The sequence below is a fragment of the Viscerimonas tarda genome, from assembly GCF_054601255.1.
Window position 1 is genome coordinate 1 of record NZ_BAAHWV010000003.1, and the last position, 57,159, is coordinate 57,159.

Annotated in this window: 61 protein-coding genes, 1 tRNA gene and 1 pseudogene (1 of these 63 only partly in view); 23 read left to right on the forward strand and 40 right to left on the reverse strand. The window is 43.1% G+C overall.

All coding sequences use genetic code 11. The annotated features are described in order from the left end of the window. The 13 genes from ACYPWY_RS01600 to ACYPWY_RS01660 all read right to left on the reverse strand — a co-directional run. On the reverse strand, positions 1-439 hold a 439-nt coding region (locus tag ACYPWY_RS01600), incomplete at its 3' end, for a hypothetical protein (protein ID WP_459683621.1). A gap of 1 nt (position 440) precedes the next feature. Next, positions 441-758: a hypothetical protein gene (locus ACYPWY_RS01605; protein ID WP_459683623.1), complete on the reverse strand. Its 318-nt coding sequence runs from the start codon at positions 756-758 to the stop codon at positions 441-443. A 20-nt stretch (positions 759-778) separates the two neighbouring features. After that, positions 779-4,354 (reverse strand): hypothetical protein, encoded by a 3,576-nt coding sequence (locus tag ACYPWY_RS01610; protein ID WP_459683625.1) that lies wholly within the window; start codon positions 4,352-4,354, stop codon positions 779-781. Positions 4,355-4,388: 34 nt separating this feature from the next. After that, on the reverse strand, positions 4,389-4,832 hold the full coding sequence (locus ACYPWY_RS01615; protein ID WP_459683626.1) for a hypothetical protein: 444 nt from the start codon (positions 4,830-4,832) through the stop codon (positions 4,389-4,391). Positions 4,833-4,995: 163 nt separating this feature from the next. Next, positions 4,996-9,060 (reverse strand): tape measure protein, encoded by a 4,065-nt coding sequence (locus ACYPWY_RS01620; RefSeq protein ID WP_459683627.1) that lies wholly within the window; start codon positions 9,058-9,060, stop codon positions 4,996-4,998. Positions 9,061-9,303: 243 nt separating this feature from the next. Continuing rightward, positions 9,304-9,777: a hypothetical protein gene (locus ACYPWY_RS01625; protein ID WP_459683628.1), complete on the reverse strand. Its 474-nt coding sequence runs from the start codon at positions 9,775-9,777 to the stop codon at positions 9,304-9,306. Positions 9,778-9,780: 3 nt separating this feature from the next. Further along, a complete protein-coding gene (locus ACYPWY_RS01630) occupies positions 9,781-10,284 on the reverse strand; it encodes a hypothetical protein (protein ID WP_459683630.1) in 504 nt (167 codons plus the stop codon). A 1-nt stretch (position 10,285) separates the two neighbouring features. Then, entirely contained in the window at positions 10,286-10,759 is a 474-nt protein-coding gene (locus ACYPWY_RS01635; RefSeq protein ID WP_459683632.1) for a hypothetical protein, read from the reverse strand. Beyond that, positions 10,656-11,219, reverse strand: a complete 564-nt coding sequence (locus ACYPWY_RS01640) for an MreC domain-containing protein (protein WP_459683633.1) — start codon at positions 11,217-11,219, stop codon at positions 10,656-10,658. Before ACYPWY_RS01640 ends, ACYPWY_RS01635 begins: the two co-directional genes overlap by 104 nt. Positions 11,220-11,295: 76 nt before the next feature. Beyond that, positions 11,296-11,778, reverse strand: a complete 483-nt coding sequence (locus tag ACYPWY_RS01645) for an N-acetylmuramoyl-L-alanine amidase (protein WP_459683634.1) — start codon at positions 11,776-11,778, stop codon at positions 11,296-11,298. Between the two features lies 1 nt (position 11,779). Further along, positions 11,780-11,947: a hypothetical protein gene (locus ACYPWY_RS01650; protein ID WP_459683635.1), complete on the reverse strand. Its 168-nt coding sequence runs from the start codon at positions 11,945-11,947 to the stop codon at positions 11,780-11,782. Positions 11,948-11,995: 48 nt separating this feature from the next. Continuing rightward, positions 11,996-13,216 carry a hypothetical protein gene (locus ACYPWY_RS01655; RefSeq protein ID WP_459683637.1) on the reverse strand — a complete coding sequence of 407 codons (1,221 nt, stop codon included), beginning with the start codon at positions 13,214-13,216 and terminating at the stop codon, positions 11,996-11,998. A gap of 135 nt (positions 13,217-13,351) precedes the next feature. Then, positions 13,352-14,392 (reverse strand): head maturation protease, ClpP-related, encoded by a 1,041-nt coding sequence (locus ACYPWY_RS01660; RefSeq protein ID WP_459683638.1) that lies wholly within the window; start codon positions 14,390-14,392, stop codon positions 13,352-13,354. A 192-nt stretch (positions 14,393-14,584) separates the two neighbouring features. Here ACYPWY_RS01660 and ACYPWY_RS01665 point away from each other — a divergent pair, with 192 nt between their 5' ends. The 7 genes and pseudogenes from ACYPWY_RS01665 to ACYPWY_RS01695 all read left to right on the forward strand — a co-directional run. Beyond that, on the forward strand, positions 14,585-15,031 hold the full coding sequence (locus ACYPWY_RS01665) for a helix-turn-helix domain-containing protein (protein ID WP_459683640.1): 447 nt from the start codon (positions 14,585-14,587) through the stop codon (positions 15,029-15,031). 3 nt (positions 15,032-15,034) lie between these two features. Next, positions 15,035-16,597, forward strand: coding sequence for a hypothetical protein (locus ACYPWY_RS01670; protein WP_459683641.1), 1,563 nt, complete (start codon positions 15,035-15,037; stop codon positions 16,595-16,597). Positions 16,598-16,704: 107 nt separating this feature from the next. Continuing rightward, positions 16,705-17,130, forward strand: coding sequence for a phage protein Gp36 family protein (locus ACYPWY_RS01675; RefSeq protein ID WP_459683642.1), 426 nt, complete (start codon positions 16,705-16,707; stop codon positions 17,128-17,130). A 139-nt stretch (positions 17,131-17,269) separates the two neighbouring features. Further along, positions 17,270-18,577, forward strand: coding sequence for a phage portal protein family protein (locus ACYPWY_RS01680; RefSeq protein WP_459683643.1), 1,308 nt, complete (start codon positions 17,270-17,272; stop codon positions 18,575-18,577). After that, positions 18,571-19,872: a phage head morphogenesis protein gene (locus tag ACYPWY_RS01685; protein ID WP_459683645.1), complete on the forward strand. Its 1,302-nt coding sequence runs from the start codon at positions 18,571-18,573 to the stop codon at positions 19,870-19,872. Before ACYPWY_RS01680 ends, ACYPWY_RS01685 begins: the two co-directional genes overlap by 7 nt. 116 nt (positions 19,873-19,988) lie before the next feature. Beyond that, positions 19,989-20,594 (forward strand): phage virion morphogenesis protein, encoded by a 606-nt coding sequence (locus ACYPWY_RS01690; protein ID WP_459683647.1) that lies wholly within the window; start codon positions 19,989-19,991, stop codon positions 20,592-20,594. Between the two features lie 112 nt (positions 20,595-20,706). After that, a pseudogene (locus tag ACYPWY_RS01695) lies at positions 20,707-21,135 on the forward strand (hypothetical protein); the annotation flags it as partial. An 873-nt stretch (positions 21,136-22,008) separates the two neighbouring features. Here ACYPWY_RS01695 and ACYPWY_RS01700 read toward each other — a convergent pair. The 15 genes from ACYPWY_RS01700 to ACYPWY_RS01770 form a co-directional block, all read right to left on the reverse strand. After that, the gene (locus ACYPWY_RS01700; RefSeq protein ID WP_459683648.1) at positions 22,009-22,266 is read right to left on the reverse strand and encodes a transposase; all 258 of its coding nucleotides are present in this window, start codon (positions 22,264-22,266) and stop codon (positions 22,009-22,011) included. A gap of 112 nt (positions 22,267-22,378) precedes the next feature. Continuing rightward, on the reverse strand, positions 22,379-22,588 hold the full coding sequence (locus tag ACYPWY_RS01705; RefSeq protein ID WP_459683650.1) for a hypothetical protein: 210 nt from the start codon (positions 22,586-22,588) through the stop codon (positions 22,379-22,381). A gap of 43 nt (positions 22,589-22,631) precedes the next feature. After that, positions 22,632-23,297, reverse strand: a complete 666-nt coding sequence (locus ACYPWY_RS01710; protein WP_459683652.1) for a DUF3164 family protein — start codon at positions 23,295-23,297, stop codon at positions 22,632-22,634. A gap of 36 nt (positions 23,298-23,333) precedes the next feature. Continuing rightward, positions 23,334-23,735, reverse strand: a complete 402-nt coding sequence (locus ACYPWY_RS01715; RefSeq protein WP_459683653.1) for a hypothetical protein — start codon at positions 23,733-23,735, stop codon at positions 23,334-23,336. Beyond that, positions 23,722-24,015 (reverse strand): hypothetical protein, encoded by a 294-nt coding sequence (locus tag ACYPWY_RS01720; protein WP_459683654.1) that lies wholly within the window; start codon positions 24,013-24,015, stop codon positions 23,722-23,724. Before ACYPWY_RS01720 ends, ACYPWY_RS01715 begins: the two co-directional genes overlap by 14 nt. Positions 24,016-24,042: 27 nt before the next feature. Next, positions 24,043-24,204, reverse strand: a complete 162-nt coding sequence (locus ACYPWY_RS01725; RefSeq protein WP_459683655.1) for a hypothetical protein — start codon at positions 24,202-24,204, stop codon at positions 24,043-24,045. A 358-nt stretch (positions 24,205-24,562) separates the two neighbouring features. Beyond that, positions 24,563-24,802, reverse strand: a complete 240-nt coding sequence (locus ACYPWY_RS01730) for a hypothetical protein (protein ID WP_459683657.1) — start codon at positions 24,800-24,802, stop codon at positions 24,563-24,565. Positions 24,803-24,808: 6 nt separating this feature from the next. Continuing rightward, complete coding sequence (locus ACYPWY_RS01735) at positions 24,809-25,177, reverse strand: hypothetical protein (RefSeq protein WP_459683659.1); 369 nt, start codon at positions 25,175-25,177, stop codon at positions 24,809-24,811. After that, positions 25,174-25,443 (reverse strand): hypothetical protein, encoded by a 270-nt coding sequence (locus ACYPWY_RS01740; RefSeq protein WP_459683660.1) that lies wholly within the window; start codon positions 25,441-25,443, stop codon positions 25,174-25,176. Before ACYPWY_RS01740 ends, ACYPWY_RS01735 begins: the two co-directional genes overlap by 4 nt. A 69-nt stretch (positions 25,444-25,512) precedes the next feature. Further along, positions 25,513-26,130 carry a hypothetical protein gene (locus ACYPWY_RS01745; protein WP_459683661.1) on the reverse strand — a complete coding sequence of 206 codons (618 nt, stop codon included), beginning with the start codon at positions 26,128-26,130 and terminating at the stop codon, positions 25,513-25,515. A gap of 15 nt (positions 26,131-26,145) precedes the next feature. Continuing rightward, positions 26,146-27,006 carry an AAA family ATPase gene (locus ACYPWY_RS01750; RefSeq protein WP_459683663.1) on the reverse strand — a complete coding sequence of 287 codons (861 nt, stop codon included), beginning with the start codon at positions 27,004-27,006 and terminating at the stop codon, positions 26,146-26,148. Between the two features lie 20 nt (positions 27,007-27,026). Beyond that, positions 27,027-29,150, reverse strand: a complete 2,124-nt coding sequence (locus tag ACYPWY_RS01755; protein WP_459683665.1) for a kinase — start codon at positions 29,148-29,150, stop codon at positions 27,027-27,029. A 3-nt stretch (positions 29,151-29,153) separates the two neighbouring features. After that, a complete protein-coding gene (locus ACYPWY_RS01760; protein WP_459683666.1) occupies positions 29,154-29,894 on the reverse strand; it encodes a DNA cytosine methyltransferase in 741 nt (246 codons plus the stop codon). 225 nt (positions 29,895-30,119) lie between these two features. Then, positions 30,120-30,533: a hypothetical protein gene (locus ACYPWY_RS01765; protein ID WP_459683668.1), complete on the reverse strand. Its 414-nt coding sequence runs from the start codon at positions 30,531-30,533 to the stop codon at positions 30,120-30,122. A 13-nt stretch (positions 30,534-30,546) separates the two neighbouring features. Next, the gene (locus ACYPWY_RS01770) at positions 30,547-30,762 is read right to left on the reverse strand and encodes an ArsR family transcriptional regulator (RefSeq protein WP_459683669.1); all 216 of its coding nucleotides are present in this window, start codon (positions 30,760-30,762) and stop codon (positions 30,547-30,549) included. 284 nt (positions 30,763-31,046) lie between these two features. On the opposite strand from ACYPWY_RS01770, the gene ACYPWY_RS01775 reads away from it, so the two are divergent. The 3 genes from ACYPWY_RS01775 (at position 31,047) to ACYPWY_RS01785 (ending at position 32,707) form a co-directional block, all read left to right on the forward strand. Next, positions 31,047-31,448, forward strand: a complete 402-nt coding sequence (locus ACYPWY_RS01775) for a hypothetical protein (protein ID WP_459683671.1) — start codon at positions 31,047-31,049, stop codon at positions 31,446-31,448. A gap of 200 nt (positions 31,449-31,648) precedes the next feature. Next, positions 31,649-32,281: a S24 family peptidase gene (locus tag ACYPWY_RS01780; protein WP_459683673.1), complete on the forward strand. Its 633-nt coding sequence runs from the start codon at positions 31,649-31,651 to the stop codon at positions 32,279-32,281. Positions 32,282-32,284: 3 nt separating this feature from the next. Then, on the forward strand, positions 32,285-32,707 hold the full coding sequence (locus ACYPWY_RS01785; protein ID WP_459683674.1) for a hypothetical protein: 423 nt from the start codon (positions 32,285-32,287) through the stop codon (positions 32,705-32,707). A 386-nt stretch (positions 32,708-33,093) separates the two neighbouring features. Here the strand turns inward: ACYPWY_RS01785 and ACYPWY_RS01790 are convergent, their stop codons facing one another. Next, a complete protein-coding gene (locus ACYPWY_RS01790; protein ID WP_459683675.1) occupies positions 33,094-33,306 on the reverse strand; it encodes a hypothetical protein in 213 nt (70 codons plus the stop codon). A 397-nt stretch (positions 33,307-33,703) separates the two neighbouring features. Between ACYPWY_RS01790 and ACYPWY_RS01795 the strand changes: the two genes are divergently transcribed. Beyond that, positions 33,704-35,284 carry a hypothetical protein gene (locus tag ACYPWY_RS01795; RefSeq protein WP_459683677.1) on the forward strand — a complete coding sequence of 527 codons (1,581 nt, stop codon included), beginning with the start codon at positions 33,704-33,706 and terminating at the stop codon, positions 35,282-35,284. 249 nt (positions 35,285-35,533) lie between these two features. Then, a complete protein-coding gene (locus ACYPWY_RS01800) occupies positions 35,534-36,559 on the forward strand; it encodes a 6-bladed beta-propeller (protein WP_459683679.1) in 1,026 nt (341 codons plus the stop codon). 249 nt (positions 36,560-36,808) lie between these two features. On the opposite strand, the gene ACYPWY_RS01805 is transcribed toward ACYPWY_RS01800, so the two are convergent. Further along, positions 36,809-38,257, reverse strand: a complete 1,449-nt coding sequence (locus ACYPWY_RS01805) for an aminoacyl-histidine dipeptidase (protein WP_459683680.1) — start codon at positions 38,255-38,257, stop codon at positions 36,809-36,811. A 261-nt stretch (positions 38,258-38,518) separates the two neighbouring features. Between ACYPWY_RS01805 and ACYPWY_RS01810 the strand changes: the two genes are divergently transcribed. The 7 genes from ACYPWY_RS01810 to ACYPWY_RS01840 all read left to right on the forward strand — a co-directional run bounded on the left by ACYPWY_RS01810 (position 38,519) and on the right by ACYPWY_RS01840 (position 44,782). Next, positions 38,519-38,737, forward strand: a complete 219-nt coding sequence (locus ACYPWY_RS01810; RefSeq protein WP_459683681.1) for a hypothetical protein — start codon at positions 38,519-38,521, stop codon at positions 38,735-38,737. A 16-nt stretch (positions 38,738-38,753) separates the two neighbouring features. Next, entirely contained in the window at positions 38,754-39,365 is a 612-nt protein-coding gene (locus ACYPWY_RS01815) for an OmpH/Skp family outer membrane protein (protein WP_459683683.1), read from the forward strand. Positions 39,366-39,442: 77 nt separating this feature from the next. Further along, a tRNA-Ala gene (locus tag ACYPWY_RS01820) sits at positions 39,443-39,516 on the forward strand. 326 nt (positions 39,517-39,842) lie between these two features. Beyond that, positions 39,843-40,565 (forward strand): DNA repair protein RecO, encoded by a 723-nt coding sequence (gene recO, locus ACYPWY_RS01825; protein ID WP_459683684.1) that lies wholly within the window; start codon positions 39,843-39,845, stop codon positions 40,563-40,565. Positions 40,566-40,584: 19 nt separating this feature from the next. Beyond that, on the forward strand, positions 40,585-42,378 hold the full coding sequence (locus ACYPWY_RS01830; RefSeq protein ID WP_459683687.1) for a MutS-related protein: 1,794 nt from the start codon (positions 40,585-40,587) through the stop codon (positions 42,376-42,378). Positions 42,379-42,734: 356 nt separating this feature from the next. Next, a complete protein-coding gene (locus tag ACYPWY_RS01835; RefSeq protein ID WP_459683689.1) occupies positions 42,735-42,953 on the forward strand; it encodes a hypothetical protein in 219 nt (72 codons plus the stop codon). 494 nt (positions 42,954-43,447) lie between these two features. Continuing rightward, entirely contained in the window at positions 43,448-44,782 is a 1,335-nt protein-coding gene (locus tag ACYPWY_RS01840; protein WP_459683691.1) for a rhamnogalacturonidase, read from the forward strand. Between the two features lie 76 nt (positions 44,783-44,858). Here the strand turns inward: ACYPWY_RS01840 and ACYPWY_RS01845 are convergent, their stop codons facing one another. From ACYPWY_RS01845 to ACYPWY_RS01860, 4 genes are all read right to left on the reverse strand, one after another. Next, positions 44,859-45,377, reverse strand: coding sequence for a threonine/serine exporter family protein (locus ACYPWY_RS01845; RefSeq protein ID WP_459683692.1), 519 nt, complete (start codon positions 45,375-45,377; stop codon positions 44,859-44,861). Between the two features lie 6 nt (positions 45,378-45,383). Continuing rightward, positions 45,384-46,181 carry a threonine/serine exporter family protein gene (locus ACYPWY_RS01850; protein ID WP_459683694.1) on the reverse strand — a complete coding sequence of 266 codons (798 nt, stop codon included), beginning with the start codon at positions 46,179-46,181 and terminating at the stop codon, positions 45,384-45,386. Between the two features lie 259 nt (positions 46,182-46,440). Continuing rightward, positions 46,441-46,725, reverse strand: a complete 285-nt coding sequence (locus ACYPWY_RS01855) for a DUF2335 domain-containing protein (protein WP_459683696.1) — start codon at positions 46,723-46,725, stop codon at positions 46,441-46,443. Next, entirely contained in the window at positions 46,697-46,879 is a 183-nt protein-coding gene (locus ACYPWY_RS01860; RefSeq protein WP_459683697.1) for a hypothetical protein, read from the reverse strand. Before ACYPWY_RS01860 ends, ACYPWY_RS01855 begins: the two co-directional genes overlap by 29 nt. Positions 46,880-47,141: 262 nt before the next feature. On the opposite strand from ACYPWY_RS01860, the gene tsaD reads away from it, so the two are divergent. The 3 genes from tsaD (at position 47,142) to ACYPWY_RS01875 (ending at position 49,144) form a co-directional block, all read left to right on the forward strand. Beyond that, on the forward strand, positions 47,142-48,158 hold the full coding sequence (gene tsaD / locus ACYPWY_RS01865; protein ID WP_459683699.1) for a tRNA (adenosine(37)-N6)-threonylcarbamoyltransferase complex transferase subunit TsaD: 1,017 nt from the start codon (positions 47,142-47,144) through the stop codon (positions 48,156-48,158). Positions 48,159-48,231: 73 nt separating this feature from the next. Continuing rightward, the gene (locus ACYPWY_RS01870) at positions 48,232-48,816 is read left to right on the forward strand and encodes a hypothetical protein (RefSeq protein ID WP_459683700.1); all 585 of its coding nucleotides are present in this window, start codon (positions 48,232-48,234) and stop codon (positions 48,814-48,816) included. Then, the gene (locus tag ACYPWY_RS01875; protein WP_459683702.1) at positions 48,806-49,144 is read left to right on the forward strand and encodes a hypothetical protein; all 339 of its coding nucleotides are present in this window, start codon (positions 48,806-48,808) and stop codon (positions 49,142-49,144) included. Before ACYPWY_RS01870 ends, ACYPWY_RS01875 begins: the two co-directional genes overlap by 11 nt. Before the next feature lie 56 nt (positions 49,145-49,200). On the opposite strand, the gene rodA is transcribed toward ACYPWY_RS01875, so the two are convergent. From rodA to purH, 6 genes are all read right to left on the reverse strand, one after another. Continuing rightward, positions 49,201-50,658, reverse strand: a complete 1,458-nt coding sequence (rodA, locus tag ACYPWY_RS01880; protein ID WP_459683703.1) for a rod shape-determining protein RodA — start codon at positions 50,656-50,658, stop codon at positions 49,201-49,203. A 107-nt stretch (positions 50,659-50,765) separates the two neighbouring features. Continuing rightward, positions 50,766-52,694, reverse strand: coding sequence for a penicillin-binding protein 2 (gene mrdA / locus ACYPWY_RS01885; RefSeq protein ID WP_459683704.1), 1,929 nt, complete (start codon positions 52,692-52,694; stop codon positions 50,766-50,768). After that, a complete protein-coding gene (gene mreD, locus ACYPWY_RS01890) occupies positions 52,691-53,203 on the reverse strand; it encodes a rod shape-determining protein MreD (RefSeq protein ID WP_459683705.1) in 513 nt (170 codons plus the stop codon). Before mreD ends, mrdA begins: the two co-directional genes overlap by 4 nt. Continuing rightward, entirely contained in the window at positions 53,196-54,047 is an 852-nt protein-coding gene (gene mreC, locus ACYPWY_RS01895; protein ID WP_459683707.1) for a rod shape-determining protein MreC, read from the reverse strand. The genes mreD and mreC overlap by 8 nt, the downstream gene beginning before the upstream one ends. 22 nt (positions 54,048-54,069) lie before the next feature. Further along, complete coding sequence (locus ACYPWY_RS01900) at positions 54,070-55,098, reverse strand: rod shape-determining protein (protein ID WP_459683709.1); 1,029 nt, start codon at positions 55,096-55,098, stop codon at positions 54,070-54,072. 27 nt (positions 55,099-55,125) lie between these two features. Then, positions 55,126-56,649 carry a bifunctional phosphoribosylaminoimidazolecarboxamide formyltransferase/IMP cyclohydrolase gene (gene purH / locus ACYPWY_RS01905; protein ID WP_459683711.1) on the reverse strand — a complete coding sequence of 508 codons (1,524 nt, stop codon included), beginning with the start codon at positions 56,647-56,649 and terminating at the stop codon, positions 55,126-55,128. Between the two features lie 462 nt (positions 56,650-57,111). On the opposite strand from purH, the gene ACYPWY_RS01910 reads away from it, so the two are divergent. Beyond that, positions 57,112-57,159, forward strand: partial view of a pectinesterase family protein gene (locus tag ACYPWY_RS01910; RefSeq protein ID WP_459683713.1) — the 5' portion only. Its footprint extends 1,464 nt past the window's final position; only the first 48 of its 1,512 coding nucleotides appear in the window; the start codon lies at positions 57,112-57,114; its stop codon lies beyond the right edge, outside the window.

The following is a 57,159-nucleotide window of genomic DNA, read 5'->3' on the forward strand; positions in this document are numbered from 1 at the left end:
TGGGGGCGTCTCCGGTTTTATAGGCGATGCCTTCCACTTTTCCGGCGATGTTCTCTTCGGTGAGGACGTCTTCGGGCGCTTCTACTACGCCATTCGGGGCATAGACTACTTCGTCGCCGGATTGATTCACTTTTTGCGCGTAATCGTCCAAATCTACAGTTTCTACCGGAGGAGCCTCTCCGGTGTTTGTCCATGCTCCGCCATCCTCGTTTACTACATATACGGTTCCCGGGTAGGGGGTTCCTGCCCAGGCGCTCTCCCCTGCTTTTGGGTTGGGAAATGCAGCAATTAAACTTTCTACATCAGCGAAATAGCCTTTTCCTTTCGTTGTTGCATTTTTCAACTTTTCAACTTCGACATTCGTCTGTGAAAAATTATCGTTAATATTGGCGGCGGCATCTCCCCATATCCCGCCTACTTGAATGGTCTTTAAATTCATGCTAGACATATTTTAAAAATGAATACTTTTTTCGATTTGCCAAATAAAAAGGGCTTGATTCCTCCTCGTATGCCTCTCGCTCAAAAGAAATGTTATAATAACTTTCCAGGCCATAGCGCAATAATTTTACCAACCACTCAATAAAATAGAGCAGGTAAAATAAGATATAGCCCAACTCTTTCATTTGAGCGGTATGAATGCGCTCGTGTTGAATGATGCCGACAGTCAAATGCACGTCCTTTCGGACAAATATTACTCCGAACAGGTTAATTGCCGCAAATCCCTTAAATGGAATGATGTTGTTAAAAATGATTTTCATATATTTTCTAAAATTTAAAATCAAGGAACAATCATCAGCTGATTCCCAATTCTATATATTTGACCCGAAACAAGACCAGCGCTAGATGTTGGAAGACCTTTAAAAAAAGCATTTAGAACTCCGTTAATATTTCCAGCGTGGAATGAAGCTGCATTGTTGTCGTATGGATTGAAAGTGCCAATTTCATTAGGAGACATATAAGTATGCCTGCCTGAAGATGATTCAATCATTCTAAATTCAAATCCTCTTAAGCTTGCTGAATATAAAAGTTGGTCGCCTTTATATCTTGATATTTCAAGCGCTGCCGTAACCCAGTCTTCATCGTTAATAGTTTCTTGCTCAAATCCTAATTTAAGAACTGTTCTATCGTTTGAAATCATTGTTATTGTTTTATCGGACGGGTCAATCACTATTCGGTTACCGGATATATTACTTTCAAATTTTCCAACCACTTGTACATTCCCATCCTTATCCCAAACCACATTCCCGCTCGCCAACTGTCCGCTGCCATTCTTGTTGAGCAATATCTTACCATCGGCAATGGAGATTTGACCCTTGAAGTAGCCGTCGTCCGCATACACTGAACCACGAATAATCGCCTCGTTGAATATGGCGCGACCGCCATGCGTAATAACCGCGTTTGCTCCTTTTTTTTCATGCGGATGCATGGCGGCGGCTATGGCATCTTCCAGTTTTCCACCTGCCCAAAATGCCACATCGTCATCATCGGTATAGATGCCGCTGATTCCCGCCGTTATTTTCTGCAACTCGTTATTGTTGAAAATTCCAAGCTGAATCATGGATGTGAGAATCAATCCTCCCAGTATGGATGTCTTTCCTTTTATGGCATCGGACATGTAGCGAATAGATTCAAATTTAGCCGTCTCCTTGTCGTTATCGTAGGGCGAAATCGCCCAGGATGTTGGTATCGTGCCTCGCTCCAATTGAATTTCGCAAATATCGCATTCGCCGCTTATTTCAATCTTCTCGGCCTGATGAGCTTCAAACTTGAAAAACAGATACTCGTAATTATTGCCGGTAATGGATTGAGTTACGCTGAATGTTCCAACTTTCAGCACAATATTTCCCTTCGCCCGCAACGACAACACATAGCGTTCGCTTTCAATCATCGGGCGATAGAATAATTGCTCCAACTTCGTATATACCTGGCACGAATAGCCGCTGGAGCTGTCGGAATCTTCATTTACCTGAGCGTTTCCCGTCCAATACTTCAATTTTGGCGACAGTAATTCGGTTTTGGTATTTAAAACCGTGTTACCGGTAAGTTCGCTACTTTCGTAATCACCTGTAAATGCCGTATTTCGCAGCAAGTTCACGCCTCCTACTTCCACATCGGAGGCCTTTTCAATTTCTTCTGGTAGTCCTGTCAGGTTTTGCCAACCGGAGCTATTGGGTTGGATGGTTACTTGACCGGTTATCTTGTTCCCAGTTCCGGTAAATCCGGTAATATATTTATCCGTTAGCGAATAGCTGTCAATGCCTGCGTATTGCTTGTAACTGGGTGAATCCTCGCCAAATGACGATAATATTTGCGCGTTCTGTCGCTCTGTGTTCGTTCGGTTCCCCATCTGCACGATATGATCACCGGTTGCCGGAACTCCGCTCCCATTATCAGCATCTGTTTTTGACAAGTCAATGTAATTGCTTCCGGTGGCTGTTATCAAACGCCAGTAATATTTTGTTTCGCTTCCGGTAAACACTTGGCAGCGGGCTTGGTCGCCCGGGACGAACTCCTGCACAAATTCACCGTTATCGCCGGTGTCGAAAAAACAACGGTAAACATCTTCCAGTTCCTCCACCGCGGAACATTCCATCCGGGCCGGAGACAGTATCAATTGTGCGCCAATATGGCTCAGTCGCTCGATAATCAACTCAAAGAATTTGGCATAACGACGAACAATCAGCTTATCCACTTCGGCGGTCGTTATACCCTCGGCGTCCACATTGATGGCCGCGCCGCTTCCGAGCATACCGCTTTCAAAATTTCCAACCTGCAAGCCTTTCAGGAAGGTGATAAGTCCGGCTGCCGTGTCATTATTTTTCTTCGATAAAAATTCATGTATCGAGCGTAGTGAAGAGAACAGATTGGTATCGGTTGGAGTGGTTAACTCCCAGCTCTTAACAATGTCGGGGAGCCCGCCCATGGCTGCTCGAAAATAAGCCTTCGTTTCGTCAATACTACCTTCCAATGCCGCCATCTTACCGCGATCAACAATGTCAGATATTTCAATATCTGCCTGTTTCGGGTTATTCACCTTGCGCGTAATGCGCGTAATCCGGCTCAGTCGATAACCAGTTTCGGGAAAATACTCGTCGCTTTCCAAGCGAATAACTTGTCCCAGTGTTAAGTTTATTCCTCTTTCAGCCATGTTAAGATAATCAGTCGGAGCTTTATAAACGGTTTTATCCAACCTGTTCTTATACATATAATCCTGTACGGCTTCGGAAAATTCTTCCTCGGCAAGCGCGTAGTATTCGGTTGGCATTCGCAGGTTATATAATATGTATTCGTCGCCGGACTTGGGAACTAACGAACCGCCCGGCAACTGCATGTCATTTTCGTATGGCCATTGCGTGATTATCTCAAATTCGCCCGTATTTTGATTCCAGTTCACCTCAAAATCACGCCCGTTCAAATCGCCACTCTGAAAGACAATATTTTTCACCAATCCGGCAATCTCATAGTCATTCGGGTTGAAGTTCAGTTGCGGGTCGGTAAAATAATAGATGGTGAACGGATTGCCATCTTCGCCTGTTCGCTGCTCAGTTCGCACGGTTCCTACATTGCCTGTTCTCCTGGGATAGATACCCGCAAATGCCGTCTCTTCAAAGTGTTCAATAATGCCATATTGCAGGTTTTGCTCCACATACTTAACACCGTTCGGCAATTGTAATCGTGCGCTGCCATACGCTTCTCTGTCTATATTGCGCGTACTGCCTATGGGGAACAGGCGCGTGAAAAACGGCGCATTTTCGTTCGTATCCTTGCTGATGTGCAGCAGTCCATTTTGGTAGCCCAATGTAATGGGTTCTCCGTGTTCACAACGCGATAAATTGACCGTTTCCCCACCTATCCACCGTTCGGTACCGGCAAGTCCAGCCAGTTCGTCCAATCCCTTATTTATAAAAGTACCGGAATAGTTAATCGTTATCAGCGGTGTTTCAATCACATCGCCCACTTTCCAGTCTGTTGTCAGCATCGCCCTGTTCATGTTGTCCACAAACAAACGCACGTGCTCAATAGCCGGAGCAGTGAGGGAAAATACCGGTTCGTCTTCACCGTCCACCAGCTTGAGGTTGATAATGCGCTTAATGAGGCTTTCGATGCCGTAAAATTGAATGTTGTATTCCCACTCCACAGTCGAAGTCTGGTTTGGCGTGTATCGCTGCAACGCCCAAAAACGTTTGCCTTCAAAATCAACATAATCATTTACGTCAATCAAGAAGTATTCATAACTCTTGAATGACATATTTAAAACATTGTCATCCATTATTCCATTTGGGCTGTTGGAGCTATCATCCGGCGATACAGTCGCCTTGAGCGTATTTTGTTGGTCGTATATATTTAATTCCATTTTTGAATATTGTTTGAACAGTGTTTTAATGCTATTAAAATGATGGATTCGGTTCCCTGAATTTGATGCTAAACCTGGCGGCGACTGTTCCGTCATCTAAATCAGTCAGCTGGTCGAAATTGGAACAGGAGGCGCAATACATCCTGAATACCTTGCCTGTTTCCGGCACATCTACGTCGAGCCATCCTGCTTTCAGGAATAGAACGAAGCCGGTATATTTCTCCATAAAATCGGTAGCCGATTCAGCGATAATGGCAAATTGCAAAGTAACATCACGCGCTTCCGATGCCGGTAACAATTCATCCGGCAATCTTTCGCCGTTTTCTTCGCGAAATGCTACGGAAACGTAAGGTTTCATAGCGGCAGGCTTGAGCAATGCCGAGTAATTGGCATGATCACCGGCCTTATCTTCGCACAGGAATGCGCCGTATTCCTCGTACACATCCGTTTCGTTTATCAGTAAAAGTCCTTCTAACATATTGTTTTAATTTTTTGATGTGCTGATGTGCTAATGTGCTGATGGCGCAAAGCGACAAAAAAATTCATCAGCACATTAGCACATCAGCACATCAAAAAAAATGATTGTTGTCGCTTTGCGCCATCAGCACATCAACACATTAGCACATCAGCACATCATCGCATCATTTCACCTTCAATCCATCCCGTTTAATCTCCGCCATAAATTGCGATATATCTTCCAACTTCCGGCAATAGGATGTATTTTCCTCAATGCGCGAAAGGGTGTCTAAAACCGAGAACATCATTAAACTGATGTCTTCTGCCGTATCGTCAATATTTGCTTCATGCATTTGAAACGATGTTAACAAGCCCTCTAACTTCGTACCCTGGTCTTGCGTGATGGTAGTGAACGCACCGGCTTTGCCCTGCTGTTTCGTTTTCTCCGCTTCGCCCTGCCAATCAAACAAGCCTTTCAAACTATCCCTTTCGGCCAGCGCACCGTCAATTATTGCCTTGTATTGGTCTTCCAAATCGGATTTTTCCTGAGCGGAAATCAATCCATCCTTGTTTGCCGTCGCAAAATCTTCGTACCATGCTCTCAGACGCTCTTTGTATTTTTCCGACAACATGCTGTTGATGATAGCTTTTTGCAGGTACTTTTCAAAATTACCGGCCATGTCCTCAGCCGATGCATCCATATTCATCAGCGTGTCGAGGAACTCATCGTAGAGGCTATCGAACGAAATTCCGGTAAGCGATTCGTTGAGGATTTCTTTCATCTCCTCTATCGACTTGTTAGCCGCTATAATATCTTCGAGATAACCTTTGGCGTCTCCATCCAGCTTCGACCAAAACAACGGAGCTTCGGTTTTTAATTTTTCCAACTGCTCGGCGGACAGGTCGAACAACCCCGTCATACGGCCTGTGCCTATTATATCGCGGGCATTACCCCCTAGCGCCGATGAAGCTTCATTCCATTCGGCATTGCCCATCCTGTCTGACTGACGCCTCCCGTAGGAGTGCGAACCTGCGCTAGCTCCGGCATTCAACCGCTGCTTGCCAAGCGTACGGGCAGCCGCTTCGGCCTTGCTAATCAGGCTAAGCGCATAATCGGAGGCATTGGCGGCATTTTCCGCGTCTAAGGATTGCACCAGTTCGCGCTGTTTGCCAATAACATCATCAAGAACAGAAGTATAATCCTCGTATTCTTTTTTTGCCTTGTTGTATTTATCAACATTGGATCCAAACAGGCCGTCCATAGCTTTCACCACCTTGGCTATTCCCTGAACGGCATCCATTGCCCCGCCAATAACATCGCCTGCCATTATCTTTCCTACGCCTCCGGCAGTTTGTCCCAAGCCTTCAACGGCAGAGGTAATGCGCCCCACCTTGTCGCCCGCATCGCTGCTGCCAAATATGGTAGCCAATCCTTGTCCGAACTCGTTGACGGATGGCATAAATTCTTGTACGGCACGACCTATCTCCTCAATGCCTTCAGCTAATTTTCCGGATTTCATCTTCTTTATCGCGGAATCTAAGCCAAGGTCAAATGCCTGGAATGGGTTACGCTTTTTCAAGGAGTCAGCCTTGGCGTTCAGGCCATCCAGTAGCGCCTTTAATTGTTCGGCATTGCCTTTAAAACGCTCCAATTCTTCGGGAGTAAATCCGATGGGAATAGTCGCACCGGCTTTCCCCTGCAAATAGTCGTACAGTTGCTGCACCTCGTCTATAACTGTCCTGATTTCTTTGACAGTTTGTTGCGAGGCGTCCAAAAACAGGCGGATAAATAAATCGCTCGACTTCTTTGTCTCCTCGGCTTGCTCATTATTTACCTCCTTTATCGACTTCAACCGCTTCCGGTCGAGTTCGAGCAAGGCGGCCGCCCGTTTTTCGTCATCAGGGAGCGTCATCAAGAATTTATGCTCTTCGTTGTATTGGCGATTAATCTCGGCACGCTGGGCGTTAAAGTCGCGGTACTTGTCCAATAAATCATCATACAGCTTCTTTTCGTTTGCCTGCCTCACTTTATTCAGCGTGGCTTCCTGTCGGATTAATTCGTTCTTTTGCTCGCGTGGCAGGTCAGTAACGCTGTTGGTTGCAGGCGTAAATACCCCTTTCTTTCCGTCCTTTTCCCATTGCAGTTTTTCTGCTTCCTGTTGCTTTTCGATAAGTTCCCGGGCGTGATTGTCGATGTTCAATAATTCTTTTTGATATTCGAGTTCAATCTGATTTTGGCGTTTGTCGAAGCTATCCTTTTCAATATCCAGCAATTTTTGGTCATTTTCCAAGGCCAATTTCCTGCGTTCCAAGGCTGCCTTGGCGTCAGCATTAATAAGTTTAACCGAAGCTTCGGCTTGCTGCTGCGCTTCTCTTTCGGCCTTGGCTGCTGCCGATTCTTCGGCTTTTTCGTTTTTCAACGTTTTGCCGTCGTTGTATTTGTCTATCTCCTTTTGGGCATCGGCTATTTTTTTGGTCAAGGCAATCCATGTATCGCCGTTTTTTTCCTGCGTATCCAAGGCTGCACGTGCGGACTCAGCCGTTTTCTTTTGCTGCTCCCAGTACTCTTTATTTTTTATTGGCGCAGCATCTTGTTTTTTGGCTTGCGCTTCTGCCTCTTCACGTATCTTCTTTAGTTCGTCCAGTTTGGTTTTAAATTTTTCCGCCTCAACTTCGGCGTTTTTCAATCGTGTCTCAAGCCCGGAAATCGCTCCCCAATTTCCATCATCCGACGGCGTATTCATTGCCTTGTTGAGGCTTTTTTTCAACTCCTCAACCCGATTCAGGGCATTCGTGTAATTTTTATTCACAGCATTGAAGTCTGTGTTCTCTGTGGCCTTGTTCGCCATCTTGGCAAACTCATCGGGTGTCAGGGCTTTCACTTGTTCAAATGTCATTCCCTTCAACGAATAAGGCATTACTTTCTTTAAATCCTCGTAGGCTTTTACCTGTGCATAGATGGTTTGCGTTTCGTCTTTTATGATGCCAATCAGTTCGTTGGACTTGGTTTTAAGGTTTTGCTTTTTAGTCCTGGCCTCTTCCAAGGTGTCGTTCAATTTCTTTTGAGCCTTTTCTTCGGCGGTCGTGCTGTCGTGCAATGTCCACACGGTGGCTACCAAGGCAACGATAAGAGCCGCAGCAGCAGCGTAGGGATTTTTCATAATGGTAGCGTTTAACGCCGCTGTTTTGGCGCGCAATACATCGGTAACGGCCTGCATCTTTGTCATGCCTGCCATTTGCGCCAATGTAGCCTGATAACGCAGGTTTTCCGCTACCGAGGTAACCACAACAGCTGCCCTGTATGCGCCATAAGTCGCTACCAGCGAAACAAGTATCTTACCTATCTTTTCGTAGTTTTCAACCACAGAGCTAGCCAATTTGTATCCGCCGACTATTAAACCCTCATTGCTTTCTCCTATTTTGTTCAGGGCGTTCATCCAGGCATCACTCAAGGATGCTTTCAAACCTACAATACCTTCGGCCTGCTTTTCGGTCATTTTGTAAAACTTTCCGCCTTCGGATGTAGCCGAAACAAATGCTTCCTTCACCATATCTACGGTAATGGCTCCATCGTTCAAGTCTTGACTTAAGTCTTTTATGCTTCTGCCGGTTGTGCGCGAAATTTCGACCAAGGGATTGAAACCGGCTGTCGCCATCTGTCGCATATCGTTAGATATAACTTTCCCCAGCGACGACATTTGCGAGTAGGCTAGCAAAAGCGATTGAAATTTTTGACTGTCGCCCATCGAAATATCGCTCATCTGCTTAACAACATCTACCGATTTTTCAGCCTCAACATTAAAGGCCATCAGCATTTGAGCGCCATTGGTAATATCTGTCAGCGTCAGCGGACTTTTAACGGCAATGTCTTTTAGTTCGGCCAGAGTCGATACTGCTCGCTCTTCGCTTCCTGTGAGAACTTCAAACGATTTTTCCATCATTTGAATTTCGCCGCGCACATTTATTATTTGTTTTCCCAAGCCAAGCAGCGCAGTAGTTCCGCCCAACTTCAACAGCATAGACTGCAAACTCATACTGCTGCTGTTCACATCCTGCGATAAATCCTTGTACTGCGAACCTGCCCCTTTGGCCAGGTTTTTGGCGCGCTCCATTTCGGCATTCGATTCACGCATCTGCTCAATCAACTCCTTGTAATCCTTACTTAAGTTGTCAACATTCTTCGATACGGCCTCTATACCTTCGCGCGTTTTGTCGCGGAACAAAAATTCTATTTCAACCGGCTTAGCCATATTTTTACTTGTCTAATTTTGTTTGAAAAAACTCAAGGGCGCGCTGACCCTTTTTTCTGACTTGCTTTTTGCTTATTTTCTTCGCTTCCTCCTCGCTCACGTAATGTGGAGCATCGTTCATCATCAACAGCAGTGTTGCGTATGGAACGTGCCAAAGTATGTGCCGTATGCTCCAGCCGGTTGCCGATGCTATTTGCCATATAAACCCGAACAGGCTATGAGAGCCTTCTGTATGTCCGCCCTTTAACTCCTGTTCGCTCCTTGGCTCAGTCTTGGCTTCATCAGGTTGACCGCCTGCGCCAAGTTGATAATATGCTTGAAAGGGTTTATATTGATATTTTCTATCAGCTGAAACATCGCCTCCGATAAAAAGACCGGATGTACCTTCCAGCGCAACCACCAGGCGACAGGCTGGTGAAAAAGCAGGTAGGAGAAATAGCCTCTAAGTATGGCCATTGCCACTATTTCGCTCACTGCTTGTCCATGTTTAGCTATAAACTCCATGTTTTGCTCAACCGTGTAAGTCTTCATCTCCTCATGGCTGACGCCTATTTTCATCCTGGCTCTTCCAATTCGTACCAATCCCCCTGTGTAGGGCTGGCGAATAACGATTTTTTTAGGCTTCGTTTTCAAACTCAAAAACCTGAGCGGGCGAATGGGTATTGACACGCCCAGGTCTAAAATTAGTTCGGAAGCCTTCAACTCTTCCTTATTCATAGCTTATGCTTCAGGAACTGCTTCCCCGGGAGGATAGTTTTGCCAAGGGCTTCCGCCGTCATCCGGAACCATTATCTCGAATGAGCAAACTATCTGAAGGGTTTGAGCCAAATTAATCGCGCCAGCCAAGTTAGCTGTAAGACTTACTTTTGGAGCGGTAATTGTATGACCGCTAGAACAATTAATTTGCAAGGCGCCTTCTTGAATGCTTTCTTCTGCCGGGGCCGAGTAAACATTCGTTTCGGCGTCAATAGTTCCCCCAAATGCATCCTTGAAATCGGCAGGCTTGAGTTGAATAATATTCGCAGTAAAGGTTTTGCTTCCCGGAGTGGTGAGCAATACTTTGACTACTGCATTTCTTTTTTGCGCCGCGCGAATTTTGGTTGTGCTTGGTGCATCTCCACCGGCTGCCAATCCATTTTCATCTATATAACCCAACGATCTTCCGTTGAATATAACTTCGTCTAATCCGAAGATGTAGCCGTCATCTACTGTTGTATCTGGCATTTTATTTTACGATTTTAGTTAGTAATTTAATTCCTTTCCCAATGGGATCACTCAATATAAATCCCAACAATGTTCCCAATGTCAACCACACCCACCAGTAATTAAGAGGTTTCCTTTCCGTTAGGGTTGAACTGGATTCGGAGAGTTCTTGAACGGTGTTTGAATGCCGTTCAAATTCCGCTAAACGCTCATTTTCCATTTTCAGACTATCTATTTGTTCATAGAATTGGAACGCTGAACGCTGGTAGAGGAACAATAGCCGTTGTATGGAATCGCACTTGCTTGTAATTATAAAATTGCTTCCATACCGCTTGACTTCAACCGAAGCCCTGCCATCCCTGGCCGTGTATCCGGCGCCATCCGGCAAACTGCTAAGACTTTCTACCGATACTGTTACCGATGCCTTGTTCTCCGGTATGGCCTTTGCCGTTACCAGTGTTTGGCTCGTCTGCTCCTTCAGGCTGTTCGCCGTCAATACTTCCAGTTCCCTGGCTGTGTTCCCCGTCGCCAGCGTGTTGGTGTTCCCGGTCTCTCGAAACTCTGAGAGGCTGACTTTTGTTTCCTTTTTGCTGGCGCACCCTGTTGTTAACAGCAGGGTCAACATAAATAATAGCGGGGTCATCCCCCTGATTTGATTTCTCATTTTTAGTCGTTGTTTTTTTGTTAATTACTTTGCGTAACCGTTCAACCTCGCGGGTGAGTTGCTCCATTCGTAGAAGCATCTCCTCCTGCCGAACCGACATGGCCGCATTTTCTTTTCGTAACTGAATGTTTTCGTTCAGTATCTTCCGGTTTTCCTCACTGAGCATATTAATGGAACTTTGCAGCTCTTGCAGCATATCGTTCTTCTGCTTCTTGCGGGTGATAATCCACGTAACCACAGAGCCAATAAAGCCGGTCGGAAGTCCATACGTCAAAAGTTCTACAAGTTCCATTTTTTTTAATTGTTTACCCAGCCCCTCCAAACCTCAGCCCCCTAAATCCCCCGTAGGGGGACTTTTGAAGCCTCCCCTACGGGGAGGTTGGAGGGGCTTGATTAATACCTGTTTCTCTCAACCAATCTTGAACATTGAACGATGGACATGCTTTCGCAGCTACTTCGTTGTGCCCGATGATTCGTACATTCGGGAACCTACGATGGAAGTTCTTTACATAATCTTCCATCGCTTTTAGCTGCCCCTTAGTACGGGTGTCCTTGGGGGTCTTGCCGTCGGCGTTTACACCGCCTACGTACACAACGTGCCGGGAAACCGAATTATATCCGCTTGCTCCGTTGGTAATCTCCCAAGGGTCAACCTGTGCATCTTCGTTGTTATCGACAAGCCTTTCTATCGCTCCGCTCAAGTGAATCATATCGGTATATCCAACCTGCTTCCAGCCACGCCCGCCCTCGCTTACCGGGCTGGTGTGCCACTTGCGTATGTCGTCTGACCTTACTTCGCGGCCTTCCGGCGTGGCGGTGCAGTGAATAACCAGATACTTCAATTGTCCCATCTTAACCTTCAATTACAACCTCTTCCGCCAAGCCACGTTTTACCACGTCTTCGGCGCGTTCCTTTTCAAACTCTACCTGTTTGCCTACTTCGTGCCAGGTCTTTTTGTCGTGCTTGTCAATGAAGCGTTTCACAACGACCAGCGTTCTTGTTTCTACTACTTTTGTCATTTTTGCTAATTTTTTTTGGTGATTAATTCTTATCAACGTCGGGATGCATTATCCCGCTGTTGGTTGATTCAGTTCAATATCCACCGACACCTCTTCGTTACCGGAGAGCGAAACGGTTAATGTTCCTGTCTTGGCCGATTCTCCTGTGGTGTTGTTGGCTGCCGTTACAGACACGCCTGTTCCGGTAATTGTAGCAGTGAATCCTGTCGGTACTTCGCCCAGTTCGTACGCGCCCGATGCAGTAATGGCTACCTGAACAGTACCTCCGCCAACGGGGAAGTCAATTGTTTCGGGTTCTGCTTCAATAAAATGATCGAATGCACCGGCAAATGCGCCGTCTTCGCGCCAGTCCAAGGCGATAAACTCTTCGCCAAAGGCAATGTTCGTATCGGCTTTCATCAGCATTTTCACGAAGTAAAGCTCCGAAGCCGCCGATACTTTGTCCACCTGAATAACATTTTCGTCATCTTGCAGATTGACGGCAGCAAACAGATTGCTGTCAACGCCATCCGAACAAAGCGTAGCGACGATTAGACCCGAAGGCCAGTTAGCCAGCGTTTCGATTGGGATACCTTTGAAAAGCTTCTTGTTTTCTTCGGTTTCGTTGCTGTTCTTCGACTCCCTGTTAGTCAGTTCCTTGTCATACGTGCTGAAGTCTTTCCGGCTCATCAGTATTTTAAGGTTCGGATTTTCGCGGATGGTTTCGGGGATGGCTTCGGCCAGGTCGAATAGTCTGTCGCGCATGGTAGTGGACAGCGATGCAACCCGTATCACCTCTTCTACCTTGGCGGCTTGCGTCAGGATGCCATCCATCAGGAACTGGTCATCCGAACCCTCCTGGTACTCGCCATTGATGTAGAGGTCGCCCAGTTCAGAATTTACCTGTTTCAAAACCTCGCCCAGCAATGCGCTTTGCACTTGCGGAGGCAGCTCTTCAAACAAAAGATTTCCGGTTGGTTGAAATTGCCTCCACAGGTATTCAAATACGCTGGGGTCAAATTCCATATACGCCATCATGTCGTGAGGAGTGAGCATTCGTTCGCTGTAGCTCAAGTCCCCTTTGCTGTCCTCTGAATTCGGGTTTTTCTTCCGTTTTTGCAGAATCTTTCCTGCGCGTTTGAGACGTGGAACCGCAGTAGCCTTATGGATGCCCGGTATAACCATAATCAATCGCTTTTCGACCAGCTGGTTGCTGGTTGAGGCAAGCGTTAAAATACCCTCCAATACCTCGGAGGAGTAATGAGTAGTGTTTAATCCTAAAATTGCCATGAATTTATATAATTAAAAATTAATAATCAATTTGCTGATGTGCTGATGTGCTGATGTGCTGATGTGTTGATGTGTTGATATGCTGATGAATTTGTTGTCGCTTTGCGCCAATTAGCACATTAGCAAATCAGCATATTATTTTTTGTTTCTGATTTCTTCCTGCCGCTTTTCCCAGGGGGATTTTTCACCCGAACCGCCTGCTAGTTGATTAACGATGCGGCGTTTGGGATTCAGAGAGTTCAACACCATTTCGCCGTTTTCACGGTCTTTGTCAAGAATAGCTTGATAAGTCGGGCGTTGCGTTTCATTGATGCGACCATCGGCGATGGCATCGTCCAACATTTTCTTTTTGGCGGCAGTTTCTTCCGCCACGGCTTTGTCCTGAAATACTTTCAGTTCGCCTGTCAGCCGCTGCACTTCGGTAGTCAGTCCGGGAACCTTACCGGCTTCCGTCTCCAACTTTCCAACGATGCGCAGGACATCTTCGTCCGTTGCACAGTCTTTAAAGTGCGGACGTTTTCTAAGTTCGTCTAAATTCATATTGTTGTCTATTTGTGGCTTTTTCAGCCTGTTACTAAAAATTTGATACATCTGCTCGGTGGTACTTCCTTCGGGAACAGGTACGGGTTCGGCATCATAAATGCCATTTATAAAGCCTATCGACAAGGCTTCGTCTGCTGTCAGCCAATGGTCGTGTCCATCGAGATAAGTCGCTTTTATCTCCTCTGCCGTCATGCCGGTTTTTTTCGCATACATTTCGCATATAGTACCATCCAACGATTCGAGCAACTCAATAACTTTCTTCAAATCATCCTTGGTTCCCCATCCACCGCCGGAAGCGCAGTGAATCATCAATCGCGAATACTTGCTCATTTTCACCGGCTTTCCGCAGAGAGCAATGACCGAACCCATGCTGGCGGCTATGCCGTCCACATAGATGTTGATTTCCGCATTGCTGGCGCGCAAGGCGTTGAAAATGGCAATGCCCGAGAATACATCGCCTCCTATGCAGTTTATCCGCACGTCTATCTTCTTGTACGCAGCTTCTGCTTCCTTCAGTTCGCGGACAATATCCATGCTGTGTATGCTGTCGAAATGGCATTCGCCTATATCTCCATACAGGAATATGGTAGCCGTGTCTCCTGAGCCTGCGATGTTGAAAAATTTCTTATTCATTTCTTGTGTTTTCTGAGCCATTTGTGCTCGTTGATGCTGCAAAAGTGAGTTATTTTTTCAACCTAAAAAAATCGGTTTTTTATGATGAAACTTTATGCAATTATCATAAAATCATAAAGTTTCATCATAATTATTCTATTTTTAAGACCCCGTTTTCTTTTCCACCTTTGTGTCAAAAAAAAGGAGATAGTAATGACTGATTTGATGATTTCGCAAAAGAAAGATTGGGCGAAAATGCTCTATACAAAAGAGTACCTCACACAGCAGGAGATTGCCGACCGTGTGGGCGTTTCGCGCATTACCATTAATAAGTGGATTAACGCCGGAAATTGGGAGCAGTTGAAAGTATCTATCACAATCACCAAGGAGGAGCAACTCAAAAACCTGTATCGTCAACTGCAAGAACTCAACGAATCTATTATTAAAAAGCCGGAAGGAGAAAGATACGCCACGGCATCCGAAGCCGACACTATTACCAAATTGGCCAATGCCATCAAAAAAATGGAAACGGATTTGAGTTTGGCCGAAATCACATCGGCATTCGGCGGATTTGTCAATTGGTTAAGGACGCTGAATCCTAATCCGATAAAGGAGATGGCTCCCTATTTGGACGCCTACGTAAAATCGAAATACTTGTAATAGATGGTCAAGAAAAGACTTACACCGGAAGACCGCCAGGCGATAAAGTATTGGGAGGAATTAATAGAATCTACCAAGAACGGTTCAAACATTAATGCCGAAGATACGCAGGCGGAAATTAACGCCCGAAAGAAACGCCTGGAAGCAGACGATGAAGCCTGGTTTAAGTATTATTTCGAGCAATATTATACTTGCGAACCGGCTGACTTTCATAAAAGAGCGACTAAACGTATCATGCAAAACGATCGCTGGTACGAAGTAAGGGCATGGTCGCGTGAGTTGGCAAAGTCGGCACGTTCCATGATGGAAATAACCAAACTTGCGCTAATGGGCAGGATAAAAAATCTACTGCTTATCTCCAGTTCCGAAGACAATGCCAAACGCCTGCTATTGCCATTTATGGCCAATTTTGAAGCAAACAAGCGCATCATTCAGGACTATGGAGAGCAAAAGAAATTCGGCTCGTGGGACGAAGGTGAATTCGCTTGCCAATGCGGATGTTCGTTTCGCGCTATTGGTGCAGGACAAAATCCGCGTGGTACGCGTAACAAGAATTACCGGGCAGACTTTATCCTGTTCGACGATATTGACACGGACAAAGAGTGCCGGAACCCTGACCTAATAGATTTTAAGTGGAAGTGGATTGAAAAGGCAACCCTTCCAACCATGTCCGTGTCGGGTAATTACAGAGTTCTATTCAACGGGAACATCATAGCCAAGGATTGCTGTATTACACGCGCCGTTGCAAAGGCAAAATCCATTCCTAAAATTGGCTATATCGAAATTATTAATATACGCGACAAAAAAGGAAATTCAGTCTGGCCTCAAAAAAATTCGGAAGAGGATATTGACCAGTTTCTTTCCTTAATTAGTACGGCAGCCGTACAGCAGGAATTTTACAACAATCCGGTTTCTGAAGGCGAAATTTTCAAGGAAATGGTGTGGGGAAAAGTCCCGGCGCTTTCCAAGTTTAAGTTTTTACTTATCTATGGAGACCCTGCTCCGAGCGAAAACAAGACCAAAAAGAGTTCGACCAAATCGGTGTGCCTACTGGGCAAGCTGAATGGAAAGCTTTATGTAATCAAGTGCTTCCTCGACAGGGGATTGAACACTGAATTTATTAACTGGTATGTGAAATTGCTTGATTATGTCGGCGGAAGAGTTCCGGTGTACTCCTGGATGGAAAACAACAAGCTTCAAGACCCATTTTTCCAGCAAGTATTTCAGCCTATCGTCCGCAAGATTCGCAAGCAAAAAAATATAGCGCTTTACATTAAGGGCGACACGGAACCGAAAACGGACAAGGCAGTCCGTATTGAAGCAAACTTGGAGCCGATGAACCGCGAGGGCAATCTAATCCTGAACGAAGCTGAAAAAGACAATCCGAATATGGTGCGAATGGAAGAGCAATTCAAACTATTCACCATACGATTGGATTTCGCCGCCGACGGCCCCGACACGGTTGAAGGCGGAAACAGAAAGATTGACCAGAAACTGCGCGAAGCCGAACCGGAAATAACGATTAACCGGAGGTCGGTACGCTCAAAAAACAAGAATAGATTGTAATTGATGTGCTGATGTGCTAATGTGCTAATTGGCGCAAAGCGACAAAAATTCATCAGCACATCAGCAAATTAGCACATTAATTCATCAGCACATTTAAAAAAAATATTATGAGCCAATTTATTGATTTAACAGACTATGACGCCAGCATCCATCGCGAGATATTGGACGCCCTGACGCGCGACGACGATACCATTGTTGAAATATGCGAGGACAGAGCTATTGCCGAAATGCGTGGAAAACTGTCGCGCCGGTATGATGTGGACGCCATTTTTTCGGCAAACGGAACAGACCGCAACCAACTAATATTGATGATGGCTATCGACATCTCCGTCTATCATATTTTTTGCATACATAATCCGCAAAAGTTATCGCAAGTGCGTAAAGACCGCTACGAGCGAGCCTTAGAATGGTTGAAACAGGTAGCAGATGAGGATGTAAGCATTGACGGAGCGCCGCTCCTGCCGGAAGAAGAACGGCGCGAGAAAGCCACATTTTTAACAAAGTCGAACCCGAAGCGGAGAAATTATTATTGATGTGCTGATGTGCTAATGTGTTGATGTGCTAATTGGCGCAAAGCGACAACAAATTCATCAGCACATCAACACATTAGCACATCAGCACATCATCGTATCAGCACATCAGCAAATTAGCACATCAAAATTATTAAAAATTATGAGGAAGAAAAAAAACAAAATAACATCCGGCGGTAACTTCACACGCCAGGGACAAACAGCATCGACCATCACACTGACACAGCCGAAGCGTTTCAATATTGATATATCCGACTACACGAACGCTGTCAGGCAGGCGGAGAATGTGGATTTCTCGCTCCGGACAAAGCTATACGACTTGTATGCCGACATATTGATGGACACGCACCTTACATCAGTAACCGAGAAGCGCAAGAATGCCATCTTGTTCACACCCATTACCTTCAAAAGGAATGGTGTTGTTGACGAAAGAATAGATGAGCAGTTGAAATCTCCCTGGTTCTACAAATTCCTGTCGGACGTATGGGATTCCCAGCTTTGGGGTTTTTCGTTTTTCCAGTTCTACATGGAAGGCGAATGGATGAAGTGCGACCTCATTCCGCGGAAGCATGTTGACCCGGTGAAGCGCATAATAAAAAAGCGACAGGAAGACATTACCGGCGAAAGCTGGGATGAATTTGACGACACCTTATTTGTCGGCAATCCCGACGACTTGGGCAAGTTGGCCAAATCAGCCCCCTGGGTTATCTACAAGCGCAACACAATAGCAGACGAGGCACAATTTTCCGAAGTTTTTGGAATGCCTATCCGCGAATACGTGTATGAAACCGATGACGACGAAGCGCGCAAGCGAGCCATTGAAGACGCGGAAAACTCCGGCGGTTCGGCAGTCATCATACATTCAAAAGAAAGCTCATTAAAATTGATTGAGAGCGGCAATAAAAGCGGAAGCGCCGATGTGTACGAGACATTGACCAACCGTTGCAATGCCGAACTATCTAAGCAATATTTAGGCAATACCTTAACCACGGAATCGGGTAAAAACGGAACTCAGGCTTTGGGAACCGTGCAGAAGGAAGGGGAAGAAATGGTCAACAAGGCAGACGAAAGACTTATAATCGACATCTTGAACTACGAGATGACGGACATTTTCGCCAACTTCGGATTTGACGTCAGGGGTGGCAGGTTTGAGTTTGAAAAATCGCAACAGGTTGATGCAAATAAATTGATTGAAATAATCGGAAAACTCCACCAAATGGGTCTTCCTATCTCATTTGATTACCTGTACGAAACATTCGGGATAGACAAGCCTGAAAATTTAAACGAGCTAATAAAGATGCTCGAAACTAAACCGGAGAAAGAGCTGGAACCGGAGACGAAAGAAGAGCCACAACCGGAACCCACCGCCAAAGGAAAGAGAAATTTTATAAACCGGTTTTTCGATTTTTTCGGAGGCGCCCTCGGCAAGGGGGCAGCTTTAAAGTGGTAATAGACAAACTCTATTATGAGCGCCACCCATTTAGCAATGCTGCAAGTTCCTCTTTTTCGTTCGACGAGGAAAGGCTGAAAGATGCCATCCGCCGGATATACGAAAAAAAGTTTAATCCGTTGACAGAAATTGATGAGGGGATATTCAACGAAACATGGAAGCTCTTCAACAAGGCGACAGACGAGGGCTTCGGCAAACGGAACGAATCCGACCCCGATTACGATTTTTATCAGCAAATCAGGCACAACAATGCCGTTTTCTCGGCATTCAGGACACACAGGCTACAAAACGATATGGCCGCCCAACTACTGGACGACAAGGGAAAATTAAAACCCTTTGAGCGATTTTCGGCGGATGTGGAACCAATTACCGGCAAGTACAATCAACAATGGTTGCGTACTGAATACGACACGGCTATTATTCGCGCTCATCAGGCCGAGGACTGGCTGAAGTTTGGCGAGGTAAAGGACATGCTACCCAACCTCCGGTGGATGCCAACAACAAGCCTTACGCCCGATGCTGTTCATCAGCAATATTGGAGCATTGAACTCACGCTTCCACAGGAACATCCCTTTTGGAAAAGCCATCGACCGGGCGACAGGTGGAATTGCAAATGTACATTGGATGCGACAGACGACGAGGCTACGAATGCCGAAATGATACCTGATGGCGGCGAAGCGCCGGACAAAGGATTGGATAATAATCCGGGCGAAGATGCCAAGTTATTCAGCGATACGCATCCGTATATGGAGAATGCCTATCCCGATGCAAAAAAGGCGGTCGGTAAATTTCTAAGCGAAAATATACCTGTTCCTGAATCTGAAAATTTCAAATTGCAAAAGCAATACAAAAACGGCGGAGAGGTATTGGTACATCAGGAAGTTAACAGAAAAGGAAGCGATTATAAACAGCTGGTAACAATAGCTAATTTGTTTGCAAAACAGGGCAAGCCTGTTAAGTTAACTCCATCTGTACACTTCAAATCGGAGGCCTATTCTCAAATATACGGCTCACTGACAGATACGCCTTATTACCGAAAATGTCCCGACTTGAAGATAGGAGACTACTTTTATGAATTTGAAAGCTATGTTCCGCCATTCAAGAAAATCAAAGTATCGCACATGCTTACAAATGGATTTAAACAAGCTTCACGCATAATCATCAACAATACAAAAGGAGGTTCGGACAGGTATATAAAACGACTGATTTACGAGCGGATAAACAAGGGTATTCCTGTTGATGAAGTATGGCTGTACGAAAAAGGAAGTGTAAGGATGCTCTATAAAAAACAGTAGGGAGATATACTCCCCCTGCTAACGCCGTCCCGCAGGAAAGCTAGGAAACTTGCATTTCCATGACACAAAGATACGCATTTATTTTAATATTCAAATAGTATTCAAATATTATTCAAATGGAACTCAAAGATTTAAAAAAACAGCTGGAGTCCATTCCCAAGAAGATGGATGAACTAATCAAAAATAAAATGCCGAATAGAGCCGGTAGGATGGCTGTGCAACACTTCAGGAATAACTTTCGCGAAAGTGGATTTGTGGATGGCGGTTTGCATCCATGGAAGAAATCGAAGCGGCAGGAATCGGGCAAAAAATCGGCAGGAAGCAATTACAAAACGCTGACTAGCGGTCGTAATCACCTGATGATGAGTACGCGCTATGTAGCCTCTTCGGGAGCGGTAACAATCATCAACAACCTGGACTACGCATCTATACATAACGATGGCGGAACTATCAACAGCCACCCCGCCGTTACGCCCAAGATGCGCAAATTTGCCTGGGCGCAATATTTCAAAGCCTTGGGTGTGAAGAAAGGAAAGAAGTTATCAAAAAACATGACTATACCCGAGGATGCGGCAAAATGGAAACGCCTGGCGCTCACCAAAAAAACAAAACTCAATATCAAAATCGTGATGCCGAAACGTCAGTTCATTGGCGACAGCCGGGAGCTGCAATACAAAATAAATGCAAAACTCGATACGGAGTTAGAGAAAATAATTTTTTGATGTGCTGATAAATTAATGTGCTAATGTGCTAATTGGCGCAAAGCGACAACAAATTCATCAGCACATCAACACATTAGCACATTAGCACATTATTCACATTAGCAAAAAAAATATGGAAAATTTATTCAACGACATTCAGAAGCACATTGCCGACAACTTTCCCGAATTAAGTTTAATTGACGAGGATTACGGCCAGTTGGAAGCGATTGAAACAGAGGAAGACACTTATCCGGTAACATTCCCCTGCGTATTAATCAACACGCCCGAAACCGAATGGAGACAACTTGGCGGTTCCGCGCAACAGGGAACTTGCAACGTTATCGTTCGACTGGCCATCGACTGCTACGAAGATACTCATTACGGAAGCGGAACAGAAGAAAAAACAATCGACCGGCTCCTGTTCGCTCATTCTATTCATCAGTTTTTGCAGGGATTCAAATCCAGCAACACAAGCCCGCTTATTCGCCGTTCGAGCCGAAATTACAGCAGGCCTCACGGTATTAAGGTGTATGAATTTATCTACAACTGCACGGTGAGCGACATTATTGCTCCGCCAAAACCAAAACCCGTACCAGGCGAAATTCCTCCGCCAAAAGGCGACTATTTCTTCGCAGTCGCCTACCAGAACCCTGCCGAAGCGCGCGGTTACAGCTACGCATACGGCGCAAATTCTACAGATTTGAATAAGTTATGCAATACTAATTTAGCCATCATTCAATTAACCAACAGCAATGGCGTTGCTGTTGATTTTCTGAACAGGTCTATTCTTGGAGTATATTTTGGCAATATGTTCGATTTGACAGCTATACCAGCTAATTTTTGCACTACACTTCCTCTGTTAAATCAACCTGTTGAACTGCCAAACGGAATTACAACTATCAATAGAAATTTTATGTCAATTTGCTTTTCATTCAATCAGCCCATTATGATTCCGAATAGCGTTACTAATCTGCAAACATCATTTTTATCTAGCTGTTACTCATTCAATTCGAAAATAAAATTTTCTGACAATCAAACAAATTTAATTACTCCATTGTATAATTGTTATTCGTTCAATCAAGATTTTATCATCCCAAATTCGGTTACTTCGATAAATGGATTTGGAGGCAGTTGGCGTTCTTTCAATAAAAAGTTAGTCATCCCAAGTAGTATTACGTCATTTATTGGTACAATAATGAATGGAAGCTATCTGTGGTACGCTAACGGCGAACTGGAATACAACTCGCCGGTATTACCACCGGAGGATGTGAATAGTTTTTCGGGCGCCAATCCTATTCCCGAGGGATTCGGAATTCGTGTATCCGGCAGCAATGCAGCTGCGCTGGTGGCTGCCTTTCCCGAGTCGAATGTTAGCCCTTATCGGCGGTTAATTTTGGATGTGTAATAAAAAAAGCCCCGAAAATTCGGGGCTTTTTTATTCGTTTATAAACAGCGACAGTTGCGCCGCTGAAATCTTTGGTTTTCTGACCTTGGGAAAAGGAGCCGGATTGAGGTGATTGCATTGCCGAATAATAGCAAGAACTCGTTGTTCGGAGATAAAAAATTCGTTTTCTGAAAGAACTTTCAGCGTGTCATCGAAGCGAAGGCGCTGTACTTCCGTCCAGTAATAGTACCGACGAATCAAAGCAGAATTCCGCTTTTCAATCAGTTTTCTATCTCTCCCTCTAGCCATAAGTGATTATTTATTACAAAAATAGCTATTTTTATTATAGCATTGTAAAAAAAACGGATCAAGAATACCTGATCCGTTTTTTTCAGTTTACTTATTAAACGGAGATTACTATTTATCTGATTCTACGAATTAATAGCCACGCCATTTTCGCCTTACCCAATACCTTTTCCGCTACCATAATGGCAAGGCTATGAGAGCTACTCATTACTACCACTCGACGGCGCAGATAATCCGAAGCAACATACAGAAAATCCTCATCAATCAGTCTGTGAAATTCAAAGTGGTATATTCGGCGAATTTGGCGCAATAATTTTGTTTTCATTCTCTATTTTTTTTATACTTATCTCTAGGGAACGGTGAGGATATTACGATTCTGTCATGCCAAGCGGTATCGCTTTCCATTTGTTGTTTTTATCGCGCTCTTCCGCTCGCAGGAACGTTTTGCTTGGTGTTGGGCGGTAGCTTTCTTCAATGATGTGAACGCCTTCCACAAAACGGTCGTTACCGCTCTCATTGGCAAGTTTGCGAAGTTGCATTACCCGGCTTGCTTTCAGATTGCCCTGCGTATCTTTCGACAGCAGTTTAAGCACCATTTCCACCAGTCCTTTGGTTTTCTCATCGCTTGCCAACGAGGTAATGTATTCCTTGACCATTGCAATTCCGTCTTCCACGGTGTCATCGTAACCGTCCAGCATATACATTCCCAAGGTAAGCCGGTATTTGCCTTCCGCATCCGTAAAAGTGTGCGTTTTTTGATTGTCGCGAGTAAGTTTCATTACATCGCTCTTCATGTCTAAAATCGCACTGAAGTTGTCAAAAACACGCTCTTTGTTTTTAGTCAACGCCCGACTGACAGCCAAAAGGCGCGGAATTGATTTAACCACTTCGTCATTGACCAACTGACGATATTGTTCACGTTCGGATTGCGCACGTTTCTTGGAATTTTCTTTTTCCTGCGCTTGTTTAAAAGCCTCAAATGCTGCTTTTTCTTCTGCCGTCATCAAAACGGCTTCTTTGCTTTCAGTTTCCATAATTCATTTAGTTTAAATTGAAATTATTAAATACGATTACCTTCCCTTGCGGGCGATAGCGCGGAGCTTGACCAATAAAGCGTGCAATTCGTCTCCGTCCAATTTTCTGAATACCTTTCCGGCGATGCGGGCGTCGGAGCAAAACGCATCCACCCGCATCCAGTCGGCAGTGTCGATACCGAACCGCTGCATTAGGTGCAATACCGCCGACCGCTTTTTCCTGATTGCATTTTGTGCAGGTTCCCGATTGGCGGGAACGGCCAATCTTTTCATTCCTTCCAATGCCGACAGATATTCCGGCATGGTCATCTCGCGCAGGCTGTACGTGCGTCCAAACGTGTACGACATGACGATTTGTTTTTTCAACTCGTCGCGGTCGGAACAGGGCATCCGGTTTAGCAGTCCGTAAAAGGCGGCGTAGTTGTCAGGCTTGCTCATTGTCTTTCTCAAATTTAATTCTGACCTCATTTTCTGTTAGAATATAGCAGTGCACATTATGTAATTTTACGGACGATTTCACTTTTAATACACTCTTTTCCAGCTTCCATCCCGCTCCATTTTTGAGTACATCTTCTACAAAAAGTTCTTCTGCACATTTGATGACATAGTCCTTTTCGCTATCTTTTTCCATTAGCGAAAAAGCGCGGTAAGTTAATGTCTTTGGCTTAAAATTAGCAGGCAGCCCTACTTTTACTTCAATGATTGCTACTTTGTTCATAATTCTTTTTCTAAATAGGTTAATAATTCATTGTTCCCAATTCTCGTCTATTTTAGACCATTGAAATCCGATTTCATTTCCGTTCGGATGTCTGAAATCATATACTTCGTTTCCATCTTCACGAAGGGAACGCACCACATTTTGCTGATAAGTGTTTCGCCAACTACTTGCTACATATATTTTTGCCATAATCGCAATCTTTATAGTTGCCATAAATATCCTCTACCACTTCAAACCCATTTGTGTGTACTATTACGGATGCGTGGGGATGAATTTATTCTTGTAATAATTTGATAATAGGTTTTATTGCTTCATCAAATTTTTTCTGTAATTCTCTATCCATTTTATTAAACTAATTCAAATTGTACTGTATAATTATATTCATTCACTAATCGCCGTATTTGGCGAATTTCCATCGGGTTGGAAAGGTAAGCCGCTACGATTGTATGTTGGCGGGTGATTACTCTAAAACCTTTCTTTCTGAGCCTGTAAACCAAGTTATACTTGATTACGCGAGATTTCGGGGGGGGGGGGGATTTTGCATAACTCATACATTTTCATTTTCGTTTTCTTCTTTTCCTAAAATAGAAGCCACAAAAGCCATTGTCATAGGAAAGGCTTGTTCCTCCAGTTCCGTAACATCCACCACGACCGGCTCGCGGTCGAAGAATCTGCGTTGTAAATCTTCCGTTGAAATCACGTCATCGCTTACGTCCAAAAACGAAGCGACTTGCTGTACTTGTTTTTCGTCCACCAGCAGGCGGATTGCTAAAATTTTCTTTGCCATAATTTACTACTTTATTAATTGTTTATACTCCTCTTCCTTTTTCCGTACCCACTCGTATATGTCCGTCCATGCGGGCAGTCCGCCCACTTGCTTGTCGTCGATGTACAAGTGCGCATACACTTTCCGCGAGTTGTTTCCATATTGCTCCACCGTTGCCGGATGGTGGTCGTTTATCCGGTGGAACTTCACGCCTTGCGCCAGCAGGTAGTTGATTGCATTCAACAGGCAATCGTCTCCTCTGCACGTCCAAATTATAATGTAATGCCCCTCGTCGTAGAGCCGGTTAATTACATCTTTCGCATACGGCTGCAAGCCGTCTATGGCAGGGTATTTGCCCCTGCAAATCGTTCCGTCAAAATCTATTGCTATAATCATAATTCATTCATTTGATAATTGTTATAAATGAAGTTCGCGAAATCTTTTGCCGCAAGCGACAAACGGTTCAGCTTGTCAACTGCCTCATTGATTTCTTCCGAATTATTCAAGTCATTCCACAGCCTGATTGAACCGTTGCAATCATGAATTGTCAGTTTCATTTTATTATCCGAATCTATTTTCGCGTGATAACTCGCCATGCTTCTTGCACTATCCGGCAGCAAAAAGCCTTTTTTGTTGTACTGTTTAATCTTATTTTCTTTCATTATTTTTTTTAATTCAAAATTTTTAATTCTTCATTCATCAACACATCAGCACATTGTCATATCAGCACATCATTTCTCTCCCCAATACCTTGTAGCGCCTTCCGACCATATCGTATATTCCCCGGTTGAGCCGATAAACCGCCCTTTGGAAAAGGCTTTGTAACCCTCCACCCATATCTTGAGCGAAGCATCATACATCACACTCTTTGCCGCACGTCCTGCCGGATTTCGACCGTCCGCGTGGCTTGTGAAGATTATCAGTTTGTCGCGGTGCTTTTCCTTAAACCGGATATATTCCTTGTAGCTCATTTGGCTATATTGGAAGCTATCCACCACATAGTAGTCCGGCGATTTGTGTCTGCTCATGCGCTCGCTTAGTTCGCTGACCGGTTCGCAGTTGAGCAATTGCAGTTTCCGATTGACCGAACTCATGCCGGTGCGCTTGAAACTGTTTTGAATGGAAAGGCTGTCGCCCTCTTCCAAACTGTTGTAAGCCACACGTCCGTATTTGCACAGTTCCTTGCAGAGCTGCATGACAAAGCTGGTTTTCCCATTGCCGGAGTTGCCCCAGATAAACCAAACGCCTACACGTTCCGGCGCACCGAATGCCTCCGAAAATTTGCCTTCAAATGGGAAAACAGCCTTTTTCATGCTGAGTATTTCGTTTACACTTCTTGCTCGTTCCATTTATTTTTAGTTAAATCATTTTATATTGCGAATTAACTTTTTGACCCGCCTCAAATCGAAATTGCAAGTTTCGACGTCCTTAATAACATCGTTTATTTTCCGCTTATCATCCAATCCATTAGCTAAACAAATGGCATAAACCTCGTTAGGGCTTATTCCGTCCAAATGGAAAAACTTGCGTCCGATGCGGCTGTAAATCTCGTTGTAGCCCTTTTTTTTGCGCATAGTCCCTAAGTCCATGCGCCGCTTGATGTAGTCGGTGGAAAGGAAGATAATGCCGCATTTATCCTCCAAGCGGTTATAGAAGTCGATAAAGTAGTGGAATACCTTCTCCGGAAGTTTGTCGAATTCGTCGAACACCATTAGTGGCGATTCCATCTGAATGACTGCGCCGATAATCAAGTCCCACGTTTCGCGCAGGGAAAAACCTTCCGTTTTCAAACCAATAGTGCGAGCTGTCTCGCGGATAAAATCCCTTTTCTCCATATCCTCCGAACACAGGACGTAAAACACTTCCCTGTTTTCTTTTGCATACAGTTCGGCGGTGGCGGTCTTCCCACAACCGGCATCGCCCACTATCCAAGTTACATTTCGGAAGTCCTGCGCATTACGCATCGCAAAACGGATTTCCTGATACGTGTTTGTTTCCACGATTTGCCAGTCGCCAGTAGCAGAACTGTTACCCACTTGCGAAGCAATATTACGAAACATCTCATCGCTGATATTGTCGTACTTGCCGTTGAGAATGGTAGAAACCGTTCCGGCGCTCACACCCTTCAAACTTCCGGATGCTTTGTTCTGACTTGGGTACTTTGCCACGTATGCGCGTAAATTGGCGGCGATGGCATCTTTTTCTTTTACTGTTAATTCGCTCATGATTACTATGTATTAATTGTTTACAATTTTCCTGCTGCTCGTTTATAATTGAAATTGACCTCTTCGTTTTCCAATTTATCAAAGGTCTCAAGACTTATTAATTTGTTCACTTGTGCTATTTCAAGCGGATTGTGACTGTATTTTCTTACACGCCTGTCAATTTGCCTTTGTAATTCATCATTAACTTCATTGCTCATGCTTTTTAATTTAGGCGTTTGAAGTCCGTTTTGTTCCGGTGCAACGCCATGTTCGTATTCTATTTCCTTTGCATCCAATTGCCGTTCAATCCGGTCTTTAATATCGGCAGCCTGCTCCTGTCGTATAAATTTAGCATCTCCTTCCGCTTGTTCCTGTATATTGCGATGGATGACCATATACGGCTCGGCAATGCGTTCAAAGCGTAACTCTCCGGCTTTGTCCTGCCAATATAGCCGAACACTTGTAAAATCGTTGGGGTCGTACTTTACAAAGAATCGTTGGTAAGTATGTTTGCGCCTCCATGCGTGGTCAGGAACACCCGGATCGGAATAAACCTCATACCGGTAATTTTGTCCTTTCACTTCGATTTCTATGCCGCCCGAAGTAAATGTGGAAGGTTTGTCTGTCTTTACCCAAAACATCTCTACCATATCCAAAACCGATATTTCCGGCGTTTCTTCGTTCACGCTCGACTGATACTTTTCCCACCGGGTAACCAATTCTTCCTTAAGTCCCTTATTATCCTTTTTGACCTTCAATGTTTCGCCTGTCGTTGCCATCGCTCGCGTTCCGTTCCACATTTCACGTGCTTCAGCGTATTTTACCTTCAATTCGGCAAGGGTATAAAGTTTATCCTTATTGGCGTGTATAAACTCAAGATTCGGGCGACTGTTGGCTTTCTTCGCCGTAATGTTTTGACCGGTAAAACGCCAGTCTTGATGCAACACTTGTGACTGAAACATTCCGAAAGAACCTTCAATGCTTTTTGCCTGTGGCGTGTTCGGAGCGGTTGGTCGGTGGATGTGACTTATTTTTCCGTAAAAATCCTGTAATTTCTTTGTTTTAGAGCCTCCTTGATTGTCGGTTACTATTTCGTAAGGTTTATGTGCCGATACCTGTACAGCCATTCGGAAAGCGTTGTATTGCGCTTCGTAATCTTCCGTATCTGATATATAGTAACCTAAAAGGACTTCGCTGTAAGCATCCATAACTTCGTAAACCATCGTGGTAGCCATTTCGCCGTTTTCGTCCTTGTAATACAAATTGAGTTTAGTACCATCGCCGTACCACAAGGAATCTCGGAGACCGGAAAGTATGGTTTGATGCTTACGACCGTAGCGTTGGTGCGCTTTCAGTTCGCCGTAAACAGCATCGTACCAAAGTGGCTCAATATCCGGCTGTGCAAACCATTGTTTCATGCTGCGAATGCTTTTTAAGGGCTTCCAACCCTTTTCGGCTGCTATCCGGTTGAACTCGTCAAACAGTTGGGTGTCGGTGTACACCGGAACGCGGCACCGTTTTAGTGCTATGATTTGGCGACCGGCTTCCCCTGTAATTTTTAACGTGTTACTATTTCCGATTTTACCGGAAATCAAAGAGCCGTAACCCTCTTTTTTGTACCGGTTGATTTTGTCTTTCAATCGGGCGGTATTGTTGGGTAAGGTGTGTCCGTAGGTCTCGCGCAGTTTCTCACAACTTCCGGTAATGATGTCCCACAAATCCCGGCGGCTGTTGTTGAGCGCTTTTGTCAACGCAACCTTATCGTTGAGGTCGCGGATAAGCACGTTCAACACCGATGCATTGATGGTATATTCGTCTTTCAGTTTTTCGCTCAAATGGGTTTGAACACCGTTCAAATCATATTCAAACGCCTCGTAAAACGTCCGGGCTTTATCGTCCAATTTGATTTTGTCTTTCATTTGCTGTTTTTTAAGCAGTTCTACCGGGTCGCCATATTTGGCTTCGTAACGTTGACGGTATTTTTCGGGTAAAGAGTTATAGACAATCAATGCGCAGGAACCTTCACCGCCTCCACGACACACCCGCTGTATATTTCTTCGGGCAATATTTTGGTCAAGGGTGCTTCTTTTCATTACCGGCTCTCCTCCATCCGTAGAAGTCAGTTCGCCGTAGGTTACGCACATTATTTTGTTATAATACTCCATGTGTCAGTTAGATATTCTATCTATCACTTTATAAATTTGGTAGGCTATTCTTGGGTCGATAGCGTTTCCAAGTCCCTTAACTCTGTCCATCCAGTTGGAAATCCCATAAATCTTTCCAACCAGTCGATCGGAATCTCGCATGGTTCCAATCCAGTTATCACAGTCACTCGCGTCACAAAGTCCCGGCTCTTCCGCTTTTTGGCGTGTATCATTAATGAGTTCCGGGTGTACTTCATTCGCCTCCATGCCGATGCTTCCAAGGCTGGCAATAATCCAAACCCGCTTTCTGTACTGAAATGAGTTTTTACCACAAGCTGGTACAACAAACGTTTGGACTTCGTAGCCTTCGCTTTCCAAATCAGATAGCACTTGTTCGAGTACCATTCCGTTTGATATAGAAAGGATGCCACAAACGTTTTCAGCAACGACCCATTTCGGTGCAATAGTTCGTATTGCTCGAAACATCTCCGGCCAGAGGTAACGGTTATCGGCTGTACCTCTCTGTCTGCCGGAACAGGAAAACGGTTGACAGGGAAAACCTCCGGAAACAACGTCAATTGTTCCTTTGTATCGGCTAAAGTCTGTGTCTTTGATGTCTCCATACAATTCGATGTTTGTAAAATTCTGTTTTAGGACTTTCCGGCAAAATTCATCATTCTCGCATTGGAATACATTTGTCCAGCCGCACCATTGAGCCGCCAAGTCAAATCCACCAATTCCGCTGAATAAACTACCGTGTGTCATTTTTAATTCTCTTGAAGGTTTAGGGGTACTTTCTTAATTAGCCGGACGGAATTGGCAAAATTCAAAACAACCAACAGTATCGCCCACAAAGGACTTTCATCGCCAATACAAAGTGTGCAAAGGCTAAGACAGAAATAAACACAATAAAATTTGTGTGTCCGGCTCAAGCGTAACAGAACGCGAGCATCTTTTTCCCCAAGGATGTAAATTAAAAGTCTTTTCATATTAATAACCGTCTATAAATTGTTTGCACTGTTCCTTTGTCGAACATTCATATTCCGCTTGCCTATATCCTTTCGGCTGCTCTAATTCGTCAGGTGTATATACGTTATACTCTTCGGTAATACCGTCCCACTCACATAGCCATCCTTTGTATTTGAATGTTTTATTCACTATTCCCGCTATCTGAATATTACCATTGCCTATTATCGTCTGACATATCGCACCATCCATGCGTGTATGTTTCTCAACTATTCCAAACTCCGGTAATTCATATCCAAAAAACTCCGGAAACGCCTTAACGAGTTTGCACCTGTTTTTCATATCAGCCTTATAAAACAACTCCTTTAGGGCAACATTAAACGAACCTTCACCAGTTCTCTTTCCATTGTGCATCTGCATAAATACGCTTTCTTTCATTTTATACCTCCTTTCATTTAATCGTGTTAATCTCACCAATCTTATCAAAATCATGGTTCAGACAACCGGTATCAATACCGCCACGTTCCATTGCCGCCTTCCTGATTTTCCGGGCAAGAAAACTATTCTTCTTGAAAGACAGGGAATAAGTTACCATCTGCCGGGAGCATTTGAACAGTTTATGAAGTTCATTTACTTCCCCTCTTTCTACTACAATTCTTTGTTTCATATCAATATGTTAATTTAAAATTATATCCGTTTCCATCTGCAATTGAGCTAATAGCCCACGCTTCATACGTGTACAATCCGTGTGTTTAATCTTTCCATTTCTATTGTTGTTTTTAACTTATTACTTATTTTGCTATCTTTGTGGAGTGTTTACATTTGAAACAAGTGGCAAATTACGCTATTTATTCTGTAATATCCAAATATTTTACAGAATATTTTACGCAATAATTGATTTTTTATGAAAATGTGTTGATTTACAGACAAATAAATTTTAAATGATGTAGTATGATTAATATGTACAGATTATATTGCGATGCTTTTAGCGCTTATAAGAGGTATCGTCTTCAAGTAATGTTATTAGAATACTTGGCTGCGGAAGGTATTCATAAAAATGAGGGCATAACAGATATCCTTAAGCTAAAACCCTATGTAGACAGTTCGTTGATGTGGAAATCTACCAGCGAAGATATTCAGAAATCTATAAGCTATCTGGAATGCCTTAAATATGTTATTTACGATACAGAAAACAAGACAATGCGCATTGCCTCTGATGGTGTTAATGCACTTAAAGATGGTGGTATTCAAAATTTAGCCAATAATACTTTTGGAGGTCTTGTCAGCATCCATATACAATTTTTTTGCATAGCAATATCACTGACAGCATTAATAATAAGTATGTTAAAATGACAAACAGTCCTCCGTATTTGAAAAAATCACAAATTAGGAATAGCTTTAAGCGTACCCATGACGGGCATTTACCATGTTTCTCTTTGTATATAATTTCACCGATAAATCTGTTTTTATCCGTATGCTTTATTGAAGTCTCCATAAATATTAAATTATTTTTTTTGCAAATATACGGTATTTATTCTGTAAATTATATATAAATGAAAAAAAGGTTAATAGAGTTTTTAGCTTTTTTGGGAATTGGACAACTGAAATTTGAAAATAAAGTTGGTCTATCTCGTGGATATGTAAATAGTGTGAAGGATAATATTACGATAAAGACTATTGATAAAATCATATCCGCTTATCCTGAATTAAATAAAGAATGGCTAATGTCCGGCGAGGGGGAAATGCTTAAATCTAATGCTCCCGCAGTTATTAAATTATCCGAAAACAGTATTGAAGGAATTCCATTAATACCGATTGATGCAGCAGCCGGATTCGGCAAGGGTGAAGTGCAGGTTATGGAATTTGAATGCGAGCGGTACGTGGTTCCCATGTTCAAGGGAGCGGATTTTTTGATTCAGGTAAAAGGCAGCAGTATGATACCCAAATACAATTCCGGCGACGTAGTTGCTTGCAAAAAGTTACCCCTTGAAGATATTTTCTTTCAATGGAATAAAGTATATGTCATTGATACCAATCAAGGTCCTTTAGTAAAGCGAATCAAAAAAGGTAGTGAAAAAGATTATATATCAATCATCTCTGACAATCCTCAATACGACTCCTTTGAGTTACACATGTCGAAAGTGTATGGAGTTGCTTTGGTTATTGGAGTTATAAGACTGGAATAAAATATGGAACAATATAGAGAAGTGATAAGATGCCCGAAGTGCAATAGCGAGATGATTGATATTAATCAAAAAGGGTTTGGTGCGGGAAAGGCATTAGCCGGAGCCGTTGTTACAGGAGGAATAGGTTTGCTCGCCGGATTTATTGGAAGTAAAAAGTCAACTGCTACTTGCCTTGCTTGTGGAAAAAAGTTTGACCCGAAAGAGGGGTATCTCAAAATAAGAATAAAGGAAGATAATTCCGTAGTTAATACTTTGGATATTGATAGAGAAGTTGCCGAACGCAAAAGGATTGATACTATTACAAACTTTTCAGATGATGAATTGGAAAAGAAATTTAAATTATGGGATAGGCTTCATGAAAAAGGTCTATTAAATGTAGATGAAGTGGAAAAAAAGAAAAAAGAATACTTAAACAGTAGGAAATAACGCGTAAAAGCCAACACACGCACTTTTTAATTGTTTCAATACACGAATAAAAAAAAATATGCTGATAATTAATGATTTATAAATTCTACTATTTGAATTTTACCCCCATTAATATGCTAAATTTACCGTTTTAATTAACTGTATTAGTCTATTTGTATATGTAAATCAAAAAAAAAAAACGTAAAATGTAACCCCAAACGTAACCCCATTAAAAACATTTCGTTTTTGTAACTCCAAAAATGTAACCCCAAACGTATCCCCAAGTGTAACCACAACCCCTATTTTTGCCATTTTATAGACCGTTCAAAGGCATTCCGATGTACCACCCCACCGGTTAAGCATAAAAAAAGCCGCAAAAGCGGCTCAAATCCTTGTTTATATCAGTTTTATTGCTCTCGTCCGCACCTGAGTAGGTGCGATTGCTTTATTATGGATCGTTTCGTCAATGTAACGCCACCGTCAGTCAATCCGGCGTGAGATAAAGTATTCTTTGTTATCCCGATGCGTTCTTCGCTTAGGTGGTCAAATACCGCCGTAATGCTGCCAAAGTAGAAATCTTTCTTTTCAAAAATCAAATGCACGTGTATTACTTTTGTCATTATAGTAACTATTTAGAAGTTTATTTTTTGCAAAAGTACGAAATAATTATTATATAGAAGTATTTAGAAATAATTTTTTCGGCGTTTATTTGGCGACACAGGCGTTTTGGTGTTCGGGTGCTACATCTATCCGTTTTCAAGGAGAAATAGGCTGAAATAGGCTGTATTTTGTTGTGAGGTGTAAACGTTTCCGTCTCAAACAGCGTTCAAATAGTTCTTGAATGTAAAGCAAATGTAAAGCAAAGTAAACGTTTCGTTTTTCAATTCCTGTTGTCGAAGTAAGTAGTTAAATCGTTTCCTGATGCCGTTTTAAGACTGTTCCTATTCGTTTTCCATAAGTCTCTTTTCGTTCTGCCCCCCTTACAAGCAAATCTATTCTCCACTGGAAAAAGTAGAAATGGAGTTTGAACTGACTGGTCCTGACGGGGAGCCCGTAGAAACCAGTTTTTCCCTGTCAATCAAAGATGCAGGCGCCATCGTATCGACTATTTATGCCGACAATGTAATGACCAACATGCTGCTCTCCTCCGAACTGAAAGGTTATATTGAAGATCCTGCCTACTATTTTGAGAAAGACGATGAGAAAACAAAATCCGACTTGGATTTGCTGGTACTAACTCAAGGTTGGCGGCGGTACGTGTGGGAAGAAATGGCAGGAACAAAGGAATTTACATTGAACCAACCGGTAGAAAAAGGCATCGTGATAGACGGAACGGTCAAGGACTTCATGCGGGACAGAAACAAGGACAAAGTGGATGTCTCCATTATATTGACCAAAGACAAACAAGGCATACTGCACGAGCAGGCTACAACAAACCAAGATGGCAAATTCGGCGTTTACACCCAAGATTTGTGGGGCGAATGGGACATGGCGCTGCAAACCAAGGAAAAGGACAAGAAAAAAGATTACCGCATTATGCTAAATCGCCTGTTTAGCCCAACACCCTTATCTTATATGGGTTATGAGACTAAAATAAAAGGCAGAGTGCAACGGAAACAAACGCTACAAGCGGATGAAACAGAGGAATTGGATGAAGAAATAATAGAAATTGCCGCTGACACCACCCTGTTGACGATGAGCGAACAAGAGCATCTGTTACCAACCGTAACGGTAAAAAAGCGAAAATTCGGGGAGTATAATGACAAGGAAGAAGACTTGTCAAGAGCAGAAGCCATATACGATGTGCGGCAAGAAATAGATGCCATGGCGGATGCGGGCGATTATCTGGGCGAAAGTGTGGTGGATTTTCTGCTGAAAACCGACAAGAATTTTTCGGTCATGTATGAGCGAGTAAATGATGCGGATATTTCCAGAGAAATGGGGCTTGATATAACGTATCAAAAGACGAACTACCTGTACCTTAACAAATCGGTTGTTTTTATGGTGAATAATAAACCGGCAAGGGTATCGCCCTATTCGCATATACGCAATGTGCCTATGAGTGAAGTAGATACCATTGCCATTACCGAATCAAGAGAGATAACTATGCGGAATTTTGGCCGGGGCTATTCACCGGTACCCGAAGCCGGAGGATTACCGTACGATGTGGCAGTAGCTTTTTACAAAGATTATCTGGAGGATGAGTTAGTGGATCGCGATCAGGCAATATATTCTTTACCGGAAGCGCCGGAAGCGCCGGAAGCGCCGGATAAAAAGATCTTAAACAATTCGGGTAAGATGTATATTTTAGTCTATACCTATCCCGATGATAAATTCCGACCGGATAAAAAAGGCATTCGCAACACCAAATTGCAAGGTTACTCGTATGCCAAAGAGTTTTACAGCCCACAGTATGATTATGCGGTATCTTCCGCCGACAAGGATTACCGCCGCACAATCTACTGGAATCCAAATGTAGAAACTGATAAAAGCGGTAAAGCCGGTGTTAGTTTCTACAACAACAGCACAAGCCGTCAATTGCTGATTGATGCTGAAACTGTTACCAGTTCGGGATTGTTTGGAATTTATGAAAAATGAAGGTATAGAAGCAATGTCTTAACATTATCTAAGAATAGGGAATATAATTACTGTTTAACGACTAAAAAAGGAGGTATACTGCGCTCTGTAATAGCTTGCGATAATAATTTTATTTAAACTAGTGTCGTACAGTCATTTATGATTATTATATTTCTCAATATTCGGCAGAGCGTGGTATAATATGAGAAAGAAATAAAATTAAGAATAAATTTACTCATCTGTTTTTAGAATATTAACAATTAAAAAATTATGTATTATGAGAAAAAGATATTTCTTGAAACAAATGATGCCTCCTTGCTGAAATACATCAATCGGATGTACCTTGATAAGGATACCTTGTTTGTTTTTGATCGCGCGTTGGGAAAAGTTGTTATCTTCAATACTAACGGCAAGTATTTAAACAGTATATGCAACATCGGGGGCGGCCTGGGCGAATACGCTCAGACAATGGATTTCTTCGTTGATAAAGATAATCGCCGTATTCTTTTATTGTGCGACCTTCCCTGTAAAATAATATGGTACGATTATAACGGAGAGTTTGTAAAAGAAGAACCGTTTAAATTCACTTATTCGCAACTGATTGCCAATAACGATTATATATATTGCGACCGGCCCGAGACCAGTACAAGCAATACAAATGAATATCAGCTCGGCATTTTCACACACGATTTCGAACCGATAAACGATATACTGTTACTGCGAGAAAAGAACAATATCTCGCTGTTTAGCTCCGACAAATCGTTGACAAAAAGTCAAGGCAAACTATTTTATACTCGCCGATTTGACAATGCAATATATAGCCTTGAGAATGGAGGTATTTCTGTTAAATATACAATCAACTTCAACGAACACAATTTGCCCGAGACCGTTTTAAAAATGAATTATACTATTCCCCAATTTATGGAAGTATGTAGTAAGCAAAAATACGTGTTTGCTATTACCGGATGTATTGAAAACGAAAATTATTTTCTCTTTAATACAAATATAGGAACATTTGTGTGGGATAAGCAAAAGAATGAATTAAACGGATATAGCTTTACCCGTAATACATATAACGACCTGCTTTCTTCCAATTACCAGTTGCTTGGAGATAAGATAGCCTACGTTTACAATCCTTCCGATATTTTAAAAATAAGAGAAAGAATAGAAAAGCATGAGCATCATGATGTACATGAGCATGACCACAATCATCAGATAAAACCGGAATTATTTGAAATATTATCGAAAGTAAGTGTAGATGATAATCCGTTGATTTACATCTATGAGTTGAAATAGGAAGTTTCAAGATGTTAGCATCTTGTACCGTTTGTCATTCTAACTCTTATGTAATAAAAACGTAAACTACTGAAAATCAATGCTATTCTTGTTGCCCTATTTAAGGCTACAGTTCGCTGTTCGGGGACTCATATACAAATCATAAAAATAGAAAACCGTGTTATTCTGTATTTTCCGTGTATTGAGTCGCCTCCGCTCCTCGAACGTTGTTTCCGTGTGCGTTTTACCCATAACCTGAAACTTTGAACTTCAAACTTTCAAGTTTTCAAGTACATCCAACAACAAGTCCCACCATTTGGCGACAGAGGGTATATTGACTTTTTCGGCGGGAGAATGGGCTTCCAAAATGGTAGGCCCGCACGAAATCATATCCAGACGGGGGTACTTTTCGCGGAACAAACCGCACTCCAAGCCCGCATGAATGGCTTTCACCCCGGCATCCCGCCCGTATAATCTCCGGTACGATTCTTTGGCTATTTCCAGAATTTTTGAATCGGGATTGGGCTTCCATCCCGGGTAACCTTCAGCATGTACAATCTCTGCTCCAGCTAAGGTAAAGACGGCATTTACCGTGTTTACAGCATCGGTCTTTAACGATTCGGAGGAACTTCGCTGGCTGATACCGATAACAATCCTGTTCCCATCTTTCATTTTTATCGAAGCCAGATTGGTGGATGTTTCAACCAAGCCGGGAATATCGTGGCTCATGCCCATCACACCGTGCGGACAGGCATACAGGGCATTCAACAAGTTGCCGGTTGTCTTTTTGTCCACTACGAATGCCGGTGTTTCAGCCGATTCAATCGACAGCTGCACGTTCGGGTCAACGGCCTTCAACTCATCCTCGATGTTGGGAATGAGATTGTTCAGCTCTACAACCGCCAGTTCTTTTTTGCTGTATGGCACGCCCACAATAGCGTATGCTTCGCGGGCAATGGCATTGTGCAGGTTTCCGCCGTCAATTTCGGCCAGCAGCAAATCGAATTTGCGCGATAAAGTCCAAAGGTAGCGGTTCAGTATTTTATTGGCATTGCCCAAGCCTTTGTCAATCTCGCTGCCCGAATGTCCGCCATTCAAGCCGTTCACCTGCACTTTGAACCAAAAATAGTTTGAGGGAACAGCCTCTTTCTCGTAGGTAAATGTGGCCACAGAGCCTTTTCCTCCGGCACAACCTATATAAAATTCGCCTTCCTCTTCGGTATCGAGGTTGATCAGGTAATTGGCCGACAAAAAATCTTTTCCCAAGGCATAAGCGCCTGTCAATCCCGTTTCTTCGTCCACCGTGAAAAGACATTCCAAATCGCCATGCTTAATATCGTTTGCCGCCAAAATGGCCAATTGAGTGGCTACCCCAATGCCGTTATCAGCGCCAAGGGTGGTGCCTTTCGCTTTCAGCCAATCGCCATCGACATAGGTTTCAATCGGGTCTTTGTCGAAATCGTGGACAACATCCCTGTTTTTTTCGCAAACCATATCCACATGCGATTGCAGGATGACCGGCGCAAGGCCTTCTTTTGTAGCAGCTTTGGTGATAAGCACATTGCCTGCCTCGTCTTTTTGGGCATCCAAGCGGTGTTGCTTGGCAAAATCCAGCAAGTAGGCGATTATTCTCTCTTCTTTTTTTGAAGGACGCGGAATTTGGCTTATTTCGTAAAAATACTTCCAGATAGCTTCCGGTTTTAAATCTTTAATTGTCATATTTAAAAAGTTTTAAATGTAGGGTCGAAATATTTTTCGCCCTTTTTTCAAAGTTCAATGCAGGGTTGCGGCGTGCTGCGACCACATAAAATTTCGAGCCTCAAAATGTCGGGTTTAAACCTTAAATCTCGGACTTTGAACTTTAAACTTACTAAAATTACACCTATGCGGAGAATTGGGCAAACTTTTTCACATCTTTTAATTGTGGAGATGTGAGTTTATTTTAGCTTATAGAATATCTTTGCGTCAATCTTTAGAAATATGCTTGTTACTGTTATCATAACAACCATTATTATTGGTATAGTGGTTTTGCTGTTGGGCGTTAAAATATTCTTTACGAAGAACGGAACATTTCCCAATGGGCATGTGGATGGAAATAGAGCGATGCAAGAAAAAGGTATCACATGTGCCAAGTCGCAGGATAAGTTGCTGCAAAAACAGAAAAAGTTATACGATTTGATTAACGAAGAAAATTATTAAACTATTCAAGTATTATATGAAAAATCTTTCATTTGTAATAAACGGTGTTTTGGCCGTTGCTGTTATCATACTTTTTATTTTGCATTTTACCGGTGGAAATAAATCGGATGAAGGTTCCGAATCGCTGAAATTCGAGAACGATTCTACGATTGTTTTGCCCATTGCATACGTTGATGTTGATACATTGCTCACAAACTATGCTTATGCAAAAGAAATCAGAGAAATGTTGCTGAACAAATCCGAAAATTCAAAAGCTTCATTGACAGAGAAACAACGGAAAGTGGTTGCCGAACAACAAGACTTTCAGAAGAAAGCACAAAATAACGCATTTATAAGTCAGGAAAGAGCCGAGTCGGAATACCAACGGATACAAAAACTGGGTGTTGATTTGGAACAGACAGCCGCCCGTCTCGATAACGAACTGGCAATGGAACAGATAAAATACAACAATCAGTTAGCCGATTCGGTGAAGATTTGTATTGCCGAATTCAATAAAACAGCCAACTTTCAGATTGTATTCAGTAATTCGGGATTAGACAATATTTTAGATTCCAGTCCCAAATACAATATTACCGGTCAGGTGCTGAAGCTGTTGAATAGCCGCTACACATCGTCGGCGAAGAAATGAAATTCAGGAGTTCAAAGTTCAAGGTTCCAAGTTCCAAGTTTGAACCTTGAACTTTGAACCTGAAACCTGAAAACCCCGGGGCATTAGCTCATCTGGCTAGAGCGCAACACTGGCAGTGTTGAGGTGATCGGTTCGAGTCCGATATGCTCCACTATAATTAGCAAATTTAGTTAATTAGCAAATTTGAAAATTCGATAATTGGCAAATTAACTATAAATAAACGTCGTTTGCCCGTAGGGCATACATATCAATAGAGAATGGCTTTGTCAAGTTTCTACAACCCCGTAGCGGGTTGAATACCTACGGCGTTCGGGTTTGGTCATGTAATGTTTTTCTATTGATATGCAAGTCCTAACGGACTACTCTTATATCGAACTTACGTTAATTTACTAATTAGTTCTTTGCATCTTAGCGTTTAACTTTTCATTTGCTAATTAACCAATTACCGAATTTGCTAATTAGCTAATCATTCACAGCGTGTTCCAGAAAGTTCAAGGCATCGTTCTTAATTCTATCAATTACAACGATAAGTATGTGCTTGTCCAAATCTATACCGATAGTTTGGGGCGGGTTACTTACATGCTGCCTAAAGTGAGTGGTAAAACATCGAAAGTGAAGAAGGCGCTTTTCTCGCCGCTTGCCGTGCTGGATATGGAAGTTGAGCACCGTGTTTCGCGCGATATTCAACGTATCCGTGAGGCGCATCCGGTTTTTCCGCTGCATTCCATTGCTACGGATTTAAGTAAAACTTCTACTACTTTTTTCCTGTCCGAATTTCTGACAAAAATCCTGCGCGATGTAAACGAGAACAATGCGCTGTTTCAGTACCTGTTACACTCGATAGAGGTATTGGAATATACCGAGAAAAGTATGGCAAATTATCACCTGGCCTTTATGCTTGGCCTGACGCACTTCCTGGGCTTTTATCCCAACCTCGAGGATTATCAGCAGGGCGCATATTTCGATATGCTGAACGGCTTGTTTGTTGACAGGCAGCCCATGCACAAGCATTTTGTGTCGGTAGCCGATAGCCTCGTTCTGGCCAGGCTGGCGCGAATCAGCTACGAAAACATGCATTTGTTCCGCTTCTCACGTCAGGACAGAATCAATATTGTGAACCGCATACTCGAATATTACCGCATCCATGTACACGATTTCCCAGCCTTGAAGTCCTTGGATGTATTGCACGATTTGTTTTAGAAAATACCTTATAACAAGAATGAATTTGACCGAAGTAAAAGACTTCTACGCGAAGATAATAGAAAAAGAACGGCTGAAATATGCCGAATTGAAGAAGCGGATCTTTAATACGGGCACGCTGCGTCTGCTGGTTGTGTTGATTGGTATTGTGGTGGTATATGGCGCATGGGGCAACACGCCGGCTGTTGTTGCCGGTATGGGCGCTACGGCAGTTGTTTTTGCGGCATTGATGCTGTACCATAATCGCCTGTACAAGAGACGATTGTATGCCGAGATTCAGGTACGAAACGCCGAAAACGAGCTGAAGGGCATCGACTACGATTTCTCGGCTTTTGACGGTGCACCCGAAAAAATAGAACAGGGGCACAGCTTTAGCCTCGATTTGGATTTGTTCGGCAACCGCTCGTTTTTTCAATCGCTGAACCGGACGGTTACTTCGTTCGGAAAAGATTACCTGGCAAATGCCCTCTCGTTTCCTTTGGGCGACAAGCAAAGCATACTCCACCGGCAGGATGGCATTAAAGAATTGGCGGCTAAGCCCAGGTTGCTGGCTCACTTCCGAACAACGGGGCAGATGATGGATGCCGGTAGCTTCAACCGGCAGGATTTCTTAGCTTCGTTTTCGCAAGCCCCGTATTTTTATGGGAGTAAGTTCTGGGCGGCTATGATTTATGCGGTTCCGGCATTGTATGTATTGTTGGGCGCATTTTACCTGTCGGGCATTGTTGTGGGGACTTCGTTTTTGTATCTGTGGATTATCCTGCTTGTTTTCAGCTCTATTCCGATGAAGAAAAGCATGAAGCTGTTCGGCGTTTTCGATAAAAAAACAGCAATGCTCGACACCTATTCCCGCCTTTTTGAGATTTTGGAGAATGAAGATTTTAAAGCCCAACTTTTAAGGCAGAATCAGCAGGAACTGAATGGCGTACACAAAGCCTCCCGGGCTATTGCGCAGTTGAAATCCTGCCACAATAATCTGGGTCTGTCGGCCACTTTTCCGGTTATTTTGTTTCTCAATCCGGTTTTGTTGTGGAATGTGCGCTATGCCTTGCAAATAGAAAAATGGCTGCAACAGCACAAAAATGATATTAACAACTGGTTCGGTGCGCTTGCCCGCTTCGATGCGCTTATATCAATGGCGGTATTTGCCTACAATCACCCCGGCTACATTTACCCCGAAGTGTCGGAATCGTTTGTGTTTGAGGGGAAAAAACTTGGTCATCCGCTGATACACCGCGATGTGTGCGTTCGCAATGATGTGCAGATGCTTTCAAAACCCTGTTTTCGGGTTATTACGGGGGCGAATATGGCCGGAAAAAGTACCTATTTGAGGACAATAGGCATCAATCACCTGCTAGCCTGTACCGGAATGCCGGTCTGCGCCGAGTCGCTCAGCTTTAATCCCTGCCAGCTGGTTACCAACCTCCGGACAGCCGATTCCCTGGCCGATAACGAATCGTACTTTTTCGCCGAATTGAAGCGGTTGAAAATGATTATCGACCGCTTGCAAGCCGGAGAAGAATTGTTTATTATTCTCGATGAAATCCTGAAAGGAACCAATTCGGAGGATAAGCAAAAAGGCTCGCTGGCCCTGATGAGGCAGTTGCTGCGACTGAACGGTACCGGCATCATTGCCACCCACGACCTGATGCTGGGAAAACTGGAAGATGAATTTCCGCAACACGTAAAAGATTATTGCTTCGAGGCCGATATTGTGGACAATCATCTCTCTTTTTCGTACCAAGTGAGGGAAGGCATTGCGCAAAACATGAATGCCTGCTTCCTGATGAAGAAGATGGGGATAACTGTTTGAATTGAGAATTGAGAGTTGAGAATTGAGAATGAAACGCAAAGACAACATATTCCTGTTAAAGCAAACGCATGAAAATTTTTAGAACCACTTATTACGGATGAGATTCCTCCCTTTGGTCGGAATGACTCGCCTGTTAGTGGTTCAAGGGATGAGGAAGTGGCGGCGAAGCCGCCACTTCCTCATCCCCTCTCCCCAAAAGGAGACAGTCATTCCGACCAAAAGGAGGAATCTCCTGCTCATATCAGCAACTTTACCGAAAGGCATAATCAGTAAAATGCCCTACATATTCCTGCACTTATCATTCTCAATTCTTTATTATTTTCTATCTTTGTAGTAGATTTAAAAAGAACAAGAATATGAAAACATTGAATGTCTCTATTTCCAATATCGAATACGATTCGTTTGGATTGACAAAAGATAGCTTCTCTTTCTCCGAATTTCTTGACATCATTGAAAGGCGATTATCCCGTCAGGCGCTTGACAAAACCATTCAAATAGCTGATATGTATGGATTATCATCTATCAGTATGGATGAAATTTCGGATGAAGTGCAAAGCGTTAGAAACAAGCGATGACTAAGATAATCGTTGACACTAATGTTATTGTTTCGGCGCTGATACAGCGAAGCTACCCATACTATATCCTCTACGAACACGTTTCAAGTTTTGTCTCTCCGATGCGTTGATGCAGGAATACGTTGATGTATTGAATCGCCCCAAGTTCAGCAGATACAATGACTTTGTTTTTAGAGCAGAATATGTACTGAGCTACTTGCGTTAGACATTATAAAGGACGCAGACGACAACAAACTTTTGGAATTAGCAGACATCAGCCGTGCCGAATATCTCATTACGGGCAATACGAATGATTTTACAATGTCCAGTTACAAGGATACAACAATCATAAATCCAAGGGATTATTGGGAATTGTATATGTGAAGGAACAGCATATTCTAATCCTTAATTTCCCATTAACCATTAACTATTATTTTTCGTTTTTATTAACCACCAATCACTAACTACTAACCATTATATTGTTCTATTTTTGCATCAACAAACACTTTTTTACCATGAAGAAAAACATTTTTAAAATTTCAGCGCTTGCATTTGCTATCTTGTTCCAACTGAATGTGATGGCACAGAAGCAAGATTTATTTCCTGATGGAACGCCTATTCCCGATTGGTTCCGGCAAATAAAGGAGACCAATATAAAAACATTGGGCAAAAGTTTCCGAATTACCGATTATAATGTAGTCAACGACAGTACTGTTATCCAGACGGAGCAGATACAAGCCGTTATTGATAAGGCATCCGGGTCGGGTGGGGGTGTTATCGTTATTCCTCAGGGAACTTTCCTCAGCGGCTCGCTTTTTTTCAAGCCAAATACGCATCTCCATTTGGAAGAAGGCGCTACGTTGAAGGGTAGCGACGATATTAGCAATTTCAGCATTGTCAAAACGCGCATCGAAGGGCAGACGCTCAACTATTTTGCGGCCTTGGTGAATGCCGACAATGTGAACGGATTTACCATTTCGGGCAAAGGTACGCTGAACGGAAACGGGCTTCGCTACTGGAAATCGTTCTGGTTACGGAGAAAAGTTATTTCCAATTGTACCAATATGGACGAATTACGTCCCCGTTTGGTGTATATATCAAACAGCAAAGATGTTCAGATTTCGGGCGTGAAGTTGATTAATTCGCCTTTCTGGACGACCCATCTCTACAAATGCGAGAATGTGAAGCTCCTGAACCTTTATATTTATTCGCCAAGTGCGCCGGTAAAAGCGCCCAGTTCGGATGCCATTGATATAGATGTGTGTACGAATGTGCTTGTTAAGAACTGCTACCTGTCGGTTAATGACGATGCCATAGCACTGAAGGGTGGCAAGGGTCCTACTGCCGATAAGGACGAGAACAACGGAGCCAACAAGAACATAATAATCGAAGACTGCACCTACGGATTCTGCCATGGCGCCCTGACTTGTGGCAGCGAATCGATACACGATCGCAATATTATACTTCGCCGGATTCAGGTGAATAAGGCGCAACGTTTGCTTTGGTTGAAAATGCGTCCCGATACGCCGCAGAATTATGAATATATTTTGCTCGAAGATATTACAGGCAATGCAACCAACTTTTTGTATATTCAGCCCTGGACGCAATTCTTCGATTTGAAAGGCCAAACGGAGATACCAATGTCTTATTCGAGCAACATAACCCTGCGCAACATTAACTTTGAGTGTAGTACGCTTTTCAATGTCAGCAACTCCGAGCAATACAAGCTGTCGAATTTCACATTCGAGAACCTGAATCTCAAAGCAACAAACTCGTCCGAGATTCACACCGGATACATCAAAGATTTCAGGCTGAAAAATGTAGTCATTAACGGCGAAAAGAAGTATTAAGGATAAAATGTAGGGGCGAATCGTTATTCGCCCTTCAGGTTCCGTAAGGGCGCGATTAATCGCGCCTCTACAATTCTCAATTCAATCCAACTACTCTCTTCAGTGTTTTGCTGAAAGAAATATCTTTGGTGCTGGACTTGCGGAACAGCAAGGCGCCGATACTGATTCCGATTGCCAGCGTGAAGAGCAGCGATGCCGTCAGCATAAAGTTGTGAAACATGTTGATGAGCAGATTGGGGTCTTCGGCAATGCTTTGCGTGTCGGTTAATTTTATGCCGGCCAGCATGGTGCGGTAGGCAAACATGCCGGGAATCATGGTAATGCAGGCAGGCATTGTGAACACCACAGGCGGGTTATGCACATGGTGTGCTGCAAAAATTCCGGTCAGACCAATTATAACGGAGCCTGTCAAGGTGGCGGTAATCAGTCCACAATCGCACTGAATGAGTATGAAGCGGATGCAATGTCCCAATCCCCCCAATAAACCGGCTACCCACAGTATTTTTTTAGGCGCTCCGAAAAGCACGCCCCAGCAAACGGCTACTATAAATGCTATGCTAAAATCCTTAGCGACTGCTAATACTAAATCGTTCATTGTTAATTAATTGAAGTTGTTAATACCCATTAGCGTAATGCTCAATGTCATTCCGGCGGCAATACACAGCAATATGAATCCTGCAAATAAAGCCCTGTTCATGGCCGACGAAAGATAGCCTTCGATGAGGTCGATGACACAATTGATGAGCGGTACGCCCGGAATAAGGTAGAGCACAGCCGTAGCCATTGCCGCCTGTGGATTCTCGCCAATATTGAGCAGCGAACCCAATCCGGCTATCATGGTGGTGATGGAGGCCGCTATGGCGATTGAAATCATCGGGTTGAAGTTCATCCGGGCTATTTTATACCGGACGATTGAACCGGTAAAAGCGGCTATAAAGGCAACTCCGGCGTTGCATATATCCCCCAGCGAAAAAAGGCACAAGCCCGCACACGAAACCGCAACCGCCAGCGATATAATCCAGGTATTGTAGCCGGATTTGTGCCTGATGGCGCTGAATTTTTCCTCGGTTTCGTCTATCGTTAAGTCATCCTCCAATACCTGCCACGATAACTGGCTGACATCCGTTATAACAGCGAGGCGGACGTTGTGCGGCGGCGATTCCCTGTATAAAGTAACATTGTCGCCGGCATCATTCAGGTTTTTTACCGAAACAAGCAAGCCCCGGAATGTAGGTTGCATATCGACTTCAAAATTCCATTTCCCGGCAATCCGCTTTATATTGCTGTTTATCCGGCCACAATGCGCACCCGACGCCGTTAGAAACGTCCCAATGTCCAAAATTAAATTGGCAAAACGCCTCGCGCTAATTTGAGTCGGCAGATTTTCCATGTTATTCATAATCGTATTCCAATCTATAATTGTTGCAAAGGTAGGGGATAAAAGTGAAAAACTAAAAGTGAAAAGTGAAGAATACGTAAGTGGCGAAAATAATGAATATATTTGCAAGCTATGGTTAAATAAAAAAAGCCCTTTTGAAAGGCTTCTACTATTTTTCAACGGATTTAATTCCTTCGAGTTATGCTTTTTAGATTTAAAGATAATGAATAGGCCTGCAACGGAAGCAATGGCGCCGATAGCAATTCCTAGCGTAGCTAAGCTAAATCCTTGCGTTAATGCATACAATATCAATCCACAAAACAATATTACAGAAAGAAAAGCAAATATTAACTCCCAAAGTCGCCATCCTGACTATATTCTTTGTCAGCATAATTTCGTTTTTACGCCGGTGGGCGGCTTCATCCTCGGCCATACGCATAATACGTTCGGCAAAGCCAGACTGAATAGTTTCGTATTTCGCCAACGATTCAGGATCGGGAATAGGCCCAGAGTAAGCCTGATGTTGCACCGCTACATTAACGGACTGCTTCTTTTCCAACTTCATACGACTTCCTTATGTCATTACCAATTTTGAACCAATCTCCACGAAGACTTTCCGCATCGCTTCTCGGATTCATAAGAATATCCGATAACGGATTTTCCGCTAAACCGAAAAAATAAAGGAAACTTTGATAAAATATTGCAATTTGCTTTCTCATACTTATTTCAATTTGAAAACTCCTCAAAATTACGGATTAATTTTCAAACAACAATCAATCATTCTTTTATTTTATAGATAAATGTGGCCTGTGTTGTAAATCCAGGGCTCAAAGTGAAGGTTGTTTTGTGAGGTAAATTAGGTGTGAATGAGGTTTTGACAGTTTACACCAAAAGGGCGATGGTTACGAAACCTTGAACTTTGAACTTTGAACCTTGAACTTCCAAGGTTATTTTCGTAAATTTGCAGTCAAATTACAGCGTATGATTACAATTTTGGGCATAGAGTCTTCTTGCGACGATACGGCGGCGGCGGTTATACAGGACGGGGTTTTGCTGTCGAACATTATCGCCAGCCAGAAGGTGCACGAAAGCTACGGGGGAGTTGTTCCCGAACTGGCTTCCAGAGCGCACCAGCAAAACATTATTCCGGTGGTGAGCGAAGCGTTGAAGCAGGCGGGTATTGATAAAACTGAGATAAACGCCATCGCATTTACCCGCGGTCCCGGATTGCTGGGTTCGCTGCTCGTGGGAACGTCTTTTGCCAAGGGCTTTTCAACGGCGCTCAACGTTCCGATGGTTGATGTGAACCACCTTCAGGCGCATGTATTGGCTCACTTTATCAGGGAAAAAGGTGTTGAGAGTGCACCGCCTGCGTTTCCGTTCCTGTGCTTGCTGGTATCGGGTGGAAATTCGCAGATTGTGCTGGTGAAGTCCCCCAAGGAGATGGAAATCATTGGCCGGACAATTGACGATGCCGCAGGCGAGGCATTCGACAAATGCGCCAAAGTAATGGGTTTACCCTATCCCGGCGGCCCCGTAGTCGATAAACTGGCTAAGACCGGCAATGCCTCAAAGTTCAAATTGAATAAACCTCATATTCAGGGCTACGATTATAGTTTCAGCGGATTAAAAACCTCTTTTCTGTACCTGTTGCGGGACGAATTGAAGAAAAACCCCGATTTCATCGAGAAAAACAAGGCTGACCTGTGTGCATCGCTGCAACAAACAATTATCGACATATTGATGGAAAAACTGCGCAAAGCAGCAAAAGATCTGAACATAAAAGAGTTGGCCGTTGCAGGAGGCGTATCGGCAAATTCCGGCCTTCGGGAAGCCTTTGAGAAGCATAGCGAGCGTTTTGGCTGGAATATTTACATCCCCAAATTCGGTTACACTACCGATAATGCCGCCATGGTAGCCATTTCGGGCTACTACAAATACCTGAACTGCGAGTTTTGCCCGATGGATGCTGCTCCGTATGCGAGGATGAGTATGTAAAAAAAATTGGAAGCCATCTTTTGAGAATTGCGATAGTTTTATTATTTTTGTGTATTTAGTAGTCTTTACGAATATGATATTTTATAGAAAGAAAGCAATATACATTATTCTATTAGTAGATGTTATCCTTTTTTGTACCATATACTATCTCTTTATAAGTGAATGGGATAGGACAAGAATTAATATTGTAGGTATTGTTGGATCAATTCTTTCTTTGAGTGGAATAATTTTAACTTTCTTACAAATTAAAAGTGTAGAGGAGGTAAGTAATTCAACCAAAGAAGAAGTTGAAAAATCGTTGCAACAAGCCAATGAAAGATTGACCGCTTCCGACCTAACAAGAGCCGATTTATATATAAAGGAAATTCAAAATCATCTTATAAACAATAGCTATAAATTGGCTTGCTCGAGAATGAATGATTTACAGAGATATTTAATTGAATTTAAGAGCAATAAAGAAATAGGAAAGTATGAGGAGGATGAAAGTGTATTTCAAATGTATATAAGCTCTTTATCTGCTGATATAAAATCAATAAATACGAACAAGAACAAGATAAGTGATAAATCAAAGTCTAATATGATCAAGCATTTACAAGATATATCAGTAAGTATCAATGGTATAAATGGTGAACTAAAAAATAAATTATATGACAGATAAAGAAAAAAAATTCGTAGAGAAATTAACGAATAAGACAAGTGAACGCAGAATTAATTGGGAAGAACGTAGTGAAGATAGTTTTCAAACAATACTACCTTCTGGTTTTATTACTATTGAAAAAATTGAAGATATAGTTGAAGGTGTCGGTTTTGAATTGTCTATATTTAATACTTTGGGTAATAACCCCGTGATATTCTGTGCTTTTTCAAATAGCCTCAATGAAGCCTATACGGCTTTGTCTTCATTGTATAATCTTGTCATTATCTCTACCTATGAAGAAAGTCCAACATTAGTGGATATTGAAAATGATTTAGATTCCCTTCGGTGATTTATGTAAACTCCATGAGAATAAAGATAATCGAGGTTTCCTCTTTACTTATTCTACTATCTCCTCTTCCTATACATATCAATACGGAGGAAGATAAACAGCAGGATTGTAAATCCCCAGAGAGAGGAGCCGCCATAGCTAAAAAATGGCAAAGGAATCCCTATCACAGGCAACAAGCCAATAACCATACCTATATTTATAGTTAAGTGGAATAAGAAAACAGAAGCCACACAATAGCCATACACCCTGCCAAAGGTATTCTTCTGCCGTTCGGCCAGATAAATCAAGCGGAGAATCAGAATCAGGAACAGCAATAGAATAACCGACGAGCCTACAAAACCATGCTCCTCTCCTATGGTGCAAAATATAAAGTCGGTGTCCTGTTCGGGCACGTATTTCAGTTTGGTTTGAGTGCCATTCAAAAAGCCTTTACCGGTCAATCCGCCTGAGCCAATAGCTATTTTCGATTGGTTTACATTGTAACCGGCTCCCATCAGGTCGTCCTCCATACCCAACGAAACTTTTATCCTCATCTGTTGATGGGGTTGCATTATGTCCGAAAAAACATAGCTCACCGATGTTACGTATCCAATACTAACTATGGCAAAAACAGCGATATAGAGGTATGTTCCCGACCAATATCTGACAGCCATAACCAATAAGAAAACAACAAATGCGCCAAACAAACAAATAGCAAGCAATCCCCAATTGACCGGCACACTAAACTTCGATACAAAGTAGGCAATTGTAAATATACCACCTAATGCAAGAACTAGAATAAATGCTATTCGATAAACTTTTTTGAAGCTGGCAATAAGCCCTGTGGAGACAAGTATCACAATGATGGCCGAAATAAATTCACCCAAGCTGAGCATACCCATATCAACGTCCGAATATTTCAGCCCGATTACAAACAGCACAATTGCCGAAACCCCTGATAAAAGGATGATACCCGGAAGACCTTCCCTGTATAAGGCCAGAATAAATACCGTGTAAACAAGCGCCGAACCGGTTTCTTTTTGCGCGAATATCAGCAACATCGGAAGTAGAATCAGAGCAACAATTATTACAAAGTTTTTGGCGGTCATCAATTTAAAATTATAGCTATTCATAAATCTAGCTAAAGCCAATGCTACGGCAAATTTTGCAAACTCGGCAGGCTGCAAACGTATCGAATCGGTTATTACAATCCACGAGCGCGAGCCCTTTATATCGGGAGCAATAAATACCGTCAGAAGAAGCAGGGAAATAGAGAAGCCATAGATAAAATAGGCGGTAATATCATACAGGTTGCTATCCAGTTTAAGCAATATAAAAGCCAGAGCCACAGATGTTCCCATCCAAACAAGTTGCATCCCGCTGCGTGTGGACAAATCGTACATATTTCTCACATCTCCGTATTCGTAGCTAGCCCCGTATATGCTGAACCAGCCACAAACTACCAAAACAAGATAGAGCAATACGATTACCCAATCAACACTTCCTTTTATATTATCATCAATTCTACTTCTCACTATTAAGTATAATTAGTTTCAAGTTCAAAGTTCAAGGTTCCGTAGGGGCGCGATTAATCGCGCCCGTACAAACAAGCTCCTTGTAGAGACGTGGCGTGCCACGTCTGTTACAAAACCTCTTGCTGCGAATCGGCAGCCACAACTTCCGGTTCGGGCGCCGCTATTTTTTTGAGAACCGGTACAAACATATTGGGCAAAATAACGGCATTGGCTATTCGCTCTTCTATGTATGCGTCCGAAGCGGGGACTTCCCCTTTCAGGTATTTCTGAAACATCAACCGGCCTATCGGAACGGCATAAGTCGCACCAAAACCGCCATTCTCTACCATCACGGATATGGCGACTTTCGGATGGTCTTTCGGGGCAAAACCCATGAAAATAGAGTGGTCGCGGCCATGCGGGTTTTGAGCTGTCCCTGTTTTTCCACAGACCTCAAAATCAGGCATTAAGTTCGTTCCGCGACAAGTACCTCCGGTTACGGCATTGGCCATACCGCGAACAACCGACTCGTAATATTCGGTTTTAATACCGGTATATTTTCTATTGGTAAAGCTCGTATCCAAAGGTGTATCCTGAACTTCTTTCACAATATGCGGAACATGGAAGTAGCCTCTATTGGCAATCGTAGCGCCCAAATTGGCAATTTGGATGGGTGTTGCTGTAATTTCTCCCTGCCCAATGGCAATAGATATAATATTCGGCGCCGACCAGCTTCGTCCAAATGCATTTGTATAATACTGACTGTTAGGGATAAAGCCCCTCTTTTCCGAGGGCAAGTCCACACCCAATTTGTAGCCATAGCCCATCGCCACCATATAATTTTTCCACTTGTCGAAAGCATCGGAAATATCCTTATACTTTTTACTCCTGTTGCTCAACATGGCATTCAGGCCATAACAAAAATAGGAGTTGCACGAGGTTGCAATGGCGGCTTCCAAAGGTATGGGCGAAAAATGTGAGTGGCACTTAGGCCTTCCACCACCGGGCGGATAGCCATTTGCACAGGAATAGGCTGTTTCGGGCGTAATAACATTTTCCTGCAAAAAAATGAGCGCTTGTGTCGGTTTAAAAGTCGATCCGGGAGGATACATACCTTGTATGGCACGGTTGAAGAGCGGTTTTGAAGCATCTTTTTCCAGTACTTTATAATTGACTCCAAAATCGCGTCCCAATAACACAGCCGGATCATAAGTCGGCGATGTAACCAGACAGAGTATTTCACCGGTTTCGGGTTCAATCATCACAATACTGCCTATCTTGTTTCGCATAAGGTATTCGCCATAAGCCTGTAAATCAACATCAATCGCCAGCTTCAGGTTCTTACCCGAGGTGGGCGACTTATCATGAACCCCTTCCTCATATTTTCCTTGAATACGTCCGTGAGCATCGCGTAAAAGTATTTCGACTCCTTTCTCGCCACGCAGCAGATTTTCGTACGAATTTTCAACGCCCGATTTGCCGGCATAATCGCCCCGCATATAGTAGTCGTCCGCTTCAATCTGAGATTTATTCACCTCGGCAACATATCCAAGCACATGGGCGGCATTTTTGTAGCTATATTGGCGCAGAGCCTTATTCTGAATATCGAAGCCCCTGAATTTATACAGATTCTCTTGCAGCAATCCATATTCCTGCATCGTGAGTTGCGTCATAAAAGTTTGCAAGGTATAGGGAGAGTATCCGGGATTCAGTTTCTTGTTTTTTATGTCCCTGATACGTTTCTGCATCTGCTCTTTCGTTATTCCGAGAATATTGCAAAAGTCCAGTGTATCAAATGGTTCTACCTCGCGCGGAATATACACAACATCATAAGTCGGCTGATTATAGACCAGCAATTTGTCGTTTCGGTCCGATATGGTACCTCGCGCCGGATACAGTATTTTTTTATAAAAAGCATTGCTGTTCGCAGAATCTTTGTATTCATTTTTCAGAATCTGCAAATTGAATAGTTGAATAAGTAGAATCAATACGATGCCAACAGCTATTCCGCCTATTACAAACTTTCTTTTTTCAAAAGCCAACCTGTCTTTTATCACACATTTTTAGTTTTAAGCGATAAACCCTCTAGTGCAAATATAAAAATAAATGTCAGAACGGCCGAAAGAAATATCCTCAGCAAGGTGGTGATAATATCGGAGTATGAGAATGTTTCGACAAGTACCAATACAATATGATGCAAGAGTACCATGGCAACAATATACTTCACAAACGTACTGCCCAATGCCGATAAATTGAGATTCAAATGCTCGAAATCGTCTCTGCCGAAAAAAAGTTTCTGAATGGGCAGGCGCATAAAGGCGATAAAAGTTGTTGCCACGGCATTCAAACCCATTGTGTTACAAAAAATATCAATGCTTAGCCCCAGAATAAATCCAAGCAGAATAACGATGTTCCGGTTAACGGTAACCGGAAGTTTAATGATAAAATAGATATAAAGGAATGGCGTTGCGTACCCCAGTAAAGAGATACGGTTCAGGACAAGCACTTGCAATAAAACCAAGGCTATGAACAAAAACAGCTGCTTTATGACTCCGCTACTACTCAATGCCAACCTCCTCTTTCAATTCAATAAGTTCCCGGCGCCGATAATTATTTATGACAAGCACATTATTCAGCGTGCTAAAATCGGCTGCCAGTTTCACCCTCAAGGTCAGAAAGTTATCATCTTTCTGAGACTTATAATCTTCTATCGTCCCCACGATAAATCCTTCGGGAAAAAATTTCGACACGCCGCTTGTAATGGCCGTATCCCCCTGTTCAAAATGTTCGTATCGCGGAAAGTCTTTTAAATCGGCATACCGTGGGTCTTCGCCGTCCCAAACCAAGGTGGTGGAAACGTTTGAAGACTTTATCTTACAGTTTAACTGGGTTTTAGGATTCAATACCGACTGAACGAGCGCGTAATTGGGCGAAACAGTCCGCACAAAACCAACTATCCCGTCTTTCGACACAACACCCATTTCGGGTTTTATCCCATCGTTTTTTCCTTTGTTTATCATAATATAGTTCTCGATGCGCGAAACACTGTTGTTTACTACATGAGCCACTATATATGCATATTCACTCTCCCGTCCCGAATCGGGCAAAAAGGCCACCGTCTTCAGTGAATCCGAATGCAGCGATTCGATATAACTCTCTAATTCAAATACTTGCTGCTGAAGCGCTGCATTTTGTAGCAGCAACTCCTCGTTGCTCTGTCGGAGGCCGAAGAACGACGAGACTTCTCCCGAAACAGCATAAATTCTTCCAGCCAACTCGTTAGAGGTATTAAAAAAAACGCTCCGCTGATAAGAATTGGAATTGAATACAAACAAAAAACTAATTATTTCAAGTAAAATGAAAAGAAACCAGCTTACATTTTTTATCAAGAAAGTAATCAGATTATGCATGTAGTCTGAATTTGCTAATTAATTATTGTCTCATCAAGAAATTGAATTTATCGATGTTGTTCAAAGCAATACCTGTACCTTTAGCTACTGCGTGCAGCGGGTCTTCCGCCACATGGAACTGGATGCCTATTTTTTCGGAGAAACGCCGGTTCAAACCTCTGAGCAAAGCGCCTCCTCCGGTCAGGTAAATACCATTTTTCACAATATCGGCGTACAATTCGGGCGGTGTTTGTTCCAGCGCGCTAAGTATGGCCGAATCCATCTTCGAGATAGATTTATCGAGGCAATGCGCTATTTCCTGATAGGCAATCGGAATGTCCATCGGCAACGAAGTCATTCTGTTTGGCCCATGTACAACAAATTCTTCGGGCACTTCTTCGTCAGATAGTTCCGTCAATGCCGAACCGACAGCAATTTTTATCATTTCGGCAGTACGTTCTCCTACTTTGATGTTGTGCTGGCGTCCCATGTATTCCTGAATATCTTCCGTCAAATCGTCTCCGGCTATTTTGATTGATTTATTCGATACAATCCCGCCCAGCGATATAACTGCAATTTCGGTAGTACCACCACCTATGTCCACAATCATGTTGCCTTCGGGCAATTCCACATCGAGGCCGATACCCAGGGCGGCGGCCATTGGTTCATAAATCAAATATACATCGCGCCCGCCTGCATGTTCTGCCGAGTCGCGTATAGCGCGGCGTTCCACTTCGGTGCTACCCGATGGAATACACACAACTATCCTCAACTGAGGCGAAAACAAGCGGTTTTTGTTATTTATCATTTTTATCATGCCGCGAATCATTTGCTCCGCCGCCGTAAAATCTGCAATTACTCCATCCCTCAACGGGCGGATTGTCCGTATATCTTCATGCGTTTTCCCATGCATTTGCTGTGCTTTCGTACCAACGGCAATAACCCTGTCCGAACGCCTTTCCAATGCTACAATAGAAGGTTCGTCAACAACAATCTTTCCATTACTGATGATAATGGTGTTTGCCGTACCCAAATCCATTGCTATTTCTTGTGTGAAGGAAAATAGTCCCATAATCTAGTTTATTTATATAAATTTTCTTTAATGTTTGAAATGACGTATTCCGGTCATTACCATAGATATATTGTGCTCGTTACAGTAATTAACCGACAATTCGTCTTTAATCGAACCGCCCGGTTGTATAACTGCCGTAATACCTGCATCTCCTGCTATTTCTACACAGTCGGGGAAAGGGAAAAAGGCATCCGAAGCCATTACCGAGCCCTGCAAGTCGAAGCCAAAGGTATTTGCCTTTTCAATGGCTTGCCTCAAAGCGTCCACACGCGATGTTTGGCCGGTTCCACCTGCACACAACTGTTTGTTTTTAACCAGAATAATGGCATTCGATTTGGTATGCTTCACCAGTTTATTGGCAAACAGCAAATCTTCCTCTTCGGTGTTTTGGAGCGGGCGATTTGTTACCAGCTTCAAATCCTGTGCTGTCTGGGTACTCAAATCCTTGTCCTGAAGAAGAACTCCATTCAGCAACGAGCGGAATTGTATCTTGCTTTTTATTGTATCCTTTTGCAGCAATATAATTCTGTTCTTTTTCTGTTTCAATACTTCAAGCGCATCTTCGTCGTAAGAAGGAGCTATCACTATCTCGAAGAATATCGTATTAATTTCTTCGGCAGCAGCTTTATCAATGTTCCTGTTCGACACAATAATACCGCCGAAAGCCGAAACCGGATCGCCCGCCAATGCGTCTTTCCATGCCTGAGTAACTGTATCGCGAGAGGCAATACCACAGGCATTGTTGTGCTTCAATATGGCAACAGTCGTATCATCGAAATCCGAAATCAGGCTGACAGCCGAATCTATATCGAGCAAGTTGTTGTACGAAATTTCGCGGCCATGCAACTGGTCGAAAAGTTCCGCAAAATTGCCGTAATAGATTCCTTTTTGATGCGGATTTTCACCATAACGAAGAACCGCCGGGCCATCTTCGGCAAACCGGAAAGCAGAGCCTTCATTGTCGTCCATGTAATTGAATATAGCTGTATCGTAGCTCGACGATACGCCAAAGGCTTCCTTCGCAAACCAGCGTCTTTCGGGAAGAGTGGTAAGCCCTTCTTTCTCCGTCAAGCTATCCAAAAGCGGCTTGTACTGGTCTTTTGAGGCAACAATAACCACGTCTTTGTAGTTTTTGGCGGCAGCCCTGATTAAAGAAATGCCTCCTATATCAATTTTTTCAATAATGTCTTTTTCTTCTGCGCCCGAAGCCACCGTTTCCTTAAAGGGATAGAGATCAACAATCACCAAATCTATTTCCGAGATAGCATAGGCTTTTACTTGCTTTTGATCTTCCTCCACTTCCCTGCGAGCCAGAATACCGCCGAATATCTGCGGATGCAGCGTTTTAACCCGTCCGCCTAAAATAGAAGGATAGCCCGTAATATTTTCTACGGCGCTACATTCGCATCCCAACGATTCGATAAACTCCCGTGTTCCGCCAGTCGATATGAAGCGAACACCTAAACCTTTCAATTTTAAAATAATCTCTTCCAGTCCATCCTTGTGATAGACCGAAACCAAAGCTGTTTTAATTTTCTTTTCGTGAAGCATATTTATGTTTATACAGTAACTTTTTATAGGTTCGCAAAGTTATAAAATCTATCGCGATAATAGCGCTTTATAAATCAAAAGTTTTCAAAAATATCTCTCATTTTTAAACTGTTTGTAAGATACGTCAAAAAATGCAGGGCAAACCTTGAAATTTTTTAGAACCACTATTACGGATGAGATTCCTCCCTAAGCCCCCCCACCCCCCGTAGGGGGGATTTCAAAAGCCTCCCCTACGGGGAGGTTTGGAGGGGCTTCGCCGCCACTTCCTACTCCCTTCTCCCAAAAAGGAGACAGTCATTCCGACCAAAGGGAGGAAGCTCCTGTTCATATCAACAATTTTAAGCCGTAAAAATTTTCAAGGTTTGCACTGTCAAAAAACGGCTATAATAATCGGCTATTTCGGAATAATTAGTAAATTTGACATTCATTAATCGAGAAATCACTTAAATAGAAACAAACACCATGAAACATTCTTTCTTTTTTGCGCTGATACTGTTAACCGCCTCTTCT

What these genes read in the sequence shown, in the direction of transcription:
- ACYPWY_RS01605 (WP_459683623.1), bottom strand. Translation starts at nt 758, where the DNA reads ATGAAAATCATTTTTAACAACATCATTCCATTTAAGGGATTTGCGGCA.
- ACYPWY_RS01610 (WP_459683625.1), bottom strand. Translation starts at nt 4,354, where the DNA reads ATGGAATTAAATATATACGACCAACAAAATACGCTCAAGGCGACTGTA.
- ACYPWY_RS01615 (WP_459683626.1), bottom strand. Translation starts at nt 4,832, where the DNA reads ATGTTAGAAGGACTTTTACTGATAAACGAAACGGATGTGTACGAGGAA.
- ACYPWY_RS01620 (WP_459683627.1), bottom strand. Translation starts at nt 9,060, where the DNA reads ATGGCTAAGCCGGTTGAAATAGAATTTTTGTTCCGCGACAAAACGCGC.
- ACYPWY_RS01625 (WP_459683628.1), bottom strand. Translation starts at nt 9,777, where the DNA reads ATGAATAAGGAAGAGTTGAAGGCTTCCGAACTAATTTTAGACCTGGGC.
- ACYPWY_RS01630 (WP_459683630.1), bottom strand. Translation starts at nt 10,284, where the DNA reads ATGCCAGATACAACAGTAGATGACGGCTACATCTTCGGATTAGACGAA.
- ACYPWY_RS01640 (WP_459683633.1), bottom strand. Translation starts at nt 11,219, where the DNA reads ATGGAACTTGTAGAACTTTTGACGTATGGACTTCCGACCGGCTTTATT.
- ACYPWY_RS01645 (WP_459683634.1), bottom strand. Translation starts at nt 11,778, where the DNA reads ATGGGACAATTGAAGTATCTGGTTATTCACTGCACCGCCACGCCGGAA.
- ACYPWY_RS01650 (WP_459683635.1), bottom strand. Translation starts at nt 11,947, where the DNA reads ATGACAAAAGTAGTAGAAACAAGAACGCTGGTCGTTGTGAAACGCTTC.
- ACYPWY_RS01655 (WP_459683637.1), bottom strand. Translation starts at nt 13,216, where the DNA reads ATGGCAATTTTAGGATTAAACACTACTCATTACTCCTCCGAGGTATTG.
- ACYPWY_RS01660 (WP_459683638.1), bottom strand. Translation starts at nt 14,392, where the DNA reads ATGAATAAGAAATTTTTCAACATCGCAGGCTCAGGAGACACGGCTACC.
- ACYPWY_RS01665 (WP_459683640.1), top strand. Translation starts at nt 14,585, where the DNA reads ATGACTGATTTGATGATTTCGCAAAAGAAAGATTGGGCGAAAATGCTC.
- ACYPWY_RS01670 (WP_459683641.1), top strand. Translation starts at nt 15,035, where the DNA reads ATGGTCAAGAAAAGACTTACACCGGAAGACCGCCAGGCGATAAAGTAT.
- ACYPWY_RS01675 (WP_459683642.1), top strand. Translation starts at nt 16,705, where the DNA reads ATGAGCCAATTTATTGATTTAACAGACTATGACGCCAGCATCCATCGC.
- ACYPWY_RS01680 (WP_459683643.1), top strand. Translation starts at nt 17,270, where the DNA reads ATGAGGAAGAAAAAAAACAAAATAACATCCGGCGGTAACTTCACACGC.
- ACYPWY_RS01690 (WP_459683647.1), top strand. Translation starts at nt 19,989, where the DNA reads ATGGAACTCAAAGATTTAAAAAAACAGCTGGAGTCCATTCCCAAGAAG.
- ACYPWY_RS01700 (WP_459683648.1), bottom strand. Translation starts at nt 22,266, where the DNA reads ATGGCTAGAGGGAGAGATAGAAAACTGATTGAAAAGCGGAATTCTGCT.
- ACYPWY_RS01705 (WP_459683650.1), bottom strand. Translation starts at nt 22,588, where the DNA reads ATGAAAACAAAATTATTGCGCCAAATTCGCCGAATATACCACTTTGAA.
- ACYPWY_RS01710 (WP_459683652.1), bottom strand. Translation starts at nt 23,297, where the DNA reads ATGGAAACTGAAAGCAAAGAAGCCGTTTTGATGACGGCAGAAGAAAAA.
- ACYPWY_RS01715 (WP_459683653.1), bottom strand. Translation starts at nt 23,735, where the DNA reads ATGAGCAAGCCTGACAACTACGCCGCCTTTTACGGACTGCTAAACCGG.
- ACYPWY_RS01720 (WP_459683654.1), bottom strand. Translation starts at nt 24,015, where the DNA reads ATGAACAAAGTAGCAATCATTGAAGTAAAAGTAGGGCTGCCTGCTAAT.
- ACYPWY_RS01725 (WP_459683655.1), bottom strand. Translation starts at nt 24,204, where the DNA reads ATGGCAAAAATATATGTAGCAAGTAGTTGGCGAAACACTTATCAGCAA.
- ACYPWY_RS01730 (WP_459683657.1), bottom strand. Translation starts at nt 24,802, where the DNA reads ATGGCAAAGAAAATTTTAGCAATCCGCCTGCTGGTGGACGAAAAACAA.
- ACYPWY_RS01735 (WP_459683659.1), bottom strand. Translation starts at nt 25,177, where the DNA reads ATGATTATAGCAATAGATTTTGACGGAACGATTTGCAGGGGCAAATAC.
- ACYPWY_RS01740 (WP_459683660.1), bottom strand. Translation starts at nt 25,443, where the DNA reads ATGAAAGAAAATAAGATTAAACAGTACAACAAAAAAGGCTTTTTGCTG.
- ACYPWY_RS01745 (WP_459683661.1), bottom strand. Translation starts at nt 26,130, where the DNA reads ATGGAACGAGCAAGAAGTGTAAACGAAATACTCAGCATGAAAAAGGCT.
- ACYPWY_RS01750 (WP_459683663.1), bottom strand. Translation starts at nt 27,006, where the DNA reads ATGAGCGAATTAACAGTAAAAGAAAAAGATGCCATCGCCGCCAATTTA.
- ACYPWY_RS01755 (WP_459683665.1), bottom strand. Translation starts at nt 29,150, where the DNA reads ATGGAGTATTATAACAAAATAATGTGCGTAACCTACGGCGAACTGACT.
- ACYPWY_RS01760 (WP_459683666.1), bottom strand. Translation starts at nt 29,894, where the DNA reads ATGACACACGGTAGTTTATTCAGCGGAATTGGTGGATTTGACTTGGCG.
- ACYPWY_RS01765 (WP_459683668.1), bottom strand. Translation starts at nt 30,533, where the DNA reads ATGAAAGAAAGCGTATTTATGCAGATGCACAATGGAAAGAGAACTGGT.
- ACYPWY_RS01770 (WP_459683669.1), bottom strand. Translation starts at nt 30,762, where the DNA reads ATGAAACAAAGAATTGTAGTAGAAAGAGGGGAAGTAAATGAACTTCAT.
- ACYPWY_RS01775 (WP_459683671.1), top strand. Translation starts at nt 31,047, where the DNA reads ATGATTAATATGTACAGATTATATTGCGATGCTTTTAGCGCTTATAAG.
- ACYPWY_RS01780 (WP_459683673.1), top strand. Translation starts at nt 31,649, where the DNA reads ATGAAAAAAAGGTTAATAGAGTTTTTAGCTTTTTTGGGAATTGGACAA.
- ACYPWY_RS01785 (WP_459683674.1), top strand. Translation starts at nt 32,285, where the DNA reads ATGGAACAATATAGAGAAGTGATAAGATGCCCGAAGTGCAATAGCGAG.
- ACYPWY_RS01790 (WP_459683675.1), bottom strand. Translation starts at nt 33,306, where the DNA reads ATGACAAAAGTAATACACGTGCATTTGATTTTTGAAAAGAAAGATTTC.
- ACYPWY_RS01795 (WP_459683677.1), top strand. Translation starts at nt 33,704, where the DNA reads ATGGAGTTTGAACTGACTGGTCCTGACGGGGAGCCCGTAGAAACCAGT.
- ACYPWY_RS01800 (WP_459683679.1), top strand. Translation starts at nt 35,534, where the DNA reads ATGTATTATGAGAAAAAGATATTTCTTGAAACAAATGATGCCTCCTTG.
- ACYPWY_RS01805 (WP_459683680.1), bottom strand. Translation starts at nt 38,257, where the DNA reads ATGACAATTAAAGATTTAAAACCGGAAGCTATCTGGAAGTATTTTTAC.
- ACYPWY_RS01810 (WP_459683681.1), top strand. Translation starts at nt 38,519, where the DNA reads ATGCTTGTTACTGTTATCATAACAACCATTATTATTGGTATAGTGGTT.
- ACYPWY_RS01815 (WP_459683683.1), top strand. Translation starts at nt 38,754, where the DNA reads ATGAAAAATCTTTCATTTGTAATAAACGGTGTTTTGGCCGTTGCTGTT.
- ACYPWY_RS01830 (WP_459683687.1), top strand. Translation starts at nt 40,585, where the DNA reads ATGAATTTGACCGAAGTAAAAGACTTCTACGCGAAGATAATAGAAAAA.
- ACYPWY_RS01835 (WP_459683689.1), top strand. Translation starts at nt 42,735, where the DNA reads ATGAAAACATTGAATGTCTCTATTTCCAATATCGAATACGATTCGTTT.
- ACYPWY_RS01840 (WP_459683691.1), top strand. Translation starts at nt 43,448, where the DNA reads ATGAAGAAAAACATTTTTAAAATTTCAGCGCTTGCATTTGCTATCTTG.
- ACYPWY_RS01845 (WP_459683692.1), bottom strand. Translation starts at nt 45,377, where the DNA reads ATGAACGATTTAGTATTAGCAGTCGCTAAGGATTTTAGCATAGCATTT.
- ACYPWY_RS01850 (WP_459683694.1), bottom strand. Translation starts at nt 46,181, where the DNA reads ATGAATAACATGGAAAATCTGCCGACTCAAATTAGCGCGAGGCGTTTT.
- ACYPWY_RS01855 (WP_459683696.1), bottom strand. Translation starts at nt 46,725, where the DNA reads ATGAAGTTGGAAAAGAAGCAGTCCGTTAATGTAGCGGTGCAACATCAG.
- ACYPWY_RS01860 (WP_459683697.1), bottom strand. Translation starts at nt 46,879, where the DNA reads ATGAGAAAGCAAATTGCAATATTTTATCAAAGTTTCCTTTATTTTTTC.
- tsaD (WP_459683699.1), top strand. Translation starts at nt 47,142, where the DNA reads ATGATTACAATTTTGGGCATAGAGTCTTCTTGCGACGATACGGCGGCG.
- ACYPWY_RS01870 (WP_459683700.1), top strand. Translation starts at nt 48,232, where the DNA reads ATGATATTTTATAGAAAGAAAGCAATATACATTATTCTATTAGTAGAT.
- ACYPWY_RS01875 (WP_459683702.1), top strand. Translation starts at nt 48,806, where the DNA reads ATGACAGATAAAGAAAAAAAATTCGTAGAGAAATTAACGAATAAGACA.
- mreC (WP_459683707.1), bottom strand. Translation starts at nt 54,047, where the DNA reads ATGCATAATCTGATTACTTTCTTGATAAAAAATGTAAGCTGGTTTCTT.
- ACYPWY_RS01900 (WP_459683709.1), bottom strand. Translation starts at nt 55,098, where the DNA reads ATGGGACTATTTTCCTTCACACAAGAAATAGCAATGGATTTGGGTACG.
- purH (WP_459683711.1), bottom strand. Translation starts at nt 56,649, where the DNA reads ATGCTTCACGAAAAGAAAATTAAAACAGCTTTGGTTTCGGTCTATCAC.